The 44,305-nt window shown below is 63.6% G+C and carries 43 protein-coding genes; 31 read left to right on the plus strand and 12 right to left on the minus strand.

The window, feature by feature from the left end:
* The first annotated feature begins 25 nt into the window (after positions 1–25).
* From nirB to ACB039_RS15165, 4 genes are all read left to right on the plus strand, one after another.
* Entirely contained in the window at positions 26–2,599 is a 2,574-nt protein-coding gene (gene nirB / locus ACB039_RS15150; protein WP_371165957.1) for a nitrite reductase large subunit NirB, read from the plus strand.
* Positions 2,600–2,646: 47 nt separating this feature from the next.
* On the plus strand, positions 2,647–3,006 hold the full coding sequence (nirD, locus tag ACB039_RS15155; protein ID WP_042649425.1) for a nitrite reductase small subunit NirD: 360 nt from the start codon (positions 2,647–2,649) through the stop codon (positions 3,004–3,006).
* A gap of 143 nt (positions 3,007–3,149) precedes the next feature.
* Positions 3,150–4,241, plus strand: a complete 1,092-nt coding sequence (locus ACB039_RS15160; RefSeq protein WP_005326010.1) for a PfkB family carbohydrate kinase — start codon at positions 3,150–3,152, stop codon at positions 4,239–4,241.
* Positions 4,235–5,143, plus strand: a complete 909-nt coding sequence (locus tag ACB039_RS15165) for a pseudouridine-5'-phosphate glycosidase (protein WP_371165958.1) — start codon at positions 4,235–4,237, stop codon at positions 5,141–5,143. The genes ACB039_RS15160 and ACB039_RS15165 overlap by 7 nt, the downstream gene beginning before the upstream one ends.
* Before the next feature lie 72 nt (positions 5,144–5,215).
* On the opposite strand, the gene ACB039_RS15170 is transcribed toward ACB039_RS15165, so the two are convergent.
* From ACB039_RS15170 to ACB039_RS15185, 4 genes are all read right to left on the minus strand, one after another.
* Positions 5,216–5,941 carry a carbonic anhydrase gene (locus tag ACB039_RS15170; protein ID WP_371165959.1) on the minus strand — a complete coding sequence of 242 codons (726 nt, stop codon included), beginning with the start codon at positions 5,939–5,941 and terminating at the stop codon, positions 5,216–5,218.
* A 723-nt stretch (positions 5,942–6,664) separates the two neighbouring features.
* A complete protein-coding gene (locus ACB039_RS15175) occupies positions 6,665–6,880 on the minus strand; it encodes a hypothetical protein (protein ID WP_042649423.1) in 216 nt (71 codons plus the stop codon).
* A 47-nt stretch (positions 6,881–6,927) separates the two neighbouring features.
* The gene (locus ACB039_RS15180; RefSeq protein ID WP_371165960.1) at positions 6,928–8,004 is read right to left on the minus strand and encodes a methyltransferase; all 1,077 of its coding nucleotides are present in this window, start codon (positions 8,002–8,004) and stop codon (positions 6,928–6,930) included.
* A gap of 18 nt (positions 8,005–8,022) precedes the next feature.
* Positions 8,023–8,487, minus strand: coding sequence for a hypothetical protein (locus ACB039_RS15185; protein ID WP_283940626.1), 465 nt, complete (start codon positions 8,485–8,487; stop codon positions 8,023–8,025).
* Between the two features lie 177 nt (positions 8,488–8,664).
* Between ACB039_RS15185 and ACB039_RS15190 the strand changes: the two genes are divergently transcribed.
* The 18 genes from ACB039_RS15190 (at position 8,665) to ACB039_RS15275 (ending at position 24,546) form a co-directional block, all read left to right on the plus strand.
* Positions 8,665–9,378 carry a beta-ketoacyl synthase chain length factor gene (locus tag ACB039_RS15190; protein WP_371165961.1) on the plus strand — a complete coding sequence of 238 codons (714 nt, stop codon included), beginning with the start codon at positions 8,665–8,667 and terminating at the stop codon, positions 9,376–9,378.
* Positions 9,363–10,121, plus strand: a complete 759-nt coding sequence (locus ACB039_RS15195) for a lysophospholipid acyltransferase family protein (RefSeq protein ID WP_371165962.1) — start codon at positions 9,363–9,365, stop codon at positions 10,119–10,121. The genes ACB039_RS15190 and ACB039_RS15195 overlap by 16 nt, the downstream gene beginning before the upstream one ends.
* 17 nt (positions 10,122–10,138) lie before the next feature.
* Positions 10,139–10,405 carry a phosphopantetheine-binding protein gene (locus ACB039_RS15200; RefSeq protein WP_371165963.1) on the plus strand — a complete coding sequence of 89 codons (267 nt, stop codon included), beginning with the start codon at positions 10,139–10,141 and terminating at the stop codon, positions 10,403–10,405.
* 3 nt (positions 10,406–10,408) lie between these two features.
* Positions 10,409–10,657: an acyl carrier protein gene (locus ACB039_RS15205; protein ID WP_043762348.1), complete on the plus strand. Its 249-nt coding sequence runs from the start codon at positions 10,409–10,411 to the stop codon at positions 10,655–10,657.
* A 19-nt stretch (positions 10,658–10,676) separates the two neighbouring features.
* A complete protein-coding gene (locus tag ACB039_RS15210) occupies positions 10,677–11,264 on the plus strand; it encodes a hypothetical protein (RefSeq protein ID WP_371165964.1) in 588 nt (195 codons plus the stop codon).
* Positions 11,261–12,631 (plus strand): AMP-binding protein, encoded by a 1,371-nt coding sequence (locus ACB039_RS15215; RefSeq protein WP_371165965.1) that lies wholly within the window; start codon positions 11,261–11,263, stop codon positions 12,629–12,631. Before ACB039_RS15210 ends, ACB039_RS15215 begins: the two co-directional genes overlap by 4 nt.
* On the plus strand, positions 12,615–12,971 hold the full coding sequence (locus ACB039_RS15220; protein WP_371165966.1) for a hydroxymyristoyl-ACP dehydratase: 357 nt from the start codon (positions 12,615–12,617) through the stop codon (positions 12,969–12,971). The genes ACB039_RS15215 and ACB039_RS15220 overlap by 17 nt, the downstream gene beginning before the upstream one ends.
* Positions 12,968–14,671, plus strand: coding sequence for a glycosyltransferase (locus ACB039_RS15225; protein ID WP_371165967.1), 1,704 nt, complete (start codon positions 12,968–12,970; stop codon positions 14,669–14,671). Before ACB039_RS15220 ends, ACB039_RS15225 begins: the two co-directional genes overlap by 4 nt.
* A complete protein-coding gene (gene hutH, locus ACB039_RS15230) occupies positions 14,658–16,220 on the plus strand; it encodes a histidine ammonia-lyase (protein ID WP_371165968.1) in 1,563 nt (520 codons plus the stop codon). Before ACB039_RS15225 ends, hutH begins: the two co-directional genes overlap by 14 nt.
* A gap of 124 nt (positions 16,221–16,344) precedes the next feature.
* A complete protein-coding gene (locus ACB039_RS15235) occupies positions 16,345–16,770 on the plus strand; it encodes an acyl-CoA thioesterase (RefSeq protein ID WP_371165976.1) in 426 nt (141 codons plus the stop codon).
* Between the two features lie 20 nt (positions 16,771–16,790).
* On the plus strand, positions 16,791–17,381 hold the full coding sequence (locus ACB039_RS15240; RefSeq protein ID WP_371165977.1) for an outer membrane lipoprotein carrier protein LolA: 591 nt from the start codon (positions 16,791–16,793) through the stop codon (positions 17,379–17,381).
* Positions 17,382–17,431: 50 nt separating this feature from the next.
* Positions 17,432–19,789 (plus strand): MMPL family transporter, encoded by a 2,358-nt coding sequence (locus ACB039_RS15245; RefSeq protein ID WP_371165969.1) that lies wholly within the window; start codon positions 17,432–17,434, stop codon positions 19,787–19,789.
* Positions 19,786–20,343 (plus strand): DUF3261 domain-containing protein, encoded by a 558-nt coding sequence (locus tag ACB039_RS15250; RefSeq protein WP_371165970.1) that lies wholly within the window; start codon positions 19,786–19,788, stop codon positions 20,341–20,343. The genes ACB039_RS15245 and ACB039_RS15250 overlap by 4 nt, the downstream gene beginning before the upstream one ends.
* On the plus strand, positions 20,340–21,521 hold the full coding sequence (locus ACB039_RS15255) for a beta-ketoacyl-[acyl-carrier-protein] synthase family protein (protein WP_161506912.1): 1,182 nt from the start codon (positions 20,340–20,342) through the stop codon (positions 21,519–21,521). Before ACB039_RS15250 ends, ACB039_RS15255 begins: the two co-directional genes overlap by 4 nt.
* On the plus strand, positions 21,518–21,991 hold the full coding sequence (locus ACB039_RS15260; protein WP_042648421.1) for a hotdog family protein: 474 nt from the start codon (positions 21,518–21,520) through the stop codon (positions 21,989–21,991). The genes ACB039_RS15255 and ACB039_RS15260 overlap by 4 nt, the downstream gene beginning before the upstream one ends.
* The gene (locus tag ACB039_RS15265; RefSeq protein ID WP_005332017.1) at positions 21,988–22,713 is read left to right on the plus strand and encodes a 3-ketoacyl-ACP reductase FabG2; all 726 of its coding nucleotides are present in this window, start codon (positions 21,988–21,990) and stop codon (positions 22,711–22,713) included. Before ACB039_RS15260 ends, ACB039_RS15265 begins: the two co-directional genes overlap by 4 nt.
* Before the next feature lie 91 nt (positions 22,714–22,804).
* Complete coding sequence (locus ACB039_RS15270) at positions 22,805–24,031, plus strand: beta-ketoacyl-ACP synthase (protein WP_042648420.1); 1,227 nt, start codon at positions 22,805–22,807, stop codon at positions 24,029–24,031.
* A gap of 101 nt (positions 24,032–24,132) precedes the next feature.
* Positions 24,133–24,546 (plus strand): DUF2541 family protein, encoded by a 414-nt coding sequence (locus ACB039_RS15275; RefSeq protein WP_042648419.1) that lies wholly within the window; start codon positions 24,133–24,135, stop codon positions 24,544–24,546.
* A 49-nt stretch (positions 24,547–24,595) separates the two neighbouring features.
* On the opposite strand, the gene mog is transcribed toward ACB039_RS15275, so the two are convergent.
* Entirely contained in the window at positions 24,596–25,126 is a 531-nt protein-coding gene (gene mog / locus ACB039_RS15280) for a molybdopterin adenylyltransferase (protein ID WP_371165971.1), read from the minus strand.
* Positions 25,127–25,529: 403 nt separating this feature from the next.
* Here mog and ACB039_RS15285 point away from each other — a divergent pair, with 403 nt between their 5' ends.
* The 7 genes from ACB039_RS15285 (at position 25,530) to proX (ending at position 31,699) form a co-directional block, all read left to right on the plus strand.
* The gene (locus tag ACB039_RS15285) at positions 25,530–25,868 is read left to right on the plus strand and encodes a DUF3135 domain-containing protein (RefSeq protein WP_042648746.1); all 339 of its coding nucleotides are present in this window, start codon (positions 25,530–25,532) and stop codon (positions 25,866–25,868) included.
* A gap of 222 nt (positions 25,869–26,090) precedes the next feature.
* Positions 26,091–26,888, plus strand: coding sequence for a threonine/serine exporter family protein (locus ACB039_RS15290; protein WP_371165972.1), 798 nt, complete (start codon positions 26,091–26,093; stop codon positions 26,886–26,888).
* The gene (locus tag ACB039_RS15295; RefSeq protein ID WP_041205157.1) at positions 26,885–27,352 is read left to right on the plus strand and encodes a threonine/serine exporter family protein; all 468 of its coding nucleotides are present in this window, start codon (positions 26,885–26,887) and stop codon (positions 27,350–27,352) included. The genes ACB039_RS15290 and ACB039_RS15295 overlap by 4 nt, the downstream gene beginning before the upstream one ends.
* Positions 27,353–27,376: 24 nt before the next feature.
* A complete protein-coding gene (gene folA, locus ACB039_RS15300) occupies positions 27,377–27,871 on the plus strand; it encodes a type 3 dihydrofolate reductase (protein WP_371165973.1) in 495 nt (164 codons plus the stop codon).
* Between the two features lie 467 nt (positions 27,872–28,338).
* Positions 28,339–29,535, plus strand: coding sequence for a glycine betaine/L-proline ABC transporter ATP-binding protein ProV (gene proV, locus ACB039_RS15305; protein WP_218409529.1), 1,197 nt, complete (start codon positions 28,339–28,341; stop codon positions 29,533–29,535).
* The gene (gene proW / locus ACB039_RS15310) at positions 29,532–30,683 is read left to right on the plus strand and encodes a glycine betaine/L-proline ABC transporter permease ProW (protein WP_270824741.1); all 1,152 of its coding nucleotides are present in this window, start codon (positions 29,532–29,534) and stop codon (positions 30,681–30,683) included. The genes proV and proW overlap by 4 nt, the downstream gene beginning before the upstream one ends.
* Positions 30,680–31,699: a glycine betaine/L-proline ABC transporter substrate-binding protein ProX gene (gene proX, locus ACB039_RS15315; protein WP_270824742.1), complete on the plus strand. Its 1,020-nt coding sequence runs from the start codon at positions 30,680–30,682 to the stop codon at positions 31,697–31,699. The genes proW and proX overlap by 4 nt, the downstream gene beginning before the upstream one ends.
* 102 nt (positions 31,700–31,801) lie before the next feature.
* Here the strand turns inward: proX and ACB039_RS15320 are convergent, their stop codons facing one another.
* Genes ACB039_RS15320 through ACB039_RS15330 form a run of 3 tightly spaced genes read right to left on the minus strand, consistent with a single transcriptional unit; the run spans position 31,802 to position 36,112 of the window.
* Positions 31,802–32,608 carry a phosphoadenylyl-sulfate reductase gene (locus tag ACB039_RS15320; RefSeq protein ID WP_041205161.1) on the minus strand — a complete coding sequence of 269 codons (807 nt, stop codon included), beginning with the start codon at positions 32,606–32,608 and terminating at the stop codon, positions 31,802–31,804.
* Positions 32,598–34,322, minus strand: coding sequence for an assimilatory sulfite reductase (NADPH) hemoprotein subunit (gene cysI / locus ACB039_RS15325; RefSeq protein ID WP_005326510.1), 1,725 nt, complete (start codon positions 34,320–34,322; stop codon positions 32,598–32,600). Before cysI ends, ACB039_RS15320 begins: the two co-directional genes overlap by 11 nt.
* The gene (locus ACB039_RS15330; protein ID WP_041205163.1) at positions 34,322–36,112 is read right to left on the minus strand and encodes an assimilatory sulfite reductase (NADPH) flavoprotein subunit; all 1,791 of its coding nucleotides are present in this window, start codon (positions 36,110–36,112) and stop codon (positions 34,322–34,324) included. The genes cysI and ACB039_RS15330 overlap by 1 nt, the downstream gene beginning before the upstream one ends.
* 185 nt (positions 36,113–36,297) lie before the next feature.
* Between ACB039_RS15330 and ACB039_RS15335 the strand changes: the two genes are divergently transcribed.
* On the plus strand, positions 36,298–37,098 hold the full coding sequence (locus tag ACB039_RS15335) for a PhzF family phenazine biosynthesis protein (protein WP_005326514.1): 801 nt from the start codon (positions 36,298–36,300) through the stop codon (positions 37,096–37,098).
* 93 nt (positions 37,099–37,191) lie between these two features.
* Here ACB039_RS15335 and lysS read toward each other — a convergent pair whose 3' ends face one another.
* The gene (gene lysS / locus ACB039_RS15340; protein WP_005326517.1) at positions 37,192–38,730 is read right to left on the minus strand and encodes a lysine--tRNA ligase; all 1,539 of its coding nucleotides are present in this window, start codon (positions 38,728–38,730) and stop codon (positions 37,192–37,194) included.
* A gap of 20 nt (positions 38,731–38,750) precedes the next feature.
* A protein-coding gene (gene prfB, locus ACB039_RS15345; protein ID WP_139751517.1) for a peptide chain release factor 2 occupies positions 38,751–39,849 on the minus strand; the annotation gives its coding sequence in 2 pieces (ribosomal slippage) (positions 38,751–39,773 and positions 39,775–39,849; 1,098 coding nt in all).
* A gap of 255 nt (positions 39,850–40,104) precedes the next feature.
* Between prfB and ACB039_RS15350 the strand changes: the two genes are divergently transcribed.
* Positions 40,105–41,976, plus strand: a complete 1,872-nt coding sequence (locus ACB039_RS15350) for a methyl-accepting chemotaxis protein (RefSeq protein WP_041206830.1) — start codon at positions 40,105–40,107, stop codon at positions 41,974–41,976.
* A gap of 160 nt (positions 41,977–42,136) precedes the next feature.
* Here ACB039_RS15350 and ACB039_RS15355 read toward each other — a convergent pair whose 3' ends face one another.
* Complete coding sequence (locus ACB039_RS15355; protein ID WP_371165974.1) at positions 42,137–43,063, minus strand: putative bifunctional diguanylate cyclase/phosphodiesterase; 927 nt, start codon at positions 43,061–43,063, stop codon at positions 42,137–42,139.
* A gap of 7 nt (positions 43,064–43,070) precedes the next feature.
* Entirely contained in the window at positions 43,071–44,207 is a 1,137-nt protein-coding gene (locus ACB039_RS15360) for a diguanylate cyclase (RefSeq protein ID WP_371165975.1), read from the minus strand.
* Between the last annotated feature and the right edge of the window lie 98 nt (positions 44,208–44,305).

The following is a 44,305-nucleotide window of genomic DNA, read 5'->3' on the forward strand; positions in this document are numbered from 1 at the left end:
CCCACCGGATTCAAGGAAGAGAGATATGACTGACAAAGAGCAACAGTGGGTGATCGGCGACGGCGTGGACCTGATCGATCGCCAGAGCGCCGGATCCGCCGAAAAGCAACGCCTGCTGGTGGTGGGCAACGGCATGGTGGGTCATCACTTCGTCGAACAGCTGGTGGCGGCCGGTGGCCTCGACCGGTTCGAGGTGACGGTGTTCGGGGCCGAGCCTGACTCCGCCTACGACAGGGTGCACCTCTCCGAGGTATTCGGCGGCAAGGCCCCGGAGGCGCTGCGCATGGCGGATCCTGCCTGGTATGAAGAGAGCGGCATTGCGCTGCGGCTGGGGGCCGAGGTGGAGGTGCTCGACAGGGCCGCCCGCACCCTGACGCTCGCCAACGGCGAGCAGTTCCCTTACGACCGTCTGGTGCTGGCGACCGGCTCTGTGCCCTTCGTGCCCCCCATCCCCGGCCATCAGCGGGAGGGCTGCTTCGTCTACCGCACCCTGGGGGATCTCGCCGCCATCCGCGATGCCTGCGCCCAGGCCCGCAGCGGCGTGGTCATCGGCGGCGGCCTGCTCGGGCTGGAGGCGGCCAACGCCCTGCGCCTGCTCGGGCTCAAGACCCAGGTGGTGGAGTTTGCCCCCAGGCTGATGCCGGTGCAGCTCGACGAGAGCGGCGGCGCCGTGTTGCGAGACAAGATTCAGGCGCTCGGGGTCGAGGTGCTGGTGGAGAAGGCCACCGAGTGCATCGAGCAGGGGGAGCAGGCCCGCCACCGGCTGCGCTTCAAGGACGGCTCTCATCTTGAGACCGATGTCCTGCTCTTCTCGGCAGGCATCCGCCCCGCCGACGCCCTGGCCCGCCAATCCGGGCTGAACGTCGGGGAGCGCGGCGGCATCTGCATCGACGACGGCTGCCACAGCTCGGATCCCGCCATCCTCGCCATCGGCGAGTGTGCGCTCTGGCAGGGGCGCATCTTTGGCCTGGTGGCACCCGGCTACCAGATGGCCCGCACCGCCGTGGCCAGCCTGTGCGGTGGTGAGACCCGCTTCGTCGGGGCCGACATGTCTACCAAGCTCAAGCTGATGGGGGTGGACGTGGGCTCCATCGGCGACGCCCACGCCAGCACTGCCGGGGCCCAGGAGCTGCTGTTGCTGGACAGGGTCAACGGCATCTACAAGAAGCTGGTGACAGACGGCGAGGGCAATCGCCTGCTCGGCGCCATCCTGGTGGGGGACGGAACCGATTATGAGCGGCTGCTGCAGTACTACCAGAACGGGGTGGCACTGCCCCAGCCGCCGCTCTCCCTGCTGGTGGGAGAGGCGGGCACGGCCCCCGCGCCCCTGGTGCTGCCGGACAGCGCCATCCTCTGCTCCTGCCACAACGTCAGCAAGGGGGACGTGGTGGCCGCCGTTCGGGCGGGCAATCACGAGCTTTCTGCGGTGAAGAGCTGCACCAAAGCGGGCACCGGCTGCGGCGGCTGCAGCAACCTGCTCAAACAGGTGGTGGATCAGACCCTGGCGGATCTTGGGGTCGAGGCGGACAAGGGGTTGTGCGAGCACTTCGCCCACAGCCGCCAGGAGCTCTATCACCTGGCCCGGGTCGGCGAGCTGAAGAGCTTCGAGGCGCTGCGAGACAAGCATGGCCAGGGTCTGGGCTGCGACATCTGCCGGCCAACGGTCGCCTCCATCCTGGCGTCGCTCTGGAACGAGCACGTGCTGGAGAAGCCCCACCGCGCCCTGCAGGACACCAACGATGCCTTCCTCGCCAACCTGCAAAAGGACGGCACCTACTCTGTGGTGCCGCGCATCCCGGGGGGGGAGATCACCCCGGAGGGCCTCATCACCATAGGGGAGGTGGCGCGCAAGTACGGCCTCTACACCAAGATCACCGGCGGTCAGCGCATCGATCTGTTTGGTGCCAGGGTCGATCAGCTGCCCGCCATCTGGAGCGAGCTGGTGGCGGCGGGCTTCGAGACGGGTCAGGCCTACGGCAAGTCGGTGCGCACCGTGAAGTCTTGCGTGGGTTCGACCTGGTGCCGCTACGGGGTGCAGGACTCCATGACCCTGACCCAGACCCTGGAGAACCGCTACAAGGGACTGCGAGCCCCCCACAAGCTGAAGTTTGCGGTCTCAGGCTGTACCCGGGAGTGCGCCGAGGCCCAGAGCAAGGACATCGGCGTCATCGCCACCGAGCGGGGCTGGAACCTCTATGTGTGCGGTAACGGCGGCATGCGGCCGCGCCACGCAGACCTGTTTGCCACCGATCTCGACGAGCAGACCCTGATCCGCTACATCGACCGGCTGCTGATGTTCTATGTGCGCACCGGGGACAGGCTGCAGCGCACCTCGGTCTGGATGGAGAACATGGAAGGGGGGCTCGACTACCTCAAGTCGGTGATCATCGAGGACAGGCTCGGCATCGGTGCCGAGCTGGAGGCCATGATGGGGGAGATAGTCGGCAGCTGGCAGTGCGAATGGAAGAGTACCCTGGCGGACCCGGACAAGCTGAAGCTGTTCGAGGCCTTCGTCAACCGGCCCGAAGACGAGACACCGCCGCGCCGTGAGGAGCGGGGGCAATGGGTGCCGGATATCAGTATCAAGGAGGTGGTATGAGCGGGGCCAGCGGGTTGCACGCCCGCCATCAGCATCAAGGAGGTGATATGAAGGATTTCAAGGAGGGCACAGTGCACCCTGAGCATGGGCAGTGGCATCGGGTATGCGAGCTGGCGGCGCTGCCGGAGCAGGCCGGGCGCAGCGCCTGGCTGGGCGGGCGGGTGCTGGCGTTGTTTCGCCTCGGGGAGCGAGTCTATGCCCTAGACGGAGTGGATCCCCTGGCCGGGGTAGCGGTGCTCGGGCGTGGCCTGGTGGGGGATGCCGGGGGCGAACCCGTGGTCGCCTCGCCGCTCTACAAGCAGCGCTACGCCCTGATGGACGGCCGCTGCCTGGATGATCCGGCCCTGAGTGTCGCCTGCTGGCCGGTGCGACTGGACGGCGGCGAGATCTGGGTACAGCTGGAGTGAGAGGGCTGCGCACATTGTCATCAAGGATCACCGGGCTTGCCCGGTGATTTTTTGTGGTCGACCCGACATTTCTTGCACGCAACCATGGCAGGAAAACGTTTCTCAATAATAATGGACAAACGTTTGTAACTGGATGTTTGTCTATGACGGAACGTGAGCAAGAGATCCTCGCCCTGCTGCGCCAGGATCCCATGATTGCCCAGCAGGAGCTGGCGGACAGGCTTGGCATCAGCCGCTCGGCGCTGGCGAGCCATATCTCCAGCCTGATGCGCCAGGGCTATGTGCAAGGCCGCGGCTATGTGCTGCGTGAAGGCCCCTACGCCGTGGTGATCGGCGGCGCCAACATGGATATCTGTGGTTGCAGCCATGACAACCTGCGCATCGGCGACTCCAACCCGGGCCGGGTACGTACCTCGGCCGGCGGGGTGGGGCGCAACATCGCCGAGAACCTGGCGCGGCTCGGCACCGATACCCGGCTGCTGACCGCGGTGGGCAACGATCAGTACGGCCATCACCTGCTGGAAGTGAGCCAGCGTGCCGGCGTCGACGTGCGCCAGGTGCTGGTGCTGGATGGGCAGGCGACCTCCTGCTACCTCAGCCTGCACGACGGCAGCGGCGAGATGAGCTGCGCCGTCAACGACATGGGGATCATCGACGAGCTGACTCCGGCCAGGCTCGCTCCCTTGAGCGGCTTCCTCGGCGCGGCGCGGCTTTGGGTGCTCGACACCAACCTCGCCACTCACACCCTGGACTGGCTGTTCGAGCGCCAAGGTGAACACATCATCTTCGTCGACACCGTCTCTGTGGCCAAGGTGGAGAAGATCCGCCCCTGGTTGCACCGTATCCACACCCTCAAGCCGAACCGCACCGAGGCGGAACAACTGTGCGGCTTCACCATCGCCGGGCCCGACACCTGGCCCATGGCGGCGGCCTGGTTCCACCGCGCCGGGGTGCAGCGGCTGTTCCTGAGCCTCGGCGATCAAGGCATCTTCTATAGCGATGGGGAGTGCCAGGGCCATCTGCCCGTGCTCGGCAGCCCTGTCGTCAACGTGACCGGTGGCGGCGATGCCTTCATGGCAGGGCTGGCCCACGCCTGGTTGCTGGAGCAGGGCATCATGGAGGCGACCCGATTCGCCCTCGGCTGCGCCGCCCTCACCGTCAATTGTTCCGATACCGTCTTTTCCGGCCTATCCAAGGCCGCCGTTGAACGCATGCTGGAGGAGTACCCATGTTGAACGCTTACCTCGATATCCAACCTGTCGTCGCCGAAGCCCTGGCCGCTGGCAAACCCGTCGTTGCCCTGGAGTCCACCATCATCTCTCACGGCATGCCCTATCCGCAAAACGTGGAGACTGCGCGCCAGGTGGAGCAGGTGGTGCGCGACAACGGCGCCGTGCCGGCAACCATCGCCATCATCGATGGCCGCCTCAAGGTGGGTCTGGATGAAGGGGCCCTGGAGGCGCTGGGCAAGTCTGGCCACGCCGCCACCAAGTGCAGCCGACGGGACATCCCCTTCGTGCTGGCGAACAAGGGGCTGGGCGCGACGACTGTAGCTTCCACCATGATCATTGCCGCCATGGCGGGGATCCGGGTGTTCGCCACCGGCGGCATTGGCGGCGTGCACCGCGGCGCCCAGGAGACCTTCGACATTTCGGCGGATCTGCAGGAGTTCGCCCAGACCCCGGTGGCCGTGGTCTGCGCCGGAGCCAAGTCGATTCTCGACATCGGTCTGACCCTGGAGTACCTGGAGACTCAGGGTGTGCCTGTTATCGGTTATCAGACCGCGGAGCTGCCCGCCTTCTACACCCGCGAGAGCGGCTTCAAGGTGGATTACCGCCTCGACACCCCGGCGGCGATCGCCGAGGCGCTGCGTCTGAAGTGGGAGCTGGGGCTGGCCGGTGGCGCCGTGGTCACCAACCCCATCCCGACCGAGTTTGCCATGCCCAAGGCAGACATCGACGCCGCCATTGCCCAGGCACTGCATGAGGCGGACGAGCAGGGGGTCAAGGGCAAGGAGTCCACTCCCTTCCTGCTGGCCCGGGTGTGCGAGCTGACCGGTGGCAACTCCCTGGCGGCGAATATCCAGCTGGTGCTGAACAATGCCGCCCTGGGTGCAAAGATTGCCGCCAGCCTGTAACGGCAGGTAGATGAATGCAAAAGAGGGCCTGTTGGCCCTCTTTCTTATTGTGCAAATCGGTTACATAAAACCTTATTGCAGCACCAGTCGCCCGTTGAGAGGCTGGACCGGCCTGTTGTTGGGGTGGTGCATCACGGCCTTGAAGGCATCGATCTGGGCCTGGCTCACCTGCACCGGCTGCTTCATCACCAGCCAGCGCACCCCTTCCGAGCAGGGCGGCGTGGTCAGCGACCCGCTGAAGCGGTAGTAGTCGCGCCTGGCGGGCAGCAGTGACTCGGCCGAGATCGGTTCCTTGAAGGCGTGGATCTCCCCCGCCTTGGCTGGCAGGGTTTGCCAGGCCTGACTCAGGGCCCCATTGGCCCGGCCCGGCTCGAACATCACGGCGATCACTGCCAGCTCCCCCTTGTCATTGGCATGGACCAGGTGCCCCTCCAGGGTATAGGACCTGCCTTCGATGAGGTTTTCGCTGGGTGCATGGAAGTGGAACTGCTTGAGCTCGAAGCGCATGCCGTCGAGCTCAAGGCTGCTGCCCGGGGCATAGTTGACCTGCACCGTGTGACCGTTGTTGACCAGGGTCTTGCCGCCCGGCAGGTAGTGGAACTGCAGTGGTGCCAGCTCGGCTTCCACCAGACCTGTGAGGTTGACCGGCGACTGATTGCTGCCCGCGCACTGGCCAAATTCCGGGGTCAGGCTGGCCCATTTCGCCGGGCCGGCCTCACCGCTGTATTCCCAGTGCGGAGCTGCGGCGAAGGCGGTGGGGCACAACAACAGAGAGTAGGCCAACAGGGACTTTCTCATCATGCATCCTTATCTTGATTGAAAAGCACGGCCATCCGTTTCCCCACTCGGTGAGGGAACAGCAGATGGCATTCTCTGGAATGCGGGATACAGAATGTCAGACCGGATATTTATTATTGAGGATCATTGCAGGCGATATTTATGATGCATTTAATATGAATCTAAATAATATTGGGCCACTCCTTAATATTGAATGGTGGCTCTTTAAAATGAAAGCAATCTAATTAATTGGCTGGTATCAAGGATGAATTCTTTCATGTTCCTCTCATCGAGGTTAGGCTTTTTTACCTAGCAAGCCTTCGCTTCAAGTCCACCAAAAAAATCACAATTCATTGTTTTTTATTGTCATTTTTCATTCCTTTTTTGAACTTGAACAAATGATAGACAGTTGCTCCCGGGCAGGCTGACGCTGCGATTGTTCGCAAACTCAAGAGAGAGAGTTAATATTGTCTGCTGGCGCTGGCCTTGCCCGGAACGGGTAATAGGGCCGATATAACTGGTCAGCCCGGTCAACTGCTGTACCGGGAGGGCTATGCCTCAGGACAACAAGTCGGCCAGCCGGCTTGCGGACTACGCAGTGACGGTGGATGAGGTGAAGCAGCGGAGCAGGCTCGACTTCTGCGCCGAGCGACCTGATGAGCCGGAAGAGGCCATGGAGTTCAGGCTGATGACCATATGGGCAGCGGCTCTCCCTCATGACAACAGGGGCCTAGGCCCCCGTTGTCATTTGCTGATCTCATCCCCCACCTGCTTGACCGCATCCCGGGTACCGTGGCCGATCTCGCGGGTCACGTCACGGGTGGTGTGGCCAATTTCCCGGGTCACGTCCCGGGTGGTGTGACCCACGGTGCGGCCCGCCTCCTTGATGTCGGCGCAGCCGCCGAGCAGGCTGCCCAGGGCCAGGCCGAGAGCCATCAGTGCCATGCAGTCATGCCTCATGCCGTGCTCCTTTTCGTTTCATCATCATCTTCATGTCGATGTCGGCATTATGGCCTCGTGTGCAGCGGCCGGGCAACCAGCAGGGTGTGGCCCGGTCCCGGGATCTCGTGCTCGGCCTCCACATGGAAATGAGCCTCGCGCAGGCACTGGTACAGCTGTTTGGAGTGATAGAAGCGGCTGTTGCCGTTGGCCAGGCAGGTGAAGTAGAGGGAGGTGGCGTTGAGACTGAAACTGGCGGCTTCGAAAGTCTGCCTGTCCCAGAACAGCTCCAGGATGCAGACCCGGGCGTCCGGTTTCATGGCCAGTCGGACCCGGTTCAGGATGGCGACGATCTGCGCGTGGCTGAAGCAGTCGAGAAACTGGCTCATCCACCAGATGTCCGCCTCGCCAGGCAGGGGACCTGGTTGCAGCAGGTCCACCGGGTGGCCCTGCACCCGCTCCGCCAGCCCGGCCTCCTCGATGTTGAGGCGGGCCAGTGCCAGCTGCTCGGGCAAATCCAGGATGGTGACCCGCAGAGCGGGATCCCGTTTGGCACAGGCGATGGCCCACTTGCCGGTGTTGCCGCCCAGATCGTAGAGGTGGCGCGGCGCATAGCCGAACACCTTGTCCTGCGCCTGCTGAAATGCCCAGTCGGAGTAGAAGTGATCGAACGCAAACCAGCTGCGGCGGGCCGGTTCGGGCAACTCGCTCAGGTGTGGGTAGAGGGTCTGCCAGGGACCGAACTCCTGCAAGCCGGCTGGCGAGCCCTGACGGATGGCGTCGAGTAGATGGGCGAGAGGCTGGTAGCAGACATGCTGGGTGAAATCGAGATTGACCCGGCTCATGGCGTCGTGCAGCAGGTATTTGCCTACCCGGCCCAGCACATAGTGCTCGTCTGTCAGGTAGCAGAGCCCGCCACCGAGCCCCATGTCCAGCAGCACACCGGCGCCGTATTCGCTCAGCTCGCATGCCAGGGCGATCTCGGCCAGCGAGGCCCCCCGCGAGCCGCGGGTCTCGAGAAACGCCAGCACCCCGGTTTCACGCAGGCACCAGCTGGCCTGAAACAGCATGGGCCCGAAGGCGATTTTCTGGGCCTCGCTGATGGCTTCCAGCGCGTTGTATGGGTCTGCCTGATAGTGGTTCACGGGGTGACTCCTGCCGGATTATTGGTTCTGTGTGCGGGAGAGTTCGGTCTGGATGGCCTGATTCAGACCCAGCACCCAACGGTTATAACTGCGATGTATGCTGCCCTTGCCCTTGTCATCAAGGTTGATGCTGCTCACATAATTAATGGAGTAATCGCGAGCGCTGTAGGGAATATCGATTACCGCCTGATGTTGACGCACATTGACCTGGCCACGAATAAGCCCTGGTCGTTCTCTCCTCATCACCCAGCTCTTGCCGATGCCCGCCGTAATAATGGCCTTGGCCACTTGCTCTTCGGTCAGATTGAAGGGCACCGGATTGACCGCCATATTACGGATGGGCTGGCTGGTGGAGCAAGCGGCAAGCAGGGCACAGGTCAGTATCAGGGATATTTTATTAATGAGTTTCATAATATTTCCTTCGGGGAGGATATTCATCAATTCGGGCGAGGCAATGAGACAACACAAATTGTTTATTTTCAATCGCCAAGGCAGTGGATAATCTGCGCCAGCTATTATTTTTGATGAATAATGGTATTATCCGACCGGTATTAACCTGATGACGCCATTCCATGCCGTGGAGCAGGCACTACCCGTCGGATGAGTGCCTTTTATCGTCTTCGCTCCCACCCACCGTTTTAAGGACAGGTTGCCTGAAATATGCTCTCTTTCTCGCTGCTGGATAGCCAGGCACTGTCTCCGGGTCTGGCCGATGAGGCCGCCTGGCAGGCGTGGGCGCAGCAGGGCCGGTGGCCCGTCGACCCGCCGTTTCCTGCTACCCCCTTGCTGCCCATGATGATGGCGCGCCGTCTGAGCCAGGGCTCCCGGCTGGCGGTGCAGGTGGGGCTGAGCCTGCTGGCTCGCCATGTCATTGATTACGCCATCTTCGTCAGCCGTCATGGCGAGCTGGTCCGCTCTGTGACACTGCTGCAGGCGCTGGCGGACGGACAGGCGTTGTCGCCCACGGATTTCTCCATGTCGGTGCACAACACCGCCGCCGGACTCTGCTCCATTCAGGGCAAGGCCGCCATTCCCATGACCTCGTTGGCGGCGGGAGAGAACGGCCTGATGGCGGGCCTGACCGAAGCGGTCTGCGCCCTGCAGGCCGGTGCCCGCCGGGTGCTGCTGGTGGCATTCGAAGGACCTGTGCCCGAGTTTCACCGTCCCTGGCTGGCGGACGAGGCGCCGCCCCACGCGTTGGGGTTGGTGCTTGAGGCTGGCGACCAGTGGCGCTGCGAGGGGGCGCGCCGCACAGTCGAACCCCATGCCCGCCCGCTGCCGCAGAGTCTGGCCTGCTGGCGTGCCCTGTTGCGGCATGAGTCGACTCTGACCCTTTGCGATGGCCGCCAGGAGTGGGCATGGCAGCGTTGCTGAACCGGGGTTGGCGGCTGATCGGCACGGCCCTCGGCTTCACCCTGTTCGGGGTGGGCGGCCTGCTGCTCTCCCTGTTCTGGTTTCCGCTGCTGGCGCTCTGTCTGCGCGGCGAGCGGCGCCGCACCCTGGCCCAGCTCACCATCCGCCACAGCTTTCGGCTGTTTCTCGGCGTGCTGCGCGGCTGGGGAGTGCTCGATTACAGCGTGAGCGGCATGCCCGCCCATTTGCGCGGTGCCCTGGTGGTGGCCAATCACCCCAGCCTGCTCGACTACGTCATCCTGGCCGCCGAGATGCCGGTGTGCGACTGCATCGTCAAACAGTCCCTCTGGCGCAACCCCTTCATTGGTGGCGTGGTGCGGGCGGCCGACTATCTGCCCAACGTGGCAGGCGAGGATCTACTGGCCCTGTGCCAGTCGCGGATCCGGGCCGGCGGCCTGCTGCTGGTCTTCCCGGAGGGAACCCGCACCACCCCGGGCGAACCCATCAAGCTGCAGCGCGGCGCGGCCCAGCTTGCGGTGCGCAGCCAGGTGCCGGTGCAGCTGGTGCGGATCCAGTGCAGCGCCCGTTTTCTCACCAAGCAGGACAAATGGTTCAAGATCCCGGAAAATAAGCCGACTTTCACCATAGAATTTCTGCAGCAAGTGGCGGCACAAGAGGTGGTTGCCACCGGCCAGAGCAGTGCACTGGCCGCCCGCCAGTTGACCCGGTTTCTCACCCGGGCCCTGCAACCGGGGCCCCAATGACAGCGTATGGAACAGTTATGCAAGACCTGCATCTAGAGATAAAACAACTCATCATCGACAGTCTCAACCTCGAAGGGCTCACCCCTGACGACATCGACAGCCAGGCCCCCTTGTTCGGTGACGGCCTGGGGCTGGACTCCATCGATGCGCTGGAGTTGGGCCTTGCCATCAAGGGACGCTACGGCATAGTGCTCTCCGCCGAGGATGAGAACACCCGTCGCCACTTTGCCTGTGTCGCAGCCCTGGTGGCCCTGGTGCAGGCCCAGTCTAAAGGGGAGGCCTGAGCCATGACCCGTGACGATATCTTTGCCCAGATCCAGGCCGCCCTCGTCGAGCTGTTCGAAGTCGACGAAGAGGCCGTCACCCCCGAGGCCCGTCTCTACCAGGATCTCGAGCTCGACAGCATCGACGCCATCGATCTGGTGGTGCACCTGCAGAAGCTGACCGGCAAGAAGATCAAGCCGGAGGAGTTCAAGTCGGTGCGCAGCGTCAACGACGTGGTGGATGCGGTCGAGCGTCTGCTGGCCGACGCCTGATGCCGGTTCGCGCCAAATCATGACGCACTGGCTCTCCTGGCTGGCCGGTGGTGTCCTGCTGCTCTACCCGCTGGCGGTTTACTGGGGGCTGACCCGTGCCGGTCAGACCCCGCTGCTGCTCGTCCTGCTGCTTCTCTTTTCGCTGCGACTCTTGCCTGGCCTGCTCAAGGGGCGGGTCCGGCTCGGGCCGCTGCCGGAGTGGCTCTGGCTGGGGCGCCTGCTGGCCTGCATCGGGCTGGGGCTGACCCTGCTCTCTGCCCTGTTCAGCGCCCGGCACTGGCTGCTCTACTACCCCCTGGCGGTGAGCCTCTCCCTGCTCTGTCTGTTCGGCTGGAGCCTGACCCGCCCCATGAGCCTGGTGGAGCGGCTGGCCCGCTTGCAGGATCCTGATTTGCCGGCCGCCGCAATCGGCTACACCCGGCGGGTGACCCAGGTCTGGTGCGGCTTCTTCATGTTCAACGGCACCCTGGCGGCCGCCACCATCTGGCACGGGGATCTGGCGCTCTGGAGCCTCTACAACGGCCTCGTCAGCTACGCCCTGATGGGCGGCCTGATGGGCGCTGAGTATCTGGTACGCCGCCGCCTGCTCAAGAGGCTGGCCCCATGACCCTGCTGAAAACTATCTGGCAGCGAGACGGCGAGCTGGTGGTGGCGTTCGGCCCGGATGGCGAGGTGACCCTGGCCGAGCTGCGCCGCGGCAGCCTGCAGCTGGCGCGGGCCATGGCCCGTCTGGCCGGCCCAGATCGGCCCGGCATGCGCTGGGCGCTCTGCTTCGATGACAGCCTGCTGTTCACGCAAGCACTGCTCGCCTGCGCCCTCGGTGGCTATCAGGCAATCCTGCCGGGCCATCAGCGGCTGGCCGGTTTGCAGGCGCTGCAGGCGCAGTTCGACGGCCTGCTCACAGACGGCGAGCTGCCCGGTGCGGCACTTGCCGTGCCTCAACTCAGGCTGCCGCTGCTGGTGGCGGATGACGAGCGGGAAGCCGACGGCGCGGCCCTGCCGCCCGAGCGTCTCGATCTCACCCTGTTCAGCTCCGGTTCCACCGGCGAGCCCAAGGCGATCCCCAAGGCCTGGCCCCAGCTGGAGGCAGAGTTGCGGGTGCAGATGGCGCTGTGGGGTGAGCGGCTGGCCGACGCCCGGGTGCTGGCCAGTGTGAGCCACCAGCATATCTACGGGCTGCTGTTTCGCATCCTGCTGCCGCTGGCCCTCGGCCGCCCGTTCGATCGCCGCACCATCGACTACCCGGAGCAGCTGGCGGCGCAAGGCGCTCCCTGGTGCCTGATCGCCTCCCCTGCGTTCCTGAGCCGGCTCGATCCGGCCATGCCCGCCGCCGGCTGCCGGTTGATCGTCTCCTCCGGCGGCCCCCTGCAGCTGGAAGATGTCCGGCAAGCCCGGGCGCTGCTCGGTCAGCTGCCGGTGGAGATCTTCGGCAGCAGCGAGACCGGCGGCATCGGCTGGCGTCAGCGCCATCGGGAGCAGACCCCCTGGACGGCGCTGCCCGGGGTCGAGGTGCGGGTCGGCCCGGATCAGGGCCTGCTGCTGCGCTCCCCCTTCCTGGCAGAGAACGACTGGCTGGCCTGCGCCGATCGCATCGCCCTGCACGAGGAGGGTTTCGAGCTGTTGGGGCGTCAGGACAGGATCGTCAAGCTGGAGGAGAAGCGGATCTCCCTCGACGAGGTGGAGGCGCGCCTGCAGGCCCTGGCGGAGGTGGAATCGGCCGCCGTGCTGGCGCTGCAACAGAGCCATCGCCAGATCCTCGGTGCCGTGCTGGTGCTGAGCGAGGCGGGCGCCGCCCGCTGGGACGAGCTCGGTCAGGGTCGCTTCCTCCTGGCCCTGCGCCAGCAGCTGCGCCCCTGGCTCGAGCCGGTTGCCCTGCCGCGTAGCGTGCGCCGGGTCGCGCACATGCCCGTCAACGCCCAGGGCAAACGCCCCTGGCCACAACTCAAGGAGCTGTTTGATGAGCCTGTCCGCTGACACGCTGCCGACCGAACTGGGTTGCGAGGTGTTGGTCGATGGCGTGCGCCTGCGGCTGCGACTCGATCCTGCACTGCCCTGGTTTGCGGGTCACTTTCCCGGGGCGCCCCTGCTGCCCGGGGTGACCCAGGTCCACTGGGTGATGCACTACGCCGCCAGCCGGCTCCAGCTGACGCAACCGTTTCACGGGGTGGATCAGCTCAAGTTCCAGCGCCCGCTGCGCCCCGGTGCCGAGTGCAGCCTGAGCCTGCAGTGGCAGGCCGACAAGGGCCAGCTCCTCTTCAGCTACCTGCTCGGGGATGAGCCGGCGAGCAGCGGACGGGTGCGCCTGATCCCATGAACCCTTGCCTCCTCATCCCCTGTTACAACCACGCCGAGCCGCTGACCGCCGTGCTGGCGCGGCTGGCCGAATTCGGGCTGCCCTGCCTGCTGGTCGACGATGGCAGCGAGCCCGTCGCCGCCGCCAAGCTCGATGCGCTGGCCGCCCAGCACCCCTGGGTCACCCTGCTGCGCCATCCCCACAACCAGGGCAAGGGGGGCGCCGTGATGACGGGACTGCGCCGCGCCCATGAGCTCGGTTTCAGCCACGCCCTGCAGGTGGATGCCGACGGCCAGCACGATCTAGCCGATCTGCCGACCCTGCTGGCGGAGGCGCGCCAGCACCCGGCGGCGCTCGTCTCCGGCCGCCCGCTCTACGACGACTCCGTCCCCAAGGGGCGCCTCTACGGCCGCTACATCACCCATGTCTGGGTCTGGATAGAGACTCTGTCGTTCGCCATCAAGGACAGCATGTGCGGCTTTCGGGTCTATCCACTGGCGTCCACCTGCGCCCTGCTGGATCGCGTGGCCCTCGGCAGACGGATGGACTTTGACACCGAGGTGATGGTGCGCCTCCATTGGGCCGGGGTGCCGATGCGCTTCGTGCCGACCCGGGTCATCTACCCCGTCGACGGGCGCTCCCACTTCCGGCTCTGGCGCGACAACCGCGACATCTCCTGGATGCACACCCGGTTGGTGTGCCGCCTGCTGTGGGATCTGCTGCTGCGCCTCTGCCGCTGGCCCGCCCGTCTGGGCGCCCGGGTCACCCGGCTGTGGCGCGAGCGCCGCACCCACTGGTCGCGCACCCCGGAGCGGGGCTCGCTGCTCGGCATGCAGATCATGCTGGCCAGCTACCGTCTGCTGGGGCGCCGGGGCTTCTCCCTGCTGCTCTATCCGGTCATCGGCTACTTCTGGCTGACCGGTCGTGCCCAGCGGGAGGCATCCCAAGCCTATCTGGCGCGGCTCGAGGACTTCGCCGGCGAGTGCGGCGTGGCGCTGCCCGCCGAGCCGAGATCGAGCTTTCGCCACTTCCTGCGCTTTGGCGAGGCGGCCCTCGACAAGCTGGCGGGCTGGCGCGGCGACATCACCGAGCAGGAGATAGAGGTGGTGGGGACGGAGCACTACGAGGCGGCCATCGCCAGCGGCAAGGGGGTCCTGCTGCTGGGCTCTCACCTCGGGGATCTCGAGCTGTGCCGGGCCCTCGGCAGTCGCAAGCAGGGGCTGCGCATCAATGCGTTGGTCTTTACCCACCACGCGGCCCGCTTCAACGCCCTGCTCAAACAGATCAACCCGGATTCGCACCTCAACCTCATTCAGGTGCAGGAGCTGGGGGCCGACACCGCCATCCTGCTCAAGGAGAAGCTGGATCGGGGGGAGTGGGTGGTGATCGTCGGCGATCGCACCTCGGTGACCCGGGAGAAGCGGGTGATCTGGGCCGACTTTCTCGGCGCGCCGGCGCCGTTTCCCCTCGGCCCCTTCGTGCTCAGCAGCGTGCTGGGTTGCCCCGTCTACCTGCTGTTCGGCCTCAAGGAGCAGGGGCGTTTTCGGGTGCATTTCGAGCCCTTCTCCGACGGCCAGCCCCTGCCGCGGCAGGGGCGCCAGGAGATACTCGCGTCCCGGGTGCAGGCCTATGCCGATCGCCTGCAGCATCACTGCCTGCACGCCCCCCTGGACTGGTTCAACTTTTTTGATTTCTGGCAGCTGACCGATGAACAAGAGTGAGATGAGAAGGGTTGTCTTCGGTGTCGAGCCGCTGACCATCGAAGACGTGGTGGCCCTGGCCGAGCGCCGTGCCACCCCCGAGTTGAACCCGGATCCCGCCTTCATGGCCCGCATCCAGCGGGGCGCCGACTTCCTCGACCGCCTGCTGGCCGAAGAGGGGGTCATCTACGGGGTGACCACAGGCTACGGCGACTCGGTGACCCGGCCGGTGCCGACCGAGCTGGTGCCAGAGCTGCCGCTGCACCTGACCCGCTTCCACGGCTGCGGGCTGGGGGCGGATCTCGATCTCGATGCCGCCCGCGCCGTGCTGGCGACCCGGCTCTGCTCCCTGGCGCAGGGAGTTTCCGGGGTCAGTCCGGGTTTGCTTGAGCGGCTCTGCTGGCTGCTGGAGCAGGATCTGGTGCCGCGTATCCCGGAAGAGGGTTCCGTCGGGGCCAGCGGCGATCTGACGCCGCTCTCCTACGTCGCCGCCGTGCTGGTGGGGGAGCGCGAGCTCCATCATGATGGTGTGCTGCGCCCCGCCGCCGAGGTCTATCAGGAGCTGGGAGTCACCCCCCTGACCCTGCGACCGAAAGAGGGGCTGGCACTGATGAACGGCACCTCGGTGATGACGGCGCTGGCCTGCCTCGCCTATGCCCGCACCGACTACCTGATGCGGCTGGCGACTCGGATCACCGCGCTGGTGAGCGTCGCCATGGGGGGCAACGCCTTCCACTTCGACGAGCGGTTGTTTGCCGCCAAGCCGCACCCCGGCATGCAGGGGCTCGCGGCCTGGCTGAGGTCGGATCTGGTGGCCGGCGAGCTGCCGCGCCACAGCGACCGGCTGCAGGACAGATACTCGTTGCGCTGCGCCCCCCACGTCATCGGGGTGGTGGCCGACAGCCTGCCCTGGTGGCGCCAGCTCATCGAAAACGAGCTCAACAGCGCCAACGACAACCCGCTGATCGACGGGGAGGGGGAGCACGTGATGCACGGCGGCCACTTCTACGGCGGTCACATCGCCATGGCCATGGACAGCATGAAGACGGCCGTCGCCAACCTGGCCGACCTGCTGGATCGCCAGCTGGCACAGCTGGTGGACAGCAAGTTCAACGGCGGCCTGCCGAGCAACCTCTCCGGCGCGCCGGATGAGCGGCAGATGATCAACCACGGCTTCAAGGCGGTGCAGATCGGTGTCTCGGCCTGGACTGCGGAGGCGCTCAAGCAGACCATGCCCGCCAGCGTCTTCTCCCGCTCCACCGAGTGCCACAACCAGGACAAGGTGAGCATGGGCACCATAGCGGCGCGCGATGCGCTGCGGGTGCTGACCCTGACCGAACAGGTCGCGGCCGCCTGCCTGCTGGCGGCGGTGCAAGGGGTCGAGCAGCGTCTCGCCCGACCCACTCCCTTGACCCGCCCGCTCGGCACGGCGCTGGCCGACATGATCGTGCAGGTGCGGGCCGAGTTCGCCCCGCTGCTGGAAGACCGGGGGCTCGAGCCCGAGCTGAGGGCGCTGATCGCCCGCATTCGCCAGCGCCACTACCCCCTCTATCAGGAATCTTCACTATGAGCCGTATCCAGACTACGTCTGAACCCTGGCAGATCAGCACGGAGATCGAGGTGACCATCCCATTCCATGACGTGGACTGGGCGGCTGTGTCGCGCTGGCGGGGAGACGACTTGTGAGAAAAACCATGCAGCAAGAACCCTGGCAGATCAGTACTGAGATCGAGGTGACCATCCCATTCCACGACGTGGACATGATGGCGGTCGCCTGGCACGGCCACTACTTTCGCTACATCGAGCTGGCCCGCTGCGCCCTGCTCGACCTCATCGATTACAACTATCCGCAGATGGAGGCCTCCGGCTACCTCTGGCCCATCATCGACACCCGGATGAAGTACCTGGCGTCGCTGCGCTTCGGCCAGCGGGTGCGGGTGCGCGCCACCCTGACCGAGTACCAGAACCGCTTGAAGATCGACTACCTGCTGAGCGACGCCGTGAGCGGCACCCGCACCAGCAAGGGTTACAGCATCCAGGTGGCGGTGAGCAAGACGAGCGGCGAGATGTGCCTGGCCTCGCCCCAGGTGCTGCTGGACAAGCTGGGGGTGAGCCAGTGACCCCTCTTCTGAACCGGCTGATGGTCGGACTGGTCCTGCTGCTGGCGTGGCCACTGCAGGCGGCCCCCCTGACCCGTGACCAGGTGCAGCAGTTGCTGACCTTGAGCCCGGCCCGGCAGGCCCATTTCGAGCAGGAGAAACAGGTGGCGGGACTGAGCCAGCCGCTCAAGGCATCCGGCGAGCTGCTGCTGGTGCGCGACCTCGGCCTCTGGTGGCAGCAGCAGAAGCCCTTTGCCCTGACGCTGACCCTGACGCCGCAACGCATGGTGCAGCAGGTGGCGGGTCAGCCCGCCACCGTCATCGACAGCCCCCAACTGCTGGAATTCAGCCAGATGCTGCTGGCGCTGTTCGGCTCGGACGAGGCGACCCTGAGCCGCTACTTCAGCATCGATTTCCAGAGCTCGGAGGCGGGCTGGCAGCTGGTGATGGTGCCCACGCAGGCGCCGCTCGACAAGGTGTTCGCCAGCCTCACCCTGAGCGGGCAAGGGCAGTTGGATCAGCTGCTTATCGCCGACAAGCAGGGTGACAGCACCCGCATCCGCTTCAGTGGCTGGTGCGAGCGCCCCCTGCCATTGACCCCTGAGGAGCAGGCCCGCTTTGCTGCCCACTAGCCCCGCATCGCGCCAAGCCACTGCCCGTGTTCTGGCCGGGAGAGTCGACCTTGCTGCAAGCTGAAACCACCTGGCATCGGCTTGGCACTATCTGGATCGGCCTCTGTCTGCTGCTGGCGGCGGTACTCGCCTGGCAGCTGCCCCACAGCCGCATCAACACCAGCCTGATGGATCTGCTGCCCCACGCATCCCGCAGCGATCTGGATCCGGCCCTGCAGCAGGGCTTGCTGCAGCAGCTCGATCGCCAGCTGGTCTGGATGCTGAGTCTGCCAGCCGGACAGAACGGGCAGGCGGCGGCCGAGCTATGGATAACACAACTCGGCCAGATAGCGGCCTTCTCCCACATCAAGGGGCATCAGCCCGAGCTGGCCTCCGCCTGGCAGGACTATCTGCACGATCTCGCCTGGCAGCGGCTGGATGAGGCGAGCCGGGCCCGGCTGGCGGCTGGCGCCGAGGGCTGGAGCCAGTGGGTGCTCGGCCAGATCTACTCGCCCTTTGGCGGCGTCTCTCGCGCCGAGTGGCAGAGCGATCCGCTGCTGCTGACCCGGGCCGGGGTGCTGGCCGAGGTCAGCGGCCCCATGCAGCTCAAGGCGGGCTGGCTGGTCAGCCGGGACAAGGGGGGGCGTGACTGGTACATGGTGCGCGCCGAGCTGGATCTCTCCGCCTTCGACATCCAGCGCAATCAGGGGGTGCTGAGGGCGCTCGACAACGCCGAGCAGCGGCTGGCCCAGGCTTATCCCGGTGCCGAGCTGCTGCGCCGTGGCACCCTCTTCTACAGCCAGCACGCCAGCAACCTGGCCCAGCAGGACATCTCCACCATAGGGCTTGGCTCCATGATCGGGGTCATCCTGCTGATCTGGGGCGTGTTCCGCTCGACCCGGGCGCTGCTGCTCTCCCTGCTGCCCATCGGCGTGGGGCTGATGTGGGGGCTGGGTGCCGTGCTCATCCTGTTTGGCGAGATCCATGTCTTCACCCTGGTCATCAGCAGCAGCCTCATCGGCATCGCCATCGATTACGCCATCCACTTCCTGTGCGATCGGCGGTTGCACGGCGGCGACGAGAGCGCGCATCAGACCCGGCTACGGCTGCTGCCGAGCCTGTCGCTGGCGGTGCTGACGACCCTGATCGGTTATGGCCTGCTCTGGTTCGCCCCCTTCCCCGGGCTGCAGCAGCTGGCGGTGTGTGCGCTGGCGGGCCTGTTCAGCGCCTTCATCACCGTGCTCTGCCTGTTTCCGCGCTGGGCCGGCCCGCTGCCGACCCGGCCCCTGGTCATTCAGCCACTGCTGATGGCCTGGCTCAGGGCCTGGCGGCAACGCCCGCTGGTGCGTATCGGCCTGCCGCTCTGCTGCCTGCTGCTGGCCGCTCTTGGCATCAGCCAGCTGCGGGTGGATGACGACATCCGCCGGCTGCAACCCTTGCCGGTGGAACTGCAGGCGCAGGAGAACCAGATCAAGACCCTGACCGGCCAGCAGGGCGGCATGCAGGGTTTTCTGGTGACGGGAGCGGACGGCGAACAGGCGCTGCAACGACTGGAGCGGCTCGACGGCCGGCTGGCCGAGCTTAAACAGCGCGGTGTGCTGCAGGATTTTGTCTCTCTTTCCCGCTGGCTGCCTTCGCTGGTGCGTCAGCAGCAGGATGCGGCAGCCATCCGGGCCCTGCTGCCCCAAGTGGTGACCCGGCTGCAAGAGGCCGGGGTGCCAATACCAGCAGGGGGGCAAGCGCCCGCCCGCGAGCCCGGTTGGCTGACCCCGGCGGCCTGGTTGGCCAGCCCGGTCAGCGAGGGGAGCCGTCTGCTGTGGCACTCGCTGGACGATGGCCGCGTCGCCATCTGGGTGCCGCTGGTGGGGGTGGTGGACGAAGGGGCCCTGACGGCGCTGGCGGCGACCGAGCAGGGAGTCTACTGGCAGGATCAGCGCAGCGAGTGGAGCCAGCTGTTCGCCCACTACCGGATCAAGCTTGCGGAGCTGCTGTCGGTGGCCATCGGCCTGGTGGCCCTGCTGCTCTGGCGGCGGATGGGGGCGGCCCGGGCGGCCCGGGTGCTGCTGGTCAACCTGATTGCGCTGGCCATGGGGTTGGCGCTGCTCGCCGCCTGCGGCCAGCCGCTCACCCTGTTCGGGGTGCTGGCGCTCAGCCTCATCTTCGGCATCGGCATCGACTATGGTCTCTTTTTCGCCCACAGCGGGCACGAGCTGACGCGGCAGAGTGCCACCCTGCTCGCCATCCTGCTGGCGAACCTCACCACCCAGCTGGCCTTCGGTCTGCTGGCGCTGAGTCACACCCCCGCCATCGCGGGCTTTGGTCTGGTGCTGAGCGGCGGTATCTTTACCGCCTTCCTGTTGTCGCCCCTGGTGCTGGACAGGGAAACGGACAAGCGGAGGCATGACGAGCGGGAGCCTGAGCAACCATGAGATCACTGTTCGCATTACTCATCCTCTTGGTGGGGGGCTGCAGCAGCCAACCGGCCCCCACCGCCTATCTCGACAAGAGCAGCGTCATGGTGCTGCCGGCCCCCGTGCTGGCCACCCCCTTCTATCGCCAGCAGTTGCTGACGGCCACAGTGGGTGAGAGCGCCCATCAGCTGATGACGGTGCTGGAGGCCGATGGACACCAGCTGACCCTGGTCGGCCTGACCCCGAGCGGGGTACGGCTGTTCCGAGTGCGTTACGATCAGCAGGGCATAGCGACCCAACAACTGAGCCCGCTGCTCGCCACCGGCATGCCGCCTGTGACCCAGGTGCTGGCGGACGTCATGCTCTGCTACTGGCCGTTGGCGAGCTGGCAGCCGCAGTTGCCACTGGGCTGGACGCTGCACGACGAAGGGCTGACGCGCCGGCTGCGTGCCCCCGATGGCACCCTGGTCAGCGAGATCCATTACCGCGACATCGACGGCGTGCGCGAGCCGGTCAGCCTGCAGCAGCACGTATTCCACTACCGCCTGCAACTGGAGACCCTGAGCCGATGAGCTGTTTTATCACCGCCTATGGCCTCATCTCGGCACTGGGTGAGGGCGTTGATGCCAGCGCCGAGGCCCTGCTGGCCTGGCAGGCCAAGGGGAGCACGCCGCTCACCCGCCACAACCAGGCCTTGCTGGATGGCCGCCTGACCCCGGTGGGACGGGTAGAGGGCGAGTTGCCGGCCATACCGGCGGCGCTGGCTCCTTACGCCTCGCGCAACAACCAGCTGCTGCTGGCGGCGTTGGCCCAGATCCGGCCCGCCCTCGACGAGGCGCTGGCGACGTTTGGCCCTGCGCGGGTGGGGCTGGTGCTCGGCACCAGCACCGCCGGGATCGGCGAGGCCGAGCTGGCGATCGCCGCCGACCGGCGGGGGGAGGCGGTGCCAACGGCCTTTGACTATCGTCAGCAGGAGCTGGGCTCCCCGTCCGAATTTCTGGCTCGCCACCTCGGCCTGGAAGGACCCGCTTACACCCTCTCCACCGCCTGCTCCTCCAGCGCCCGCGCCTTCATCAGCGGTCAGCGGATGCTGGCGGCCGGACTGGTGGATGCGGTGCTGGTGGGGGGCGCCGACAGCCTGTGCGGGCTGACTCTCAACGGTTTTGACAGCCTGGAGTCCCTCAGTGGCACCCTCTGCCAGCCCTTCGACAACGACCGCCAGGGGATCAACATCGGCGAGGGGGCGGCGCTGTTTCTGCTGAGCAGACAGCCTGCGCCGATTGCGCTGCTGGGGGCGGGGGAGTCGTCCGATGCCTGGCACATCTCGGCGCCGCATCCAGACGGCGTGGGGGCCGAGGCGGCCATGGGCATGGCGCTGGCCCAGGCAGGTCTGACGCCGGAGCAGGTGGGTTACATCAACCTGCACGGCACCGCTACCCGCCTCAATGACGCCATGGAGAGCCAGGCCGTCTATCGCCTGTTCGGGGACAGGGTGCCTTGCAGCTCCACCAAGCCGCTCACCGGCCATGTTCTGGGGGCGGCGGGGGCCATCGAGGCTGCGCTCGCCTGCCTGCTGCTGGAGCGGGCACTGCCGTTGCCACCCCAGCGGGTGATGACGGCGGATCCGGCGTTGGCGCCCATCCGGCTGGTGAGTGGCACCACCCCGCTGGCGACGCCCCGGATCCTCTCCAACTCCTTTGCCTTCGGTGGCAACAATGTCAGCCTGCTGTTCGGGAGATCTGCCTCATGAATGAGCTCACACCGTTGCCCGCCATCGAGACCCTGCTGCCTCATCAGGCCCCCATGTTGCTGCTGGACCGGCTCTGCGCCGTGGATGCGAGCCGGGCGCGCTGCGAGACCCGTGTCGGTGCCCGCCACGCCTTGTTGCTGGATGGCGAGGGCTCGTTGCCCGGCTGGGTCGGCATCGAGCTGATGGCCCAGACCATCGCCGCCTGGGCTGGCATGCAGGGGCGATTGCGCGGTGAGCCGGTGCGTATTGGCATGCTGCTCGGCACCCGCAAGTACCGCTGCCAGCCCACTAGCTTTGCTGCGGGGGCCCTGCTCACCATAGAGGCCAGCTGCCTGTTGCAAGACGGCGGCATGGCCAGTTTCGAATGCCGGATCCTGCAAGATGGGCGGGAGTGCGCCACCGCACGCCTCTCGACCTATCAACCCGCACCCGGCGAGTTATCCGATTTGTTAGCGAAGGACGTTTCATGATCTCTACCGTATTGGTCACGGGCGCCAGCAAGGGGATAGGCCGCGCCATCGCCCTCAAGCTGGCCGCCGACGGTTTTCTCGTCGTGGTGCACTACCACGGCGACCGCGCCGGTGCCGAGGCGACGCTGGCCAGCCTGCAAGCGGCCGGTGGGCAGGGGCGCCTGATCCAGTTCGACATCGCCGATCGCCAGGGTTGCCGCGTGCGGCTGGAGGCCGACATGGCCGAACACGGCGCCTATTACGGTGTGGTCTGCAATGCCGGCATCATCCGTGACGGCGCCTTTCCCGCCCTCACCGACGAAGAGTGGGACGGGGTGCTGCACACCAATCTGGATGGCTTCTACAACCTGCTCAAGCCCTGCATCATGCCGATGATAGGCCTGCGCCGGGGCGGCCGTATCGTGACCATCTCCTCGGTCTCAGGCCTGATGGGCAACCGGGGCCAGGTCAACTACAGCGCCGCCAAGGCGGGCATCATGGGGGCCACCAAGGCGCTGGCGCTGGAGCTCGCCAAGCGCAAGATCACGGTGAACTGCGTGGCACCCGGCCTTATCGACACCGGCATGGTGGATGCCGAGGTGAAGGCCGAGGCGCTGAAACTGATCCCGCTCAAGCGCATGGGGCAGGCTGACGAGGTGGCCGGGCTGGTCTCTTACCTGATGTCGGACATCGCCGGCTATGTCACGCGTCAGGTCATCTCCATCAACGGGGGCATGGTATGACGCGGATGTCGGTGAGATCTTGTCTGATGTTGATTCAACATGGTGCTGTCTCTGTGGCACGCCAGCTTATCTCTGCGAATGGCGGTATGGTATGAAGCGGGTAGTGGTAACCGGCATGGCCGGGGTGACGGCGTTCGGCCAGGACTGGCCGAGCGTGCGGGCAAAGTTGCAGGCGGGGCGCAATGCGGTGGTGGCCATGCCGGAATGGGCCATCTACGAGGGGCTCAACACCCGGCTGGCGGCGCCCATTGCCGATTTTGTGCTGCCCGCCCACTATCCGCGCAAGAAGACGCGGGCCATGGGGAGAGTCTCCCAGCTGGCGACCGTGGCCAGCGAACTGGCGCTGGCACGGGCGGGACTTACCGACCACCCCGTGCTGACCGATGGTCGCACCGGCATCGCCTATGGCTCCTCCATTGGCAGCACGGAGCCCATCCGTGCCTTCGGGGTCATGCTCAACGACAAGAGCACCGCCAGCATCACGGCCACCACCTATGTACAGATGATGCCGCACACGGCGGCGGTCAATGCCGGCCTCTTCTTCGGTCTGCGCGGGCGGGTGATCCCTACCTCCAGCGCCTGCACCTCCGGCAGCCAGGGCATTGGCTACGCCTTTGAGGCGATCAAGCACGGCTATCAGACCCTGATGGTGGCCGGCGGGGCCGAGGAGCTCTGCCCGTCGGAGGCCGTGGTGTTCGACACCCTGTTTGCCACCAGCCAGATGAACGACAACCCCGAGCTGGCGCCGCGACCGTTCGATCGGCAGCGGGACGGGCTGGTGATTGGCGAGGGGGCAGGCACCCTGGTGCTGGAGGAGCTGGAACATGCGCAGGCGCGCGGGGCCACCATCCTCGCCGAGCTGGTGGGCTTTGCCACCAACTGCGACGCCGCCCACGTGACCCAGCCCCAGCAGGAGACCATGCAGCTGTGCATGGAGATGGCGCTGGCCCAGGCCGGACTCAAGGCCGCCGACATCGGCTACATCAGCGCCCACGGCACCGCCACCGAGCGGGGCGACATCGCCGAGAGCCACGCCACCGCCGCCATCTTCGGCGACAAGACCCCCATATCGTCGCTCAAGAGCTACTTCGGCCATACCCTGGGAGCCTGCGGCGCCATCGAGGCCTGGCTGGCGCTGGAGATGATGCAGGAGGGCTGGTTTGCCCCCACCATCAACCTGACCGAGCCGGATCCGGCCTGTGCCCCGCTGGATCACGTGATGGGCAATGGCCGCACGCTAGCGGTGGACTACCTGATGTCCAACAACTTCGCCTTCGGTGGTATCAACACTTCCCTCATCTTCAAGCGCTGGGGTTGAGGGGGCTGTCCAGCCCGTCCGGTTGCACCCGGTACAGCTCCAGTACAGCTTTGGTTTAGGTTTGATTAATTAATATGTCTCCCACTTTGTTGGGAGGCATCATGTCTGTTTTAGCTTTTTGTTCTGTTCAATCTTCGCTGCGCCGTGGTCTGCTGGCCTTTCTACTCTCTTGCCTGTGGTGGGGGGTGGCCTCGCCCGTCAGGGCTGATGATGAATTTCGGCTGGGTAACACCATCCTGCTGGGGGTGGGCGACCACCCAGCCATTATTCCCATCATCATCTGCCGACCGGCCAGGTCCATCATGGTCAAGGCGGGAAGGGAGCTGACCCTGGACAGGGTCAAGGTGATCTACGGCAATGACCGCAGCAAGACCCTGCACTTTGACAAGAGCCTGAAAGAGGATCAGGAGTCCGGCTGGAAATCCCTCGGCAGTCGGGTTTGCATCAAGCGAGTCGAGGTCTATGGCAATTCGGAAGGGAGCAAGGCGGGGGTCAAGGTATACGGCCGCAAATAAACGGCTGCAAGTTGGGAGGTGGACGGGGAGCTCCCCGCCCACTTAGAGCCTATTTCTTGGGGCGAAACGGCTTGATGACGGCTTCGTCACATTCGAGATAGGGCCCTTCCATCAGGTCGATGCAGTAGGGGATGGCGGGGAAGGCCGCATCCAGACACTCGCGGATGGACTTGGGCTTGCCCGGCAGGTTGACGATGAGGGAACTGCCGCGCAGGCCGGCGGTCTGGCGCGACAGGATGGCGGTCGGCACGAACTTGAGGGACTCGGCCCGCATCAGTTCGCCAAAGCCCGGCATCATGCGATCGCACACCGCCTCGGTCGCCTCCGGTGTCACATCCCGCTTGGCCGGCCCTGTGCCGCCGGTGGTGACGATGAGGCAGCACTGCTCCTGGTCCGCCAGCCGGACCAGGGTCGCTTCGATCTGATCCTGCTCATCCGGGATCACCTGATAGACGGGCTCCCACTCTGAGGTCAGATAGGCGTTCAGCGTGTCTATGATGGCCTTGCCGGAGAGGTCCTCATAAATGCCCGCGCTGGCGCGATCGCTGACGGTGACGATACCGATTCTTGCCTTGCTCATGATCTGCCCTTGGTCATTGGAAAAAGTGGTAAATAAAATAACATAATCAGTGAGATATGTTAAAGCACCGGCATGGGCGTGACACAGGAAGGCCAGATTTGAGAGTCGAACGAAAAGCAGATTTATTCGCTATCGATGAATAGGGAATAAGAAGAACCATAAAAGCCTTTAAAATTTATAAAAAAAGTGACGCAGGTCGCATGGGGATAATTTCATGAATCATAACGAATAAATATTTCCTTCCGACCCATATTCGCCAAATGGATGAAAAATCAGACTCCTGTGGATCGGTGCGGGCTGACCCTAAATCGCCACCATCTTATATAACCTGTTTATGGACAGCGAAATGATGTGCCGGGTGTGGTCACACAGATTCACGCCAGGCGTCTGGCCAGGAGGGGATATGGAGATGCCGGATTTTGATACGCTGAAACACTGGGCCCTGGCCGAGCCGGAGCGGCTCGATGCCTTGCTGCACCAGCAGATAGAGGCACTGATCGCGCAGGTGGGGCCGGAGCAGCAACGGCGGTTGCGAGGCCTGCAGTTTCGCATCGACTGTCAGCGTCGTCTCGCCAGGAACAATCTGGACAGCTGCATCCGGATCGCCAACATGATGCACGAATCCGTTCATGCCATGCGCCGCCACATCGTTCACCTGCAGGAGGCGTCTCAGGAGGAGAGCGAAGAGATTGTGCCGCCGAACAATGTGATCTGGCTGGTAGAGCGTGTGAAGGATAAATAATGCGTTGGCAGGCATCCAGTCGCGTTATTTCCCAATATTTCATTCAGTTCAAACCATCCAATGTTAATAAGCTGGGTGGTTTGTTTTTTATTTGCTGCAAATGGGCGTGTAGTACAAATTGAATAACATAGTGATCAGGTAAATCAGCAGATATAGATGAAGGAATATAAGGGTTGGGGTAATATCACGGCATATTCCACCTTGCTAACACTCAAAGGGATCATGAGCAGCATCACACCAGGAAGGGAGCTGTCGCGGGAGCAGCAGACGGAAATCACCCGGATCATCGTCAAGGCGGGTCAGATGCTGGCCCAGTTCGGGGCCGAGAGCCGCATCATAGAGCAGACCACGGTTCGGCTTGGCCTGGCACTGGGGCTGGAGAGCGTCGAGATGGCCATCTCCTCCAGCGCCATCGTGCTGACCAGCCTCTATCAGGGCAGTTGTGTCACCACCACCCGGCGGGTGCGCGAGCATGGCATCAACATGCAGGTGGTGTGCGAGATCCAGCGTATCTGCATCATGGCTGAAAAGGCGCTGATCGGCGCGCGCGAGGTGCGTCAGCGGCTCGACGGCATAGTACCGTTTCACTACCACCCCTGGCTGGTGGTGCCCATGGTGGGGCTCTCCTGCGGCGCCTTCAGCCTGCTGTTCGGCGGTGACTGGCCCATTTTCATGGTGACCTGCCTCTCGGCCTCGGTCGCCATGCGGGTTCGCCAGCTGATTGCTCGCCACCACCATAGCCCCCTCATCAATTTCGCCGTGACCGGCTTCATCGCCACATTGCTCGCCTCCAGCGCCACCTTCTTTGGCTGGGGCGAGCAGCCTTATCTCGCCATGGCCGCCAGCGTGCTCTTGCTGGTGCCCGGTTTTCCGCTGATCAACGCGGTCTCCGACATGGTGAAAGGTTACTTCAACATGGGGCTGGCCCGCTGGGGCACGGCGACCCTGCTGACCATCAGCGCGGCGATAGGGATTATTCTCGCCATGTCGGTGACCGGCATCTGGGGGTGGAAGGTATGATGGATTTGATCTGGCTGCTGGCCAAGGATGCCTTCTGGTCTGCCATTCCGGCGGTGGGCTTTGCCATGCTGTTCAACGTGCCGCCACGGATGTTGAAGTATTGCGCCATGGGCGGCGCCCTGGCCCACAGTCTGCGTACCCTGCTCATCCATTACGGCATGCCCATCGAGTGGGCCACCCTGGCGGCGGCGACCACGGTCGGCTTTGTCTGCGTCTACTGGTCGCGCCGGTTGCTGGCGCCGCGTCCGGTGTTCAGCGTCGCCTCCATCATCCCCATGATCCCCGGCAGCTATGCCTTCAAGGCGATGATAGCCATAGTGGAGCTCAACATCTCCGGGGTGACCATGGAGCTTATCCAGAGCGCGGTGGAGAACGGCTTGAAGGCTATCTTTATAGTAGGCGCATTGAGCTTCGGGCTGGCGATACCCTCCCTGGTCGTGTACCGTAACCGGCCCATAATATGAATGGTTGTGTGAGAGGCTGACACCATGAAAATCTCCATGATTGCCGCCATGGCCCACGATCGTGTGATCGGTCTGGACAACCAGATGCCCTGGCACCTGCCGGCGGATCTGGCCCACTTCAAGCGGGTCACCCTGGGCAAGCCGGTACTGATGGGGCGTAAGACCTTCGAGTCCATCGGTCGGCCCTTGCCCGGGCGCCGAAACCTGGTCATTAGCCGTAACCCAGGATTCAAAGCATCAGGCATAGAGGTTTTTTCATCCATCGATGAGGTATTGGCCACCTTATCTGAGGCCGAGGCGCCAGATGAGCTGATGGTGATCGGCGGCGGCCATCTCTATGGTCAGCTGTTGCCCCGGGCCGACAGCCTCTATCTGACCCGGATCGATCTGGCGGTGGCAGGGGATACCCGCTTCCCCGCCTTCGATGAGGGAGAGTGGCATTGCGTTGAACGCGAGCCTCATGAGGCTGATGAGAAAAACCCTCATCCTTACCGCTTCGAGACCTGGCAGAGGCGCTGACGACAGCGTATTGCCGTGGTAGATGAAAGGCCCCCTGCGCTGCGCAAGGGGCCTTTTTGTTGGCCGCTCCTGGCGCGGTGAATGGAGGCGTTTATACAACGTCGCTTGATCAGCTCTTTTCTTGTCCATCTTCCCAAAATGATTAGTTGTCTAATCAAAATAACCCTTCGAAGATAAGTGCAGTTATTTCCTCGTATCCTGCCCCTGAATCAAGCCTTTTTCTCAATAAATTCGGCATTTTGATTGAATTTGTTTGCATTTCATTGTTGAGCATATGCTGTTGTGTCACATTTAAATGGTTTTTTATGTTAAAAATAACCATTTAAAATCAACAGGTTATGATTGCCACTCTTCATTGAGACTCTTATGGTTCTTTTATTAGGCCCCAAAATTACTTAGTGTTAAAAGTAGTTGGTTCGCGTTCGACGGTTTGCCTTGCAAGTCGTCGACCATGAAAAAAGGACAATATGACAGTCAAACTCGAGGTTAAATCACTCTACAAAATCTTCGGCGATCAGCCGGAAAAAGCGTTCAAGTTGCTGGCGAAAGGGCACGACCGCGCCAGCATCCTGCAAAAGACCGGGCAGACCCTGGGGGTCCAGGATGTCAATCTGGCCATCCACGAGGGGGAGATCTTCGTGGTGATGGGCCTCTCCGGCTCGGGCAAATCCACCCTGGTGCGCCTATTCAACCGGCTGATAGAGCCGACCCGCGGCCAGGTGCTGATCGACGGCGAGGACATCGCCGCCATCTCGGAGCGCGAGCTGCGCCAGGTGCGCCGCAAGAAGATCAGCATGGTGTTCCAGTCCTTCGCCCTGATGCCACACCTGAGCGTGCTGGAAAACACCGCCTTCGGCCTGGAGCTGGCCGGGGTGCCGCTGGCGGAGCGCCAGCAGAGTGCCCGTCAGGCGCTCAATCAGGTGGGATTGGGTCAGTGGATTGACGCCTTCCCCGACGCCCTCTCCGGCGGCATGAAGCAGCGGGTCGGCCTGGCCCGGGCGCTCGCCAACGACCCCGATATCCTGCTGATGGACGAGGCCTTTTCGGCGCTGGATCCGCTGATCCGCACCGAGATGCAGGACGAGCTGCTCAAGCTGCAGGCGAGCCAGCAGCGCACCATCGTCTTCATCTCCCACGATCTGGACGAGGCGATGCGTATCGGCGATCGCATTGCCATCATGCAGGATGGCCAGCTGGTGCAGGTGGGCACCCCGGACGAGATCCTGAACCAGCCCGCCAACGACTATGTGCGCGCCTTCTTTCGCGGGGTGGATCTCGCCAACGTCTTCAGCGCCCGAGATGTGGCCAGCCGCAAGCAGACCCCCCTCATCAAGAAGCACACCACGGACGGGCCGGGCAACGCCCTGCGCCAGCTCAAGGAGCTGGAGCGGGAGTACGGCTATGTGGTGGATCGCAGCCGCCGCTTCCTCGGGGTCGTTTCGGTCGAGTCGCTCGGTCGGGCGGTCCGTGACAAGGGGAGCCTGGAGCAGGCGTTGCTGGCGGACATCCAGCCCATTCTGGCGGACACCTCCCTCAATGAACTCATCAGCCAGGTGGCCGCCGCACCCTGTCAGGTGCCCGTGGTCGAGGAGGATGGCACCTATCTGGGACTCATCTCCAAGGCCAATCTGCTCAACACCCTGGACAGGAGTACACCGGTATGAATCTCAACCCCTTTAACCGTCTGCTGACCGGCTTGCTGGCGCTGTTGCTATTGACCAGCACTCCCACCTGGGCCGACGAGGCGCAGGCCGACCCCTGGGGAGCTGCGACCACCACCACGACAGCCGAGGATCCCTGGGGCAGTACGGCTACGGAGGCGGCAGACTGGCAGAGCCAGATCGCAGCCGTCGATGACAGTGCCGCCGTCGACTGGCTGGATCCCTTCCAGCAGGCCCTGGTGCCGCTGGATACCTGGGTCGAGGGGGGCATCGGCTGGCTGGTGGAGAACCTGCGGCCTGTGTTCCAGCTGATCCGCGCCCCCGTGGAGCTGGCGCTGGGGGCCATGACCCAGCTGCTGCAGACAGTGCCCTCCACTCTGATGATGGGGCTCCTGACCCTGATCGCCTGGCAGCTGGTGGGTGGTCGCATGGCGCTCGGCACGCTCGCGTCTCTTGTGGGGATCGGCCTTATCGGGGCCTGGTCCGATGCCATGGTGACCCTCTCCCTGGTGCTGACCTCGCTGTTCTTCTGCGTGCTGATAGGCTTGCCGGTGGGCATATTGCTGGCTCGCAGCGAGCGGCTCTCCACCTGGACTAGGCCGCTGCTGGATGCCATGCAGACCACCCCGGCGTTTGTCTACCTCATCCCCATCGTCATGCTGTTTGGCATAGGTAACGTGCCCGGGGTGGTGGTGACCGTCATCTTCGCCCTGCCGCCCATGATCCGGCTCACCATGCTGGGTATTCGTCAGGTGCCCGCCGATCTGGTGGAGGCGGCCCACTCGTTCGGTGCCAGCCCCTCCCAGTTGCTGTTCAAGGTTCAACTGCCGCTCGCCATGCCCACCATCATGGCCGGGGTCAACCAGACCCTGATGCTGGCGCTCTCCATGGTGGTGATCGCCTCCATGATAGCGGTCGGGGGTCTGGGCCAGATGGTGCTGCGCGGCATAGGCCGGCTCGATATGGGACTCGCCTCCATCGGCGGCCTCGGCATAGTGCTGCTGGCCATAGTACTGGATCGCCTCACCCAGGCGATGGGACAACCGGATCGCACCCGTACCGGCCGCTGGTATCAACGTGGCCCCGCCGCCCTGCTGCTGCGCCTGTGCGGCCGCGGCAAATCCCTCGATTACAAAGGAGTAAATGCATGAAACAGATCACCAAAGGATTGACCCTGGGCACATTGCTGCTGAGTACCCAACTGCTGAGTCCGCTCGCCATGGCCAGCGCCGAGCTGCCGGGGGAGGGGGTCAAGGTGCAGCCCCTGCAGAGCTCCTTGCCGGAGGAGGCCTTCCAGAGCCTGCTGGTCAGCAAGCTGATGGGACGCCTCGGTTATGAGGTGCAGCCGGCCCAGGAGGTGGACTACAACGTGGCCTACGCCTCGGTGGCGCAGGGGGACGGCACCTTCCTCGCTTTCAACTGGATACCGCTGCAGGACAACAAGTACGAGCAGGCGGGGGGGGACAAGGTGTTCTTCCGTCAGGGCACCTATGTGGCCGGTGCCGCCCAGGGGTATCTGGTGGACAAGAAGACTGCAGCCCAATACGGCATCACCAACCTGGGCCAGCTCAAGGATCCCAAGCTGGCGGCGCTGTTCGACGGCGATGGCGACGGCAAGGCCGATCTGGTGGGCTGCAACCCAGGCTGGGGCTGCGAAGGGGCCATCAACCATCATCTGGACGAGTTCGGCCTGACCACCACGGTGACCCACAAGCAGGGCAACTACGCGGCGCTGATCGCCGATACCCTGGCCCGTTACCAGGCTGGCAAGCCGGTGCTCTACTACACCTGGACCCCCTACTGGCTCAGCAGCGAGCTGGTGCCGGGCAAGGATGTGGTGTGGCTGGAGGTACCCGCCGATGCCCCTGATGCGGACAAGACCCGGCTGCCGAACGGCAAGAACTACGGCTTTGCGGTGAACACCATGCACATAGTCGCCAACAAGCAGTTTGCCGAGGCCAACCCGGCGGCCGCCAAGCTCTTCTCCATCGTCAAGCTGCCCCTCAATGACATCAACATCCAGAACGGTCTGATGAACAAGGGGCAGAACAAGCCGGCGGATGTGGAGCGTCACGCCGATGCCTGGCTCAAGGGACACGAGGCCCTGGTCAATGACTGGCTGGCCCAGGCGCGCGCCGCCGCAGCGAAAGAGCAGTCTGCGGGCTAAACCCCGCCTCGGCCCAGTCCATGGATACCAGCAAGCAAAACGCCCGGCTATTACCGGGCGTTTTTTTATGGGCGGGGCGCAGTAACAGGCTGCGCACCAGGATCAGATGCCGGAGCCGTCGTGCTCGCCGTTCTCTTCGTGCAGGCCGCATTCACGCTTGAGGCCGAAGAAGCGGGTCTGTTCCTCGCTCATGCCCGGTTCCCACTTGGTGGTGGTGTGGACGTCGCCCACCGAGAGGTAGCCCTGCTCCCACAGGGGATGATAGGGCAGGTCGTGCTCTTTGAAGTAGTAGAAGACGTCCTTGTTGCTCCAGTCGATCACCGGCAAGAACTTGAAGCGGCCGCGCTGTATGGCCAGCACCGGCAGCTTGCCGCGACTGCCCGCCTGCTCCCGGCGCAGGCCGGAGAACCAGGTGCGGGCGCCAAGCTCCCGCAGTGCCCTGTCCATCGGCTCCACCTTGTTGAGCTGGTTGTAGCGGGTGATCCCCTCCACTCCCTGCTCCCACAAGAGGCCGAAGCGGGCCTCCTGCCAGGCCGGTGTGAGCTCGGCCCGGTAGATCTTCAGGTTGAGGGCGAGGCGCTCGGTCAACTCGTCGATGAAGTGGTAGGTCTCCGGGAAGAGATAACCGGTATCGGTCAGCACCACAGGCACATCGGCCCGCTCGCGGCTCACCAGGTGCAGCATCAGCGCCGCCTGGATGCCGAAGCTCGACGACAGCACGTGTTCCCCCGGCAGATTTGCCAGCGCCCAGCGCACCCGCTCGGGGGCGCTCATGGCGTCCAGCTCCCGGTTGAGAGGGGCCAGCGCCTCGGTCTGCTCCTCGCGGCCGAGGGCCAGCAGGGCATCGAGGTCGAGCCTGCCATCGGCGGTCAGTGTCAACCGCCCGCTTTCAGTCAGTTCAGGCTGCATAGAAGTCCCTCGCGGAGTCGATAACGGGCGCAACCACCCCAACCCGGATCACGAAGTCGCCGAAGCACTCGTTCCCGTCGCGCTCCTTGGCCCAGCGGCCGATCAGGGTATCCAGCTCGGCCAGGATCTGCGGCTCCGTGATGTTCTCCAGGTGCAGGCGAGGGATGCGGGTCCCCTCGAGGTTGCCCCCCAGGTGCAGGTTGTAGCGGCCCGGCGCCTTGCCCACCAGACCCACTTCCGCCAGCATGGCGCGGCCGCAGCCGTTGGGGCAGCCGGTGACCCGGAAGATGATGGCGTCATCCGCCAGACCGTGTTTGGCCAGCAAGGCTTCGATGTCGGTGACGAAGGCTGGCAGCATGCGCTCGGCCTCGGCCATCGCCAGCGGGCAGGTGGGCAGGGCCACGCAGGCCATGGACTGCTTGCGCTGCTCGCTCACGCCGTCGTCCAGCAGGCCGTACTGGCGCGCCAGGGCTTCGATGCGGGCCTTTTCACCGGCGGGGACGCCCGCGATGATGAGGTTCTGGTTGGCGGTGAGACGGAAATCCCCCTGGTGCACCTTGGCGATTTCCAACATGCCGGTCTTGAGGGGCTTGCCCGGGAAGTCCAGCAGGCGGCCGTTCTCGATAAACAGGGTGAGGTGGTGCTTGCCGTCTATCCCCTCCACCCAGCCGAAACGATCGCCACGGCTGGTGAACTCATAGGGGCGCACCTCGCCAAACTGGATGCCGGCGCGGCTCTCCACCTCGGCCTTGAAGGCCTCGACGCCGACGCGCTCAAGGGTGTACTTGGTCTTGGCGTTTTTGCGGTTGACCCTGTTGCCCCAGTCGCGCTGGGTGCTGACCACGGCGGCCGCCACCTCCAGCACGTGGGAGAGCGGGATGAAGCCGAAATCGCTCGCCTTGCGCGGGTAGGTGCTGGTGTCGCCGTGGGTCATGGCCAGACCACCGCCCACCAGCACGTTGAAGCCCACCAGCTTGCCGTGATCACTAATGGCTACGAAGTTGAGATCGTTGGCATGGATGTCCACATCGTTGTGGGGCGGGATCACCACGGTCGTCTTGAATTTGCGCGGCAGGTAGTTGGAACCCAGGATCGGCTCCTCGTCACCCCCCAGCTTCTCGCCGTCCAGCCAGATCTCCACGTAGGCGCGGGTCTTGGGCAGCAGGTGCTCGGAGATCTTCTTGGCCCACTCGTAGGCCTCCTGATGCAGCTCGGACTCCACCGGGTTGCTGGTGCAGAGCACGTTGCGGTTCACGTCGCCCGCGGTGGCTATGCTGTCGATGCCGGTGCTGTTGAGGGTCTGGTGCATCAGCTTGATGTCGCGCTTGAGCACCCCGTGGAACTGGAAGGTCTGGCGGGTGGTCAGGCGGATGCTGCCGTACAGGCTGTGCTCTTCGGCGAACTTGTCGATCACCTGCCACTGGGCCGGGGTGATGATGCCGCCCGGCAGACGGGCACGCAGCATGACGTTGTGCAGCGGCTCCAGCTTCTGGGCGGTGCGCTCGGGGCGGATGTCTCTGTCATCCTGCTGATACATGCCGTGGAAGCGGATCAGCTGGAAGTTGTCGCCATTGAAGCCACCGGTGAGGGGATCCTGCAGATCCTCGGCTATGGTGCCGCGCAGGAAATTGCTTTCGCGCTTGAGGCGTTCGTTGTCGGACAGTGGCCCTTCAACCGGTCCTGCTGCTTGCTTCGAGATTGGTTGCTTGCTCATCAGTAGACATCCCTTTGATAACGTTTGGCACGACGCAATTCGCTCAAATACTCTTCTGCTTCTTCACGGCTCTTGTGGCCATGATCGCTAATCACATCCAGCAGGGCTTCCTGCACATCCTTCGCCATGTGGTTGGCGTCGCCACACACATAGAAGTGAGCGCCTGCTTCCAGCCACTGGTAGAGCTCAAGCCCGGCTTCACGCAGGCGGTCCTGCACATAGATCTTGTTGGCCTGATCCCGGCTGAAGGCCAGGGAGATCTTCGACAGCAGGCCGGATTTCACATAACGCTGCCACTCCACCTGATAGAGGAAGTCCTGGGTGAAGTGGGGGTTGCCGAAGAAGAGCCAGTTCTTGCCCTCGGCACCCTGAGCTTCCCGCTCCTGCATAAAGGCGCGGAACGGCGCAATGCCGGTGCCCGGACCCACCATGATGACGGGGGTGTCGGGGTTGGCGGGCAGGCGGAAGTTGTCGTTGTGCTCCACGAACACCCTGACCTCGGCGTCCTCGGCCAGTCGGTCTGCCAGATAGGAGGAGGCGCCGCCACTGCGCACTGTGCCATCTTCCTGCGGGTAGCGCACCACGCCCACGGTCAGGTGAACCTCTTCCTCTACCTCGCTTTGGGCGGAGGCAATGGAGTAGAGGCGAGGGGTCAGCGGGCGCAGCAGTTTGACAAGCTGCTCTGCAGTGAGTGTGGCGGGGAAGCGTTTCAGCACATCCACCACCTGGGCGCTGGCCACCAGGGCGTTGACCTGAGCCTTGTCGCCTGCCAGGTCTTTCAGTGCCGCGTTGCCCGATATGTCAGCGAGCCCTGTGATGAAACCGCCGTGCAAGCGGGTCAGCTCGAAGTGGCGGGTCAGGGCCGCGCGCAGCGGGCCCTGGGCGGTGGCTTCATCGCCGGAGAGGCCGGTCAGGGCCAGCACTTCCCCCACGAGATCGGCGTCGTTGTCGAACCAGATGCCCAGCGCATCCCCTGGCTGATAAGTGATGCCGGACTCTTCCAGGTTGATCTCGATATGGCGGATATCCTTGGTGGAGTCACGGCCGGTGATCTTCTGATTGACCGAGAGCCGTGCCGGGAAGGGGTTCTCCTTGTGATACTGGCTATGGCCGACGGCTTGCTGCACCGAGCCCGCTACGCTGGCTGTCGCGGCCCCGGCAGAGAGGGTGGAGGCGACGGCATTGACCGCCTGCTCGCCCCAGGCACTGGCCGCTTCCTGATAATCCACGTCCAGGCTCGCGAGCTCATGAATGCGCTCGGCCCCGGCTTTTGACAGGAAGTCGTCGAAGTCCTTGCCGGTCTGGCAGAAGAATTCATAGGAGCTGTCACCCAGCCCCAGCACGGCGAACTTGAGGCCCTCGAGTTTGCCAATCTTGCCCTTCTTGAGCTGCTCGAACAGATCGACCGCGCTCTCCGGCGGCTCGCCCTCCCCGTAAGTGCTCACTACCACCAGCAGATGGCTCTCTTTCTTGAGCTGCTTGGGTTTGTAGTCCGCCATCGAGGTCAGGGTCACCGGCAGGCCGTGGGCCTTCGCCTGCGCCTGGATGGCGCTGGCGACACCCTTGGCGTTGCCGGTCTGGGAGCCGTAGAGAATGGTCAGGCTGCCACCGGGGGCGGCCACGGCGGCGCTGGTGACGACGCTCTGGACGCCAGACTGGGAGAGGCCGTAGAGATAACCGCTCACCCAGGCGAGTTGCTGGGTGTTGAGGGTCGACAAGACCTGATTCAGTTGGCGCTGCTGTTCGTCAGAGAGCGGGCTTATGTTGGGTATTGGGGCTGTCAATTGCATCACACACGTCTTCCATGGTCTGATTTTTGGTCAGGTTAAGGGGTGCAATGAATAACAACAAAGAATAAAAATATCTTCTTTATGCGATTTATGAATTTATAAAGCCGAAATCCGCCTCAGCGACTCCCCGGCTGTGGTATAAAAATCGCAATATTGAGTCCCTTTCTGCCTCTCAGGATCTGCCGATGTCCAGACTGTTTCATGTCAATGCCTTCAGCCAGCACCCCTTCGGGGGCAACCCCGCCATCGTCGTATTGGGGCCCGAGCGCAGCGATGCCGAGCTGCAGGCCATGGCGGCGGAGTTCAACCTGTCGGAGACCGCCTTCCTCAGCCCCCTGGGGGAGGCGCACTATCGGCTGCGCTGGTTTACCCCGACGGTCGAGGTGGATCTCTGCGGTCACGGTACCCTGGCGGCGGCCCATGTGCTGTGGCAAACCGGGGAGGTGGCCCGCTCCCAGACGCTGCGCTTCGAGACCCGCAGTGGCCTGCTGGAGGCCCGCGCCGAGGGGGAGTGGATCCGGCTCGACTTTCCGCGTACCCCCCTTGCTCCACTGACACTGGATCCCGCTTATGCCGAGGCCCTCGGCTGCACACCGCTGCAGACCCTGGCCGCTGGCGCCAAGTTCCTGCTGGTGCTCGGCAGCGAGCAGGAGGTGCAGGCCCTCAAGCCGGACTTCCACGCCCTGCGGGCCTTGCCCGGTCGTGGCCTGATGGTGACGGCGCCGTCGAGGGATCCGGACCATGACTTTGTTTCTCGCTATTTCGCCCCCTGGGTCGGGGTGGAGGAGGATCCGGTGACCGGCTCCAACCACTGCGCCTTGGTGCCCTTCTGGGCCGAGCGCCTCGGCAGGACGCAACTGAGGGCGCGCCAGATCTCCGCGCGGGGCGGGGAGCTTGTGCTCGAGTTGCAGGGAGACAGGGTGTGGATGTCGGGTCAGGCTCTGACCCTGTGGCAGGGGGAGTGGCTGCTGCCGCCCTGCCCATAAGCCGCAAGCCGGTTGTTGTCTTCGCCATAAAAAACGCCCCGCAGTTGCGGGGCGTTTTATTGCTGGCGCGCTCGGGCTGGCCGAGCGGCAGGCTTATTTCTGTTGCGGACGCAGGGCCGGGAACAGGATGACGTCGCGGATGGTGTGGCTGTTGGTGAACAGCATCACCAGACGGTCGATACCAATACCCTGACCGGCAGTCGGCGGCAGGCCGTGTTCCAGCGCGGTGACGAAGTCGGCGTCGTAGAACATGGCTTCGTCGTCGCCGGCTTCTTTCTGGTTCACCTGATCCTGGAAGCGCTTGGCCTGATCTTCTGCATCGTTCAGCTCGGAGAAGCCGTTGGCCAGCTCGCGGCCACCGATGAAGAATTCGAAGCGATCGGTCACGTCCGGGTTCACGTCGTTGCGGCGGGCCAGCGGAGAGACGGCAGCCGGGTACTCGGTGATGAAGGTCGGTTGCAGCAGCATGTGCTCAACGGTCTCTTCGAAGATGGCGGTGATCACGTGGCCCAGCTCCCAGCCCTTCATCAGCTCGATGTGCAGACGCTTGGCGACGGCGGTGGCGCTCTCCAGGGTGGCCAGATCGTCCTTGGTCACATCCGGGTTGAACTTCAGGATGGACTCGACCATGGTGAGGCGCTGGAACGGCTGACCGAAGTCGATGGTCAGACCCTCTTCGCCCTCTTTGGCGTAACGGATCTTGGTGTCACCCAGGATGTCCTGGGCCAGGGTGCGCAGCAGCTCCTCGGTGAGATCCATCAGATCGATGTAATCGGCATAGGCCATGTAGAACTCGATCATGGTGAACTCGGGGTTGTGACGCACCGAGATCCCTTCGTTACGGAAGTTACGGTTGATCTCGTAGACACGCTCGAAACCACCCACCACCAGACGCTTCAGATAGAGCTCGGGGGCGATACGCAGGTACATGTCGATGTCCAGCGCATTGTGGTGGGTAACGAACGGACGCGCGGAGGCACCACCCGGGATGACCTGCATCATGGGGGTTTCCACTTCCATGAAGCGCTTCTCGTTGAAGAACTTGCGGATGCCGGCCACCACCTGGGTGCGGATCATGAAGGTCTTGCGGGACTCTTCGTTGGCGATCAGATCCAGGTAGCGCTGGCGGCAGCGAGCTTCCTGGTCGGTCAGGCCCTTGTGCTTCTCGGGCAGCGGACGCAGTGCCTTGGTCAGCAGACGGATTTCGCCCACATGGACGGAGAGCTCGCCGGTGTTGGTGCGGAACAGCGTCCCTTCGACGCCGACTATGTCCCCCAGATCCCACTTCTTGAACTGCTCGTTGTAGAAGCCTTCCGGCAGGTCGTCACGGGTCACGTAGATCTGGATCTTGCCAGCCATGTCCTGCAGGGTAGCGAAGGAAGCCTTGCCCATGATCCGGCGGGTCATGATACGACCGGCAATCTTCACCCGTTTATTCAAGGCCACCAGCTCGTCGGCGCTCTTGTCGCCAAACTCGGCGTGCAGATCGCCGGACAGGCTGTCACGACGGAAGTCGTTGGGGAAAGGGTTGCCCTGGGCGCGCAAGGCGGCCAGCTTGGAGCGACGCTCAGTCATCTCGTTGTTCAGTTCGAGAGTCTGGTCGACTTCCGGAGTAGTGGTTTGTTCAGACATGGTGATTCCTGCTGCTCTGTTTACAGGCCTGATTTCAGGCTGGCTTCGATAAACTTGTCCAAGTCGCCGTCGAGTACCGATTGGGTATTGCGGGTCTCGACGCCGGTGCGCAGATCCTTGATACGGGAGTCATCCAGTACGTAGGAGCGGATCTGGCTGCCCCAGCCGATGTCGGACTTGGTCTCTTCGAGGGCTTGCTTCTCAGCGTTCTGCTTCTGAATTTCCAGCTCGTAGAGCTTGGCCTTCAGCTGCTTCATACACTGATCTTTGTTCTTGTGCTGGGAACGGTCGTTCTGGCACTGCACCACCACCCCGGTGGGGACGTGGGTGATACGCACCGCGGACTCGGTCCGGTTGACGTGCTGACCACCGGCGCCGGAGGCGCGGTAGACGTCGATGCGCAGATCCGCCGGGTTGATGTCGATCTCGATGTCGTCATCGATCTCGGGGTAGACGAACACCGAGCAGAACGAGGTGTGACGACGGCCACCGGAGTCGAACGGCGATTTGCGGACCAGGCGGTGCACGCCGGTCTCGGTGCGCAGCCAGCCGAAGGCATACTCGCCGGTGAACTTGACGGTGGCGGACTTGATGCCGGCCACGTCGCCGTCAGACAGCTCGATCAGCTCCGGCTTGTAGCCGTGGGCATCGCCCCAGCGCAGGTACATGCGCAGCACCATGTTGGCCCAGTCCTGGGCCTCGGTGCCGCCGGAACCGGACTGGATGTCGATGTAGCAGTCGGAGCCGTCGTGCTGACCGGAGAACATGCGACGGAACTCGAGATCCACCAGCTTGGCTTCCAGCTGATCGGCTTCGGCGACGGCCTCGTTGAAGGTCTCCTCGTCTTCGCCCTCGACCGCCAGGCTGACCAGCATCTCGACGTCCTCAGCACCTTGTGTCAAGACGTCTATGGTGCTGACCACGTTGTCCAGCGACACGCGTTCCTTGCCTAGCGCCTGTGCGCGTTCCGGCTCATTCCAGACATCCGGCTGTTCCAGCTCGGCATTGACCTCTTCTAGACGCTCTTTCTTGGCGTCATAGTCAAAGGTACCCCCTAAGCAGCTCGGTCCTCTCAGACAGCTCCTTAAGCTTGTTTAATACAGGATTGACTTCAAACATCGTGAAAACTCTCGGGGTCGATGTGATTTAAAAACGGGATATTCTAGCCAATTGCGGAAGGAATAAACAGGGTTGGCTGGCCCTGGCCGCCTTCTGTCACCGATTTCGGATGCCGTTTTGTGCATTCTTGCGGAAAATATCGTCAGCCACCCCATTTTCGACTTCAGTTTCGTGCGCCTTGGCCGCTAACAATTGCATGGAGTGCCGCGCACTTTTCGAGTAATCCTGTTCCTGACCCCACAAGAAGAAAGCATGATGAAAAACCTATCACTCAAGCAGAAGATACTGTTGTCTGTGGTGATCGCCCTCTCCCTGGTGATCCTGCTGCTCTCCTGGCAGAGCTACAGCAGCCAGAAGTCCCTGTTGCTGCAAGGCAGTCAGGAACAGGTGCAGCGCCTCGGCAGCCAGCAGGCCGCCAGTGTCAGTGACTGGCTCGCCGCCCGTCGCGACGTGATCCAGGCCCTTGGCAACAAGGCCGGCCCCGAACCCCTCAACGCCCTGCAACAGGCCCAGGTGTCCGGCCGCTTCCAGCTCACCTACTTCGGTGAGGGCGGCGGCAAGATGAATGACTCGGATCCCTCCATCAATCGTGACGGCTACGATCCTCGCTCTCGTGGCTGGTATCAGGAAGCCATGGCCAAGGGCGGCATGATCGTCACCAAACCCTATCTGGACGTGGCCTACAACGTCATGGTGGTGACCCTGGCCCAACCGGCCCAGGGCGGCGTGGTCGGCGGCGACCTCTCCATCGCCTCCCTGGTGGAGGATGTCACCAAGATGGCCCTGCCGGCGGACGGTGTCGCCATCCTGATGCACAAGGATGGCACCGTCATCGCCTACAAAGATGCGGCCAAGGCGATGAAGCCTGCCAGCGAGATCGACAACGATCTCTCCAATGCCCTGATCGAGCAGAGCAAGAGCAGCAACAGTCTGCTCCCCGTCTATTTTGACAACGAAGGCCGCGACAAGCTGCTGTGGGCGACGGACATCCCGAACACCGACTGGGAGCTGGTGCTGGTGCTGGACAAGGCCACCCTGGAGGCGCCGCTCTCCTCCCTGCTGATGACCCAGCTCGGCCTGGCCCTGCTGGTACTGGTGGGCAGCATCCTCGCCATCTCCTGGCTGGTGAGCCTGCTGCTGGGCCCGCTCGGCAAGGTTTCCCAGGCTCTGGCCCGCATCGCCGACGGTAACGGCGATCTGACCCAGCGCATCAAGATCGACGCCAACGACGAGGTAGGCCAGCTGGCCAACAGCTTCAACCGTTTCGTCGGCAGCCAGCACCAGCTGATCGGCAACATCCGCCAGCTTGCCAACGAGCTGAACGCCGATGCGGAGCGCAGCCTGGTAACCAACCAGGCCGCGGTGGAAGAGCTGCAGCGCCAGCAGCAGGAGGTGACCATGGTTGCCACTGCGGTCACCGAGATGGCGAGCGCCACCATGGAGATCGCCGGCAACGCCGAGAACACCGCTGCCGCCGCCCAGCAATCCGCCCAGAGCAGCGAGCAGGGCAAGATGCTGGTGAACCAGACTCGCCAGTCCATCAACAACCTGGCCGAGGAGGTGGGTCAGGCCACCGGCGTCATCGGCGAGTTGAGCCGTCACGCCCAGGCCATCTCCGGCATTCTCTCCACCATCCAGGGCATCGCCGAGCAGACCAACCTGCTGGCGCTGAACGCGGCCATCGAAGCGGCCCGCGCGGGTGAGCAAGGCCGTGGTTTCGCCGTGGTGGCGGACGAAGTGCGGGTGCTGTCGCGCCGTACCCAGGACTCCACCCAGGAGATCCAGTCCACCATAGAGACCCTGCAGCAGACCACGGCCCGTGCGGTCAGCCTGATGCAGACCAGCCAGGGCTTGGCCGACAACAGCGTGAAGGACGCCGATGCCGCCGCCGCCGCGCTCGAAGAGATCACCCAGGCTGTCTCGCTTATCTCCGACATGGCGGGTCAGATCGCCACCGCCGCCGAGGAGCAGACCCAGGTGACCGGTGAGATCACCCAGAACACCACCGCCATCAAGGATGTGAGCGACGAGATCACCGCCTCCGCCATGCGCGACCTCGATCAGGCGCACAACCTCAAGGGACGCGCCACCAATCTGAACCAGCAGGTGTCGACCTTTATCCTCTAAGACGCCAGTCGCAGCCTGTTCGAGCTGACATAAACAAGCCCCGCACTCGAGAGAGCGCGGGGCTTGTTCGTCAGGGGCTGTTGGTATGTCGTCAACGCTGCTTGCGCCGAAACGTCAATTGCGCCAGGCGATCTCCCTCTGGCATGTTCGCCTGGGAACGTCAGCGAGTGAATGAATTCACTTGGCTACAGGTCTCTGCCAATCCGGTGGGAGCCGTGCCAGCTTTGAGTTCAAGCCATTGAGTCAGATCGGTTTTGTTCATGGGATGCGCAAACAGGTAGCCTTGCATCAAATGGCACCCCAATTGGTAGAGTTGCATACGCATCTCCTCGGTCTCGACGCCTTCTGCAATGACTGGCATGTCAAGTTCACGTCCCAGTAAAAGCACCGCTTTGACGAGTCTTTCATCCCCCTTCAGCAGCGTCTGGGTGAAGCTGTAGTCCAGTTTGATCGCATCGATAGGCAGAGATAGCAATCGTTCCAGGGAGGAGTAACCGGTGCCAAAGTCATCAAGATGGATTTTGAACCCCGCTTGAGTCAGTGCCAGCAGTTGCTCTTCCAAGCGACCGTGATTCTCGGCAAACAGACTCTCCGTTAGTTCAAAATGGATCGCGCTTCTTGGCAACTGATGACGATCGGCCAGCTCGGTGAGTTGTGTCACCAGATCTGGCTCCATCAATTGCAGTACCGACAGATTGATATTGATGTTCAGGTCGGGGTAGGCGTATCTCAGTTCATGCAGCGTTCCCATCGCCTGGTCGGCAATCCACTTGCCCAGGGGGATAATCAGCCCGGCCTGTTCTGCCAGAGGGATAAATATACTGGGGGGGCAGAACCCCGTTGGGGTGGGCCAGCGGCACAGGGTTTCCACCATGGCGACGCGGTCACTTTCCACATCCATGATGGGTTGATACCAGACCTCAAATTGTCGCAGTTGCAAGGCTTCCCGCAGCGCTTGTTCCAGCTGCATGCGCTGTGAAAGCTGATGATGCAAGATCTCTCGATAACAACGGTAGCAATGTTTGCCCGCCTGCTTGGCATCATACATGGCCAAGTCGGCGTTTCGGATGAGCTCATCTGCGCCCATGGCGCCATCATCGTAGGCGATTCCGATAGAGGCACCGACCTGGATTTTTCGTCCCCCCTGCTCGATTTGCTGGCCGGATTATAGTCAGCATCAGCCGTTCGGCGAGCGAAATGGCACCCTCTTCCTCTCTGACCATCTTGGTGATGATGGCAAATTCGTCACCACCTATGCGAAACAGCATGTCTTCACCACGAATAGCCTGCTTGAGACGTCCTGCGATGGTTAGCAATACCTGATCCCCTGTCTCGTGCCCCAGACTGTCATTGAGGGTCTTGAAATCGTCCAGATCGATCATCAGCAAGGCAATGCGGCCACGGTCATGTTTGGTGCGCAGGCAGGGATGCTGATTGAGCTGCTCGCTCAACAATTTCCGGTTGCCCAATTGGGTCAGTCCATCGCGTCTGGCCTCGTTGTAGAGGGCCTGCTCCGAGAGTCGGTGCTGTTCCACCATGCTATTGAGCGCCCTGGCCAGGGTATCGAACTCGGGACTACCCGATAAAGGCCAATGTTTGCTTGTGGGCTGCAAGCTGCTGTATTGCTCGGCCAGGCGGGTAAAAGTGGTGAGCCGACGCATCACCATGCGTTCATAAATGGTAATAGTGCCCAGGCCGGCGGCGATCAGGAGCAGGGTTGAGTTGATGAGTAGCATGCGATTGCTGAGCCGCTGTTGCGTCAGCAATTGGTGATCCGGGGGGACGTGCAGTATGAGGCGATGGGCATTTTCACTGTCTGGCAGAGCGCGCTGCTCGGCAAGAGGGGCCTCACCTGTATCTCGGAGAAACTCGATGTCCAGCTTGGTCATGTCCCGGATCTGTTGCACGTCTGTCCCATCAAGTTGGCGGATCATGGCTATCCAGCCCTCCACGTGCGGGTTGGTGGCATCAGGGTCTTGAACAGGATGAACCGCTAGCAGGATGGGGTGCTCTTGATACCAGCCGTTCAGTGTGTATCCCCGTGTGTGTTGTGATGACCAGTAGTGAGAGAGATAGTCCTGCGCTTTGGACCAGATGGGGTGGGAGTCGCCCAAGGTTACGTAGGTTGCCCCCCCTCTACCGATGACACGATAGAGCGAGTGATCCGGTCTGATAAACAGTACAAAGTGGGCATTGAGGTTATCCAGTGTTCCCGCGTTTGTAGTGGTCAACTAAATCCGGACACTTGGTTAGGCCGATCCTCGGCTTTTGCTGGCGCGATCCCGTCATTGTGTTGATGTGGACGCCGCCAGTTGTAGTAATCCATCAG

The sequence above is a fragment of the Aeromonas sp. S2(2024) genome (assembly GCF_041402505.1).
In the GTDB taxonomy this organism is placed as follows: domain Bacteria; phylum Pseudomonadota; class Gammaproteobacteria; order Enterobacterales; family Aeromonadaceae; genus Aeromonas; species Aeromonas media.

Bases quoted from the DNA above. Each gene is read 5' to 3' on its own strand.
- ACB039_RS15265 (WP_005332017.1), top strand. From the start codon at position 21,988: ATGATCTCTACCGTATTGGTCACGGGCGCCAGCAAGGGGATAGGCCGC.
- proV (WP_218409529.1), top strand. From the start codon at position 28,339: ATGACAGTCAAACTCGAGGTTAAATCACTCTACAAAATCTTCGGCGAT.
- ACB039_RS15275 (WP_042648419.1), top strand. From the start codon at position 24,133: ATGTCTGTTTTAGCTTTTTGTTCTGTTCAATCTTCGCTGCGCCGTGGT.
- ACB039_RS15355 (WP_371165974.1), bottom strand. From the start codon at position 43,063: ATGGGCGCAGATGAGCTCATCCGAAACGCCGACTTGGCCATGTATGAT.
- ACB039_RS15225 (WP_371165967.1), top strand. From the start codon at position 12,968: ATGAACCCTTGCCTCCTCATCCCCTGTTACAACCACGCCGAGCCGCTG.
- ACB039_RS15335 (WP_005326514.1), top strand. From the start codon at position 36,298: ATGTCCAGACTGTTTCATGTCAATGCCTTCAGCCAGCACCCCTTCGGG.
- ACB039_RS15220 (WP_371165966.1), top strand. From the start codon at position 12,615: ATGAGCCTGTCCGCTGACACGCTGCCGACCGAACTGGGTTGCGAGGTG.
- ACB039_RS15270 (WP_042648420.1), top strand. From the start codon at position 22,805: ATGAAGCGGGTAGTGGTAACCGGCATGGCCGGGGTGACGGCGTTCGGC.
- hutH (WP_371165968.1), top strand. From the start codon at position 14,658: ATGAACAAGAGTGAGATGAGAAGGGTTGTCTTCGGTGTCGAGCCGCTG.
- mog (WP_371165971.1), bottom strand. From the start codon at position 25,126: ATGAGCAAGGCAAGAATCGGTATCGTCACCGTCAGCGATCGCGCCAGC.
- ACB039_RS15250 (WP_371165970.1), top strand. From the start codon at position 19,786: ATGAGATCACTGTTCGCATTACTCATCCTCTTGGTGGGGGGCTGCAGC.
- nirD (WP_042649425.1), top strand. From the start codon at position 2,647: ATGAAGGATTTCAAGGAGGGCACAGTGCACCCTGAGCATGGGCAGTGG.
- ACB039_RS15215 (WP_371165965.1), top strand. From the start codon at position 11,261: ATGACCCTGCTGAAAACTATCTGGCAGCGAGACGGCGAGCTGGTGGTG.
- ACB039_RS15240 (WP_371165977.1), top strand. From the start codon at position 16,791: ATGGTCGGACTGGTCCTGCTGCTGGCGTGGCCACTGCAGGCGGCCCCC.
- lysS (WP_005326517.1), bottom strand. From the start codon at position 38,730: ATGTCTGAACAAACCACTACTCCGGAAGTCGACCAGACTCTCGAACTG.
- ACB039_RS15160 (WP_005326010.1), top strand. From the start codon at position 3,150: ATGACGGAACGTGAGCAAGAGATCCTCGCCCTGCTGCGCCAGGATCCC.
- cysI (WP_005326510.1), bottom strand. From the start codon at position 34,322: ATGAGCAAGCAACCAATCTCGAAGCAAGCAGCAGGACCGGTTGAAGGG.
- proW (WP_270824741.1), top strand. From the start codon at position 29,532: ATGAATCTCAACCCCTTTAACCGTCTGCTGACCGGCTTGCTGGCGCTG.
- ACB039_RS15285 (WP_042648746.1), top strand. From the start codon at position 25,530: ATGGAGATGCCGGATTTTGATACGCTGAAACACTGGGCCCTGGCCGAG.
- ACB039_RS15170 (WP_371165959.1), bottom strand. From the start codon at position 5,941: ATGAGAAAGTCCCTGTTGGCCTACTCTCTGTTGTTGTGCCCCACCGCC.
- ACB039_RS15175 (WP_042649423.1), bottom strand. From the start codon at position 6,880: ATGAGGCATGACTGCATGGCACTGATGGCTCTCGGCCTGGCCCTGGGC.
- ACB039_RS15165 (WP_371165958.1), top strand. From the start codon at position 4,235: ATGTTGAACGCTTACCTCGATATCCAACCTGTCGTCGCCGAAGCCCTG.
- ACB039_RS15320 (WP_041205161.1), bottom strand. From the start codon at position 32,608: ATGCAGCCTGAACTGACTGAAAGCGGGCGGTTGACACTGACCGCCGAT.
- ACB039_RS15195 (WP_371165962.1), top strand. From the start codon at position 9,363: ATGGCAGCGTTGCTGAACCGGGGTTGGCGGCTGATCGGCACGGCCCTC.
- proX (WP_270824742.1), top strand. From the start codon at position 30,680: ATGAAACAGATCACCAAAGGATTGACCCTGGGCACATTGCTGCTGAGT.
- ACB039_RS15200 (WP_371165963.1), top strand. From the start codon at position 10,139: ATGCAAGACCTGCATCTAGAGATAAAACAACTCATCATCGACAGTCTC.
- ACB039_RS15350 (WP_041206830.1), top strand. From the start codon at position 40,105: ATGAAAAACCTATCACTCAAGCAGAAGATACTGTTGTCTGTGGTGATC.
- ACB039_RS15330 (WP_041205163.1), bottom strand. From the start codon at position 36,112: ATGCAATTGACAGCCCCAATACCCAACATAAGCCCGCTCTCTGACGAA.
- nirB (WP_371165957.1), top strand. From the start codon at position 26: ATGACTGACAAAGAGCAACAGTGGGTGATCGGCGACGGCGTGGACCTG.
- folA (WP_371165973.1), top strand. From the start codon at position 27,377: ATGAAAATCTCCATGATTGCCGCCATGGCCCACGATCGTGTGATCGGT.
- ACB039_RS15290 (WP_371165972.1), top strand. From the start codon at position 26,091: ATGAGCAGCATCACACCAGGAAGGGAGCTGTCGCGGGAGCAGCAGACG.
- ACB039_RS15295 (WP_041205157.1), top strand. From the start codon at position 26,885: ATGATGGATTTGATCTGGCTGCTGGCCAAGGATGCCTTCTGGTCTGCC.
- ACB039_RS15260 (WP_042648421.1), top strand. From the start codon at position 21,518: ATGAATGAGCTCACACCGTTGCCCGCCATCGAGACCCTGCTGCCTCAT.
- ACB039_RS15235 (WP_371165976.1), top strand. From the start codon at position 16,345: ATGCAGCAAGAACCCTGGCAGATCAGTACTGAGATCGAGGTGACCATC.
- ACB039_RS15210 (WP_371165964.1), top strand. From the start codon at position 10,677: ATGACGCACTGGCTCTCCTGGCTGGCCGGTGGTGTCCTGCTGCTCTAC.
- ACB039_RS15190 (WP_371165961.1), top strand. From the start codon at position 8,665: ATGCTCTCTTTCTCGCTGCTGGATAGCCAGGCACTGTCTCCGGGTCTG.
- ACB039_RS15205 (WP_043762348.1), top strand. From the start codon at position 10,409: ATGACCCGTGACGATATCTTTGCCCAGATCCAGGCCGCCCTCGTCGAG.
- ACB039_RS15255 (WP_161506912.1), top strand. From the start codon at position 20,340: ATGAGCTGTTTTATCACCGCCTATGGCCTCATCTCGGCACTGGGTGAG.